The sequence below is a fragment of the Streptomyces sp. NPDC058650 genome, assembly GCF_042717315.1.
In the GTDB taxonomy this organism is placed as follows: Bacteria; Actinomycetota; Actinomycetes; order Streptomycetales; family Streptomycetaceae; genus Streptomyces.
Genome location: NZ_JBHXRL010000003.1, coordinates 111454 through 165461, shown reverse-complemented (window position 1 = coordinate 165461; position 54008 = coordinate 111454). Strand labels below are relative to the sequence as shown.

Genomic DNA, 54008 nt, shown 5'->3' with positions numbered 1-54008 from the left:
CGCGGATGTGGGCGCTGATCGCCGCGATCCAGGTCCTCCTGCCCGGCATCCTGCTCATCGTCGTGGTGGCGTACGGCGCGCGGCTCGCGCTCGACGGGCGGATCACGGTCGGTGAACTCATCACCGTCTACGGCGCCGTGGCCCTCACGCATCATCCGATGCGGAACTTCGAAGAGATCGCGATGGCCTTCTCCTTCTCCCGGCCGTCGGCGAAGCGGGCGGCCCGCGTCCTCGCGCTGACCCGCACCACGAGCACCACCGACGCCGAGGGCGAGGAGCGCAAGGCGACCGGCGATCTGTACGACCCGCTGACCGGGCTGCTCGCCCCGGCCGGCCGGTTCACCGCCGTCGTCTGCGGCGACCCGGACCTGGCCGGACGGCTCGCGGACCGGCTCGGCGGCCACCCGGCCGACGAGGACACCGAGGAGCGGGCCCACACCTCGGTCCTGCTCGGCGGGGTCCCGCTGGACGAGCTGCCGCTCGCGGACGCCCGTGCGGCCGTCCTCGTCCAGGACAAGGACCCGGTCCTGCTCTCGGGCACCCTCCGGGAACTCCTCGACGTGCCCTCGTCGGGCGCGGTCCGGGCCGAGGACGCGCTCGCCGCCGCCCAGTGCGGCGACGTCCTCGACGCGCTCGCCCAGGCCTCCGTCGACACCGACGGGGACCCGATGCGGACCCGGATCACCGAGCGGGGCCGGTCGCTCTCCGGCGGCCAGCGCCAGCGGCTCGCGCTCGCGCGCTCGCTGGTGACGGACCCGGAGGTGCTCGTCCTCGACGAGCCCACCTCGGCGGTCGACTCGCACACGGAGTCCCGGGTGGCGGACGGGATCGCCCGGCTGCGCGAAGGCGGGACCACCGTGGTCCTCGCCTCCTCGCCGCTGCTCCTGGACCGCGCCGACCGGGTCGTCCTGATCCACGAGGGCCAGGCGGTCGCCGTCGGCACCCACCGCGAACTCCTCGCCGTCGAGCCGCGCTACCGCGCGGTCGTCACCCGCGAGACGGACGAGGAGCTCGCCGGGGCGAGCGGCCGCCTGCACGACATCGACACGGACGAACTCGAAGCACTGGAAGGGGAAACGGCATGATCGGCCTGGCGCCACCGGAGTACGACCCGGCGGCCCCCACGACGGCGACGACGCTGCCCGTCGCGGCCGGCGCGACCGTACGGATCTACGTGCGGGAGCTGTTGCGCCGCCACCGCAGGGCGTTCGCGCTGCTCATCGGGGTGAACGCGGTCGCCGTGATCGCCTCGATGGTCGGCCCGTACCTCCTCGGTTCCGTGGTGGACGAGCTGAGCACCGGGGCCCGCGACCTCCATCTGGAGCGGACGGTCGCGCTGTTCGCGGTCGCCCTGCTCGTCCAGACGGTCTTCGTGCGGCTCGTCCGGCTGCGCGGGGCGATGCTCGGCGAGGAGATGCTCGCCGATCTGCGCGAGGACTTCCTCGTCCGTTCCGTGGGCCTGCCGCCCGGCGTCCTCGAACGGGCCGGGACGGGCGATCTGCTCTCCCGCATCACCACGGACATCGACCGGCTCGCCAACGCGATGCGCGAGGCCGTGCCCCAGCTGGCCATCGGTGTCGTCTGGGTGGGTCTGCTGCTCGGCGGGCTCGCGGTGACCGCGCCCCCGCTCGCGCTCGCGGCCCTGCTCGCGGCGCCGGTCCTCATCGTGGGCTGCCGGTGGTACTTCAAGCGGGCGCCCTCCGCGTACCGCTCGGAGTCCGCGGGGTACGCGGCGGTGGCCGCCGCGCTGGCCGAGACGGTCGACGCGGGCCGCACCGTGGAGTCGCACCGCCTCGGCGCACGGCGGATCGCCCTCTCCGACCGGCGCGTCACCGAGTGGGTCGCGTGGGAGAGGTACACGCTCTTCCTGCGGTCGGTGCTCTTCCCGGTCGTCACGCTCACGCACACGACGGTGCTGTGCGGCGTCCTCCTCCTCGGCGGGGTCTTCGTCTTCCAGGGCTGGATCGACGTGGGCCAGCTGACGACGGGCGCGCTGCTCGCCCAGATGCTGGTGGACCCGATCGGGATCGTCCTCCGCTGGTACGACGAGCTCCAGGTCGCGCAGGTCTCGCTGGGCCGGCTCGTCGGCGTCCGGGACATCGAACCGGCCGCGGGTGACCACGCGGTACGGCCGGACGGGCGCGACGTCCGCGCGGACGAGGTCCGGTTCGGCTACCGCGAGGGCGTCGACGTGCTGCACGAGGTGTCGCTGAAGGTGGCGCCGGGCACCCGGCTCGCCCTGGTGGGCCCGTCGGGCGCGGGCAAGTCCACGCTCGGCCGGCTGCTCGCGGGCATCTACGCCCCGCGGACGGGCTCGGTCACCCTCGGCGCCGCCGAGCTGGCGCGGATGCCCGCCGAGCGGGTCCGCGAGCACGTGGCCCTGGTCAATCAGGAGCACCACGTCTTCGTCGGCTCGCTCCGGGACAATCTGCTGCTCGCCCGGACCGGCGCCGCCGACGGCGAACTGTGGGAGGCCCTCTCCGCGGTGGACGCGGAGGGGTGGGCCCGGGGCCTCGACGAGGGCCTGGACACCGAGGTCGGCTCGGGCGGCCGTTCGCTCACGCCGGCACAGGCGCAGCAGGTCGCGCTCGCCCGGCTCGTCCTCGCGGACCCGCACACGCTGGTCCTGGACGAGGCGACCTCGCTGCTCGACCCGAGGGCGGCCCGGCACCTGGAGCGGTCCCTCGCCCGCGTGCTCGACGGGCGTACGGTCGTGGCCATCGCGCACCGGCTGCACACCGCGCACGACGCCGACCTGATCGCGGTGGTGGAGGCCGGCCGGATCAGCGAGCTCGGCAGCCACGACGAGCTGGTGGCGGCCGACGGGGCGTACGCGGCGCTGTGGCGGTCCTGGCACGGCTGATCCGCGCGGTGGGGGCGCGCCGGGCCGGCGCGCCCCCACCCCCTCGGCGGTTCAGTAGCCGATGGTGAACCGGCGCTGGACGAAGCGGGGCAGCTCCGCCTCGTCGACGAGCGCCACGGCGGCGTCCTCCGCCGAGACGCGGCTGCGCCCCTCGGCGTCCCGGACCGGCTGGTCCTCGCCGATGCGGAAGCGGCCGGTGCGCTCGCCGGGCGCGATGTCCTCGGCGGGGCTGAAGTAGGTCCACCGGCGGTTCGAGGTGCGCAGCACGTTCAGGGCGTCCCGGTGGCCGCGTACCGCCGCCGCGTAGGCGCGGGGCAACCTGACGGAGTCGAGGGTCTCGTGGAGTCGCTCCTCCGCGTCGGCGAGTACCAGTCCGGGCTCGATCTCCAGGCTGCCGGCGCCGCCGATGACGATCAGCCGGGTCCTGGGGTGGGTCTCCAGGGCCTTGAGCAGGGCGCGGGCCGCGGTGGCGTAGACGGTGGCGTCGGCGATGGAGCGCCGCACGGTGTCGGTGAGGTCGCGGGCGGCGTTGCCGGGCTGGAAGGCGCTGATCAGGACGTCGAGCCCGGGCAGGACGGCGGCGATGGCGTCGGGGTCGAGGACGTCGAGGCTCGCCCAGGTGACGTTCTCGCGGGTCTCACCGGCCGCCGCCTCGGTGGTGTCGCGGCCGAAGGCCCTGATGTGGTGCCCGCGGTCCAGGGCCTCCGCGACGACGCGGCTGCCGATGGTGCCGGTGGCTCCGATGACTCCGATGCGCATGACTCTCCCCTGTGATCACGTCCACGGCGCTCACGTGACGCCGTGCGAAAACTATACGCCGTGAAGTTCACGGCGTGCAGTTTTCCTACGCCCCTCAGTGGAGCGGTAGGCTTCGCGGATGACCGGGACTTCGGAAGCACGGACAGGGGCGCCTCGGGCCGGCCGGGGACGCCGTGAGCGGCTACGGGCCGAGACGACGGCGGAGATCAAGGACACGGCCCTGCGGCTGATGGCCTCCGGCGGGCCCGACGCGATCACCCTGCGGGCCATCGCCCGCGAGATGGGCATGACGGCCAACGCGATCTACGGCTACTTCGCCACCCGCGACGACCTGGTCACCACGCTCATCGACGACGTGTACTCCGCGCTGGCCGATGCCGTGGACGCGGCCTGGGCGACCGCCCCCGCCGGGGACCCGGCCGCCCGGATCCTGGCCTGGTCCCGGGCCTTCCGTGACTGGGCCCTGGTCAATCCCGAGGGGTTCCGGCTCGTCTACGGCGACCCCGTGCCCGGCTACCGGGCCCCGGAGGGCGGACCCGCCCCGGACGCGGCCCGCCGGGTGTGCACCGGCCTCGCCGGGCTCGCGGCGGCGGCCTGGCCGTACGCCGAACCCCAGTACCGGGACTCCGCGTTCACCTGGTCCGACTTCGACGCCGGACTCCTCGACAAGGTACGGCCGGCGTTCCCCGAGCTGCCGCCCGCCGCCATCGCGCTGGCCCTGCGTCTCTGGGGGCGTCTGCACGGCCTGGTGACCCTGGAGGTCTACGGGCATCTGCGCCGCCAGACCGCGAGCCCGGACAAGCTCTTCCAGGAGGAACTGACCCAGCTCGTACGGACACTGGGCGTCCCCCGGACCGACGCCTGACCGGCTCCGGACCGGCTCCTGGAGGAACCGGCTCCTAGAGGAAGCCGAGCGCCGACGCTCCGCCGACCCCGCCGAGCAGCATGAAGGCGGGCATGAGGACCTTGAGCTCGACCCAGCTGCCGGCCCGGAAGCGCATCGCCTTCGGCGGGCCGATCGGGTACCAGCGCTTCCGGCCCACCGGAATGGGCCACAGGACGGGGCAGCCCGAGACCGTCAGCGCGTCGCCGATGTCGTGGACGAGGGCGCCGAGGACGATCGGCAGGCCGAGCCACAGGTACTCCTGGCCGGGGCCGGTGAAGAACCAGTCCGCGCCGTTGCCGGGCTTGTCGAGCACGCCCGCGAGGATCCAGGCGCTGGTCGCGCCGAGCAGCCAGACCAGGACGTCACTGGACATCCGGGCGGCCCGCCACAGCAGGCCTTCCACGGCGAGGACCAGGTGGACGAAGAGGATGGCCAGGACCGCCCACCGGCCGCCGGTGACCGCCGCGACCGAGGCGCCCGCGCCGATCAGGACGGCCCAGAGCCAGGTGTGGGTGAGCGTCCGGTGCCCGCCCGACCTGCGCGGGTCGGCGGACGAGCGGGTGGCCTTGTAGACGGCGTACGAGAGCTTGTCGACGATCTCGCACAGGCCCTTGGAGACCGGCCCGAAGGCGCGGGAGATCGTCGCCGACTTGTGGTCGAGGTCGGGGGCGAGGGCGGCGCCCGCGCAGATGAGGGCCCCGACGAGGAGAACGGGCCACGGCATCGGGCGGTCGAAAGCGGCGGCGGCCGCTCCCACACCCAGCCAGGCGGCCGCTCCGGACAGTGAGTGCGCCGGTCCCATCATGGTGTGCTGCCGCCCCGTTTCTCGTACGCCGGCGCTCAGTTGACGACCGGTCGACGGACGAGCCTACCGTCCGTGATCAAGAAGGCCTCCGGCCGGTTCCCTCATCCGAGCGGAATCCAGGCAAGATGGGGGGCGTGACCCTTATCGATCAGCTTCCGCCGACCGCCGACCCCGACGCCCTCTTCGAGGCCTTCTCCTCATGGGCCGAGGGCCAGGGCATCACGCTCTACCCGGCCCAGGAGGAGGCGCTGATCGAGGTGGTGTCCGGGGCGAACGTGGTCCTGTCGACCCCGACCGGCTCGGGGAAGTCGCTGGTCGCGGCGGGGGCGCACTTCACGGCCCTCGCGAACGACCAGGTCACCTTCTACACGGCGCCGATCAAGGCGCTGGTGTCGGAGAAGTTCTTCGACCTGTGCAAGCTCTTCGGCACGGAGAACGTCGGCATGCTCACGGGCGACGCCTCCGTGAACGCGGACGCGCCGATCATCTGCTGCACGGCCGAGGTCCTCGCCTCGATCGCGCTGCGCGACGGCAAGTACGCCGACATCGGCCAGGTCGTCATGGACGAGTTCCACTTCTACGCCGAGGCGGATCGCGGCTGGGCCTGGCAGATCCCGATCCTCGAACTGCCGCAGGCGCAGTTCGTCCTCATGTCGGCGACGCTCGGCGACGTGTCGATGTTCGAGAAGGACCTGACCCGGCGGACCGGACGGCCGACCTCGGTGGTCCGCTCGGCGACCCGGCCGGTACCGCTCTCGTACACGTACGAGCTCACACCGATCACGGACACCCTGACGGAGCTCCTGGAGACCAAGCAGGCCCCCGTCTACATCGTCCACTTCACGCAGGCGCAGGCCGTCGAGCGGGCGCAGTCGCTCATGAGCATCAACATGTGCACGCGCGAGGAGAAGGACAGGATCGCCGAGCTGATCGGCAACTTCCGCTTCACCACCAAGTTCGGACAGAACCTCTCGCGGTACGTCCGCCACGGCATCGGCGTCCACCACGCCGGCATGCTGCCCAAGTACCGGCGGCTCGTCGAGAAGCTGGCCCAGGCCGGTCTGCTGAAGGTGATCTGCGGGACGGACACGCTGGGCGTCGGCGTCAACGTGCCGATCCGTACGGTGCTGTTCACGGCGCTGACCAAGTACGACGGGACCCGGGTGCGCACCCTGCGGGCCCGTGAGTTCCACCAGATCGCGGGCCGCGCCGGCCGCGCCGGGTTCGACACCGCCGGATACGTCGTCGCGCAGGCGCCCGAGCACGTCATCGAGAACGAGAAGGCGCTCGCGAAGGCCGGCGACGACCCGAAGAAGCGCCGCAAGGTCGTCCGCAAGAAGGCTCCGGAGGGCTTCGTCGCCTGGAGCGACACCACCTTCGAGAAGCTGATCGGCTCCGAGCCCGAGCCGCTGACCTCGCGCTTCAAGGTCACCAACATCATGCTGCTCTCGGTGATCGCCCGGCCGGGCAACGCCTTCGACGCGATGCGCAAGCTCCTGGAGGACAACCACGAGCCGCGCAAGGCGCAGCTGCGGCACATCCGCCGGGCGATCGCGATCTACCGCTCGCTGCTCGACGGCGGGGTGGTGGAGCAGCTGGACACGCCGGACGCCGAGGGCCGCACGATCCGGCTGACCGTCGACCTCCAGCAGGACTTCGCCCTCAACCAGCCGCTGTCGACGTTCGCGCTGGCCGCCTTCGACCTGCTGGACCCGGAGTCCCCGTCGTACGCCCTCGACATGGTGTCGGTGGTGGAGTCGACGCTCGACGACCCGCGCCAGATCCTCGCCGCGATGCAGAACAAGGCGCGCGGCGAGGCCGTCGGGCAGATGAAGCGCGACGGCGTCGAGTACGAGGAGCGGATGGAGCGCCTTCAGGAGATCTCGTACCCGAAGCCGCTGGAGGAGCTGCTCTGGCACGCGTACGACGTCTACCGGAAGTCCCACCCGTGGGTCGGCGACCACCCGGTGTCGCCGAAGTCGGTCATCCGTGACATGTACGAACGCGCCATGACGTTCACCGAGTTCACGTCCTGGTACGAGCTGGCGCGGACCGAGGGCATCGTGCTTCGGTACCTCGCGAGCGCGTACAAGGCGCTCGACCACACCATCCCGGACGATCTGAAGACCGAGGACCTCGAGGACCTGATCGCCTGGCTCGGCGAGATGGTGCGGCAGGTGGACTCCTCGCTGCTCGACGAGTGGGAGCAGCTGGCCAACCCGGAGGTCCAGACGGCCGAGGAGGCCCAGGAGAAGGCCGACCAGGTCAAGCCGGTCACGGCGAACGCCCGCGCCTTCCGGGTCCTCGTGCGCAACGCGATGTTCCGCCGGGTGGAGCTGGCGGCCCTCGACAACGTGGACGCGCTGGGCGAGCTCGACGCGGCGTCCGGCTGGGACGCGGACGCGTGGGGCGACGCGATGGACGCGTACTGGGACGAGTACGACGACCTCGGTACGGGTCCGGACGCGCGCGGCCCGAAGCTCCTCGCCATCGAGGAGGACGCGGCGCACGGCCTGTGGCGCGTCCGGCAGACCTTCGCCGACCCGAACGGCGACCATGACTGGGGCGTCAGCGCGGAGGTGGATCTCGCGGCCTCCGACGAGGAGGGCCGCGCGGTGGTCCGCGTGACGTCCGTCGGCCAGCTGTAGAGGAGAGACCTGTCGTGACCAACCCCGCCGAGAGGCTCGTCGATCTGCTCGATCTGGAGCGGATCGAGGTCAACATCTTCCGTGGGCGGAGCCCGCAGGAGTCGCTGCAACGGGTCTTCGGCGGGCAGGTCGCCGGGCAGGCCCTGGTGGCGGCCGGCCGGACCACCGAGGGCGACCGGCCGGTGCACTCGCTGCACGCCTACTTCCTGCGTCCGGGCCGGCCCGGGGTGCCGATCGTGTACCAGGTGGAGCGGGTGCGGGACGGCCGGTCGTTCACGACCCGCCGGGTCACGGCGGTCCAGGAAGGGCGGACGATCTTCAATCTGACGGCCTCCTTCCACAAGCCGGAGGACGGCGCCTTCGAGCATCAGCTGCCGCCACGGCACCTGACCGACCCGGAGAGCCTGCCGAACCTCGCCGACGAGATCCGGCAGCACCTGGGCGCTCTGCCGGAGGCGCTGGAGCGGATGGCCCGCCGGCAGCCCTTCGACATCCGGTACGTGGACCGGCTGCGCTGGACGAAGGACGAGGTCACGGGCGCGGACCCGCGCAGCGCGGTGTGGATGCGGGCCGTGGGGCCGCTGGGCGACGACCCGCTGGTCCACACCTGCGCGCTGACGTACGCCTCGGACATGACGCTCCTGGACGCGGTCAGGATCCCCGTGGAGCCCCTGTGGGGTCCGCGCGGCTTCGACATGGCGTCGCTGGACCACGCGATGTGGTTCCACCGGCCGTTCCGGGCGGACGAGTGGTTCCTGTACGACCAGGAGTCGCCGATCGCGACCGGCGGCCGGGGGCTCGCGCGGGGCCGGATCTACGACCGCGAGGGGCGGCTGCTGGTGTCGGTGGTCCAGGAGGGCCTGTTCAGGAAGCTCTGATCGGGTCCGGTCACTCGTACTCCGTGCCGCCCTTCCTGGTCAGGTAGGCCGGGCTGACCGCCTTGGCGATCGCCCGGCCACCGACGACCGGGCTGTACCGCTCGGTGGCGGGACGGATGACGACGCCCTCCCGCAGATGCGTCTCGCGCCCGGAGACGGTCTCCCGGCCGTCGGCGTGCGCGAGGACCGTGTCCAGGTCGTACGGGCCGGTGTAGAGGCACGGGACGAGCGGCACCTCGCCGGGTGCGAGGACCTCGGCCGGGTTCAGCCAGTGGACCTGGCCGCCGATCTCGGCCGAGACGTCGAAGAGCGCGTAGCCGACGGTCTCGGATCGGCCGTCGGCGCCGTACACGAGGTCCTGGACCCCGGCGCCGTACACCTCGCCGAAGAACCCGACGCGGCGGGCGCCGAGGCGCGCGGCGAGCCGCTCCGCGACGGCGGGCAGTCCGTGCGCGTGGACGGCGCGCCAGTACAGGTTGCGCGGGTCCTCCTGGAGGGCGAGGCCCTTCGCCCCGTACCCCTTGGAGGAGACCTGGACGCGCCCGTCCTGGGCGTGCCAGGTCAGCAGGCAGGCCGTGCCGTGGAGCTTCTCCGTCAGGACGACGGGCTCGCCGGGCTCGAAGACGTCCGGGTAGCGCTGGAGGTTCTCGATGTCGACCCAGGGCAGCAGGTCGGGGGCGGACTCGACGTCCCCGTTCATGGTGGTCGGGACCGGTGGGACCCATTTGGTGATGCCGAGCGTCTCCGCGAAGTCGGTGCGTTCGGCGGCGGCCCGGTCCAGGTCGGTGTCCGCGAGCGCGCCGGGGCGGCAGACGATGCCCTGCGACAGCTCGCCGCGCAGGCGTACGGCCTTGACCCGGTCGGACCGTTTGCCGGCCAGGCGGCCCGTCAGTCCGAGCTCGTCGACGAGGGCGGTGGGCAGGATCGCCTGCTCCGGTATGTAGAGGGCCGTGTCGCCGGTCCGGTAGGCGCCCTTGGCGACGACGGCCCGGTAGAGGCCGACCTGGGCGAGTTCCAGGGCGTCGGCGTTGGGGTGGGGATGGACGGTCAGGACTTCGGCGGTGACGCGCAAGGTCGACATGTCGGTACTCCGGTCGGCTCGGGATGCGTTCTCATCGACGATCACTGTGCCGACCCGAATTTCCCTGGGCGATCGATTTGCCGCCTGGTAGCGTCCCCGGGTTCCTTTGGCTACGGTCCGTCGTCGATGCCCGGGAGGGTGTCCTGGACGACCTCGTGGCGACGGGAGCGGATGTCGGGGCCCGGCGGGTGGAGTTTGGCGTCGCAGGTCGGGCCGAGGCCCGTGCGGCGGGAGTCGGCGCCGGTCAGGGGGCGGCCGCAGAGCCGGCAGCACACCCGCCGGGGCGCCTCCTCCGGTGCGGAATCGATCGCGATTGCCAGTCGTTCGTCACCCATGGTGAGATCAAACCCCATTTCGACCAGGAGCGGTTCATGAGCCTGTACGACATCCCCCTGAAGACCCTGACCGGGGAGCCCGTCTCCCTCGCCGACTACCGGGACCGCGCGGTCCTCGTCGTGAACGTGGCGTCGAAGTGCGGTCTGACCCCGCAGTACGCGGGTCTTGAGCGGCTGCAGAAGGCGTACGGGGAGCGTGGCTTCACCGTGCTCGGCGTGCCCTGCAACCAGTTCGCGGGCCAGGAGCCGGGCAGCGCGGACGAGATCCAGACCTTCTGTTCGGCGACGTACGGGGTGTCCTTTCCGCTCCTGGAGAAGGCGGACGTCAACGGCGACGGGCGCCACCCGCTCTACACGGAGCTGACCAAGGTCGCGGACGCCGAGGGCGAGGCCGGTGACGTCCAGTGGAACTTCGAGAAGTTCCTCGTCGGCAAGGACGGCGGGGTCACGCGCTTCCGTCCGCGCACCGAGCCGGAGGCCGCGGAGGTCGTCTCCGCGATCGAGGCGCAGCTCGTCTGACGCGGCTCGTCTGACGCGGCTCGTCTGACGCGGCTCGTCTGACGCGGGCGTGGCCCCCGGTGCCGTCGGGTGACGGTGTCCGGGGGCCGTGGCGTGTTCAGGGAGTACGGGGACGGAGCCGGCAGCGGGCCGGACCCGCCGCCTGGAGCGTGATCGCGGCGGCGACCGGGACCTCGGCGTCGACGGCCTCGAACGCGTACTTCTGGAGGAGCATCGCCAGGGCGACCACCGACTCCAGCATCGAGAAGTGCTGGCCGATGCAGGCGCGGGGTCCGCCGCCGAAGGGGAACCAGGCGTACCGGGGGCGGGCGGCCTCCGCCTCGGGCGTGAAGCGGTCGGGGTCGAAGCGCTCCGGGTCCTCCCAGTAGGCCGGGTGGCGGTGGGTGACCCAGGGGGCGACGATGACGTCCGCGCCGGCCGGGATGGTGATGCCGTCGATCTCGGTGGCGGCGACGGCGCGGCGGCCGATGACGGCCGCGGCCGGGAAGAGCCGCATGGCCTCCTTGAGGACCTGCGTGACGTACGGCAGGGAGTCCAGGTCGGCGGCGCCGGGGGTGCGGCCGGCGAGCACCCGGTCGACCTCCTCGTGTGCCCGCTTCTGGGCCTCCGGGTGACGGGCGAGGAGGTGGAGGGCGAAGCCGAGGGACGTCGCGGTCGTCTCGTGGCCCGCGACGAGGAAGACGAGGACCTGCTCACGCAGTTCGGCGGCACTGAAACTTCCGTGCTCGGTGCTCTCCGTCTCGGCGAGGAGCGTGAGGAGGTCCTGTCCGTCACCGGGGGCGCGGCCGGACTCCCGGCGCTCGGCGATGATCCGGTCGCAGACCTCGTACAGCGCCTCGTGGACGGCGGCGGCCCGGCGGTTACCGGGGGTGGGCCAGGTGCGGGGCGTGTTGAGCGGGGAGAAGCCGCGACGGAGCACATAGGCGCCGACCTCGGGGAAGCAGCGCTCGACGACCTCGACGGCCGCGTCGACGTCGGTGCCGAAGAGGATGCGGGCGACGGCACGGAGCGCGAGCCGAGTCATCTCCTTGAGGACGTCGACGGTGAAGGGCGCGTCCCCGTGCCACTCGTCCATGAGGGCGGTGACCTCGGCGGCGATGGCCTCGGCGTAGCCGTCGACGCGGCGCTTGGTGAAGAGGGGCTGGACGAGCCGGCGCTGGCGGAGGTAGTCCTCGTCCTGGCTGGTGAGCAGACCGTTGCCGAAGGACTCGCGTACCTCCTGGTAGAAGGCGTTGTCCTTGCGGAAGTTGGCCGATTCGCCGGCGAGGACCTGCTGCGCGCCCTCGGCGGAGAAGACGCCGTAGACCGTGGCTCGGATCCCGGGCGGGCCGGCGGATATCCGGACGACGTCGCCGAGCTCGCGCTGGGCGCGCAGGAACGTGCCCAGCGAGTCGTTCTTCAGGTCGAACATGGAGCCGAGCAGCGGCAGTCCCGCGAGTTCGGGCGCTTCGGCCCGGGTGGTGGTGGCCATGATCGGTTCCCCCTTGATCGTCACCGGCGGGGTGATTCTCCCCCAGGAAGTAACCCACAAGTAGGGGCGGACTGAACACCCGCCCGAATCCGGCCGGTTGGTCCGCCCCGCGCGGCTGTCGGGCGGCTTCCGAGCGGCCTTCGGGCCACTGTCAGTGGTGTCTGCGAGGCTCGTTCCATGGACCGACCCGAGCTCACACTGCAACTGACGATCGACTGCGCCGACCCCCAGCGACTCGTGCCGTTCTGGCTGGAGGCCCTGCGGTACATCCCCGACCCGCCGCCCGCAGGGCACGCCACCTGGCGGGAGTACTGGCGGGCGATCGGCGTGCCCGAGGACGAGCTGGGCGGGGACGCCGGGGAGCTGCCCGAGTCCATCGTCGACCCGAGGGGCATGGGCCCCCGCGTCTGGTTCCAGCAGGTCCCGGAGCCCAAGACCGTCAAGAACCGCGTCCACCTCGACCTCAAGGTCGGCGGCGGCCGCGACGTCCCGCTGGCGCTGCGCCGGGAGCGCGTGGACGGCGAGGTGGCCCGCCTGACGGCCCTGGGCGCCACGATCCTGTACACGATGGACGAGCCGAACGGCATGGACTACTACGCGGTGGTCCTCCAGGACCCGGAGGGCAACGAGTTCTGTCTCGTGTGAGCCCTCGCACCGGCCGGGGCGGGACGGTTCGGCACCGTCCCGCCGCCACCGTGTCCGCTACTTGGCGAGCGCGCGGCTGATGACCATGCGCTGGATCTCGCTCGTGCCCTCGAAGATCGTGTAGATGGCCGCGTCGCGGTGCATCCGCTCCACCGGGTACTCGCGGGTGTAGCCGTTGCCGCCGAGGATCTGGATGGCCTGGCCGGTGACCTGCTTGGCGACCTCGCTCGCGTACAGCTTGGACATGGAGCCCTCGGCCGAGGTGAAGGGCTTGCCGGCGGTCGCCATCCAGGAGGCGCGCCAGACGAGGAGCCGGGCCGCGTCGATCTGGGTGGCCATGTCGGCGAGCTGGAAGGCGACGCCCTGGTTCTCGATGATCGGGCGGCCGAACTGCACACGGGTCTTCGCGTAGTCGAGGGCGACCTCGTACGCGGCGCGGGCGGTGCCGACGGCCATGGCGCCGACCGCCGGGCGGGAGGCCTCGAAGGTGGCCATGGCGGCGTTCTTCACCCTCTCGCCACCGCCCGCCTTCGCCTTCTCGCGGGCCCGGGCGAGGCGCTCGTCGAGCTTGCCCTTGCCGCCGAGGAGGCAGTGGCCGGGGACGCGGACGTCCTCCAGGACGACCTCGGCGGTGTGGGAGGCGCGGATGCCGTGCTTCTGGAACTTCTGCCCCTGCGAGAGGCCGGGGGTGTTCGGCGGCACGATGAAGGAGGCGTGGCCCCGGGAGCCGAGCTCGGCGTCGACGACGGCGACGACGACGTGGACATTGGCGATGCCGCCATTGGTCGCCCAGGTCTTGGTGCCGTTGAGGACCCACTCGTCCTTGGCCTCGTCGTAGACGGCCCGGGTCCGCATGGCGGCGACGTCGGAGCCGGCGTCGGGCTCGGAGGAGCAGAAGGCGGCGAGCTTGACGTCGTTCGCGTCGCCGTACATCTGCGGGACCCAGGTGCCGATCTGCTCCTCGGTGCCGTTGGCGAGGACGCCGACGGCGGCGAGGCCCGTGCCGACGATGGAGAGGGCGATGCCCGCGTCGCCCCAGAAGAGCTCCTCCATGGCCATCGGGACGCCGAGGCCGGTCGGGTCGAAGAACTGCTGGGCGTAGAAGTCGAGGGAGTAGATTCCGAGCTTGGCGGCCTCCTGGATGATCGGCCAGGGGGTCTCCTCACGCTCGTCCCATTCGGCCGCGGCCGGACGCATCACATCGGCGGCGAAACCGTGCAGCCAGTCGCGGACCTGCTTCTGGTCGTCGTTGAGTTCGAGCGTGAACTCGGCCATAGTTCCCTCCCAGCAGTATGTTACTTGCGGTAACAGCAGTCTGTTACCGGTGGGTACGGGCTGTCAACCTGCGGCGGAGCGCTTCGGGCCGCCCGGCACAGGGTGCCGCACGGGTGTTACGTTGCGACAGCCTCACGGAATCGCACGGGCGGGGAGCCACGCTTATGGACATCACACACCGGACCACCGACCAGCAGAAGCCCGCGGAACAGCGCCGGCGCGAATTGCTGGAGGCGGCGGACCGGGTGGTGCTCCGGGACGGGCCCAAGGCGTCCATGAACGCCATCGCGGCGGAGGCCGGCATCACCAAGCCGATCCTCTACCGGCACTTCGGCGACAAGGGCGGCCTCTACCGCGCCCTCGCCACCCGCCACACGGACGCGCTCCTCTCGGCGCTCCGCGCCGCGCTCGACGCCCCCTCGGACCGGCGCCGACGCGTCGAGGGCACCCTCGACACGTACCTCGCCTCGATCGAGGCGATGCCCCAGGTCTACCGCTTCCTCATGCACCCGGCGGAGGAGTCGCACCAGTCCGAGCAGGGCTTCGACGTCGGCCGCCACTCCGCCCCGCTGCTGCGCCGCATGGGCGAGGAGCTCGGCCAGGTCATCGCCGAACGTGTCGACCTGGGCCCCGCCGCCGACGTCCAGGCCCGGATCTGGGGCCACGGCATCGTCGGCATGATGCACGCGGCCGGCGACTGGTGGCTCGGCGAGCGCCCCTGCTCCCGCGCCGAGCTGGTCAGCAGCCTCGCCGACCTCCTCTGGGGGCGCCTGGCCGAGGCCGACGACCTTCCCGGTGGGCCTGGTTTCTAGCGGCTCGGTTCGTCTCCGGGGCCCGCCGGGCTCACTCGGCAGGCCCCGGGGGAACAGGTCCCGGTGGGGTTCAGCGGGAAGCCTCCAGCACGGACGCGTCGCCGCCCCACGGCTGCTTGCGGATCGTCCGCAGCAGACGTGACTTGCGCCACCCCGTCACATGGTCCGCGTAGACCCCGCCCTTCAGGTGGTCGGTCTCGTGCTGGAGGCAGCGGGCGAAGAAACCCGTGCCCTCGATCCGTACCGGAGTGCCGTCCAGCCGGACGCCCTCCACCACGGCGCGGTCGAAACGCGGCGTCGGAGCCTCCAGGCCCGGCAGGGAGAGACAGCCCTCCGGGCCCCGGATCACGTCGCCGTCCGCCTCCACCAACGTCGGATTCACCACATGGCCCAGGTGGCGCGTCTCCTCGCCGTCAGGGCAGTCGTACACGAAGACCCGCAGGCCCACGCCGACCTGGTTCGCCGCCAGGCCCACGCCGTTCGCCGCGTACATCGTCGCGAACATGTCCTCGACGAGCCGGGCCAGTTCGGGGCCGAAGTCGGTGACGGGCGCGCAGGGCGCGTGCAGTACGGGGTCGCCGAGCAGAGTCATCGCTCGGACGAGGCCGGAACTGCCGGGGATGGGGCGGTTTCGCATGGCCGTAAGGGTACGGTCCGCTGTGACCAGCCCGTTTCGCGCGGCCTCTCGACGGTGCCGCTGTTCGGGCTGCTGGCCGGATCTCGATAGGCTGAGCCCGGACCGACGCAAGGAGGAACAAGAACGATGTCAGGACACCCCGGTAATCCAGAGCCGCTGTCGCCGCGCGCCAAGCTGGCCGTGACGGCGGGCAGGGCCGCGGCCGCGGTGTCGCGGGCGGCGGGGCGCGGCAGCGGATCGGTGATCGGCGGCAAGGTCGCGCTGAAGCTCGACCCGGACCTCCTCGGTCGGCTCGCGCAGCATCTGGACGTCGTCCTGGTGTCGGCGACCAACGGCAAGACGACGACGACCCGGCTGATCGCGGAGGCCCTGCGCGCCGCCGGCCCCGTGGTCTCGAACGCCCTCGGCGCCAACATGCCCGCGGGCATCACCTCGGCGCTGGCCGGCGGCTCGGACTCCAAGTTCGGCGTCATCGAGGTCGACGAGAAGTACCTCGCCGGCGTCGCCCGTGACACCACGCCCAAGGCGATCGCGCTGCTCAACCTCTCCCGCGACCAGCTCGACCGCGCCGCCGAGACGCGGATACTGGCGGAGAAGTGGCGCGAGGGCCTCAACGGCACCAAGGCCGTCGTCATCGCCAACGCCGACGACCCGCTCATCGTGTGGGCCGCCTCCTCCTCCCCCAACGTGGTGTGGGTGGCCGCCGGCCAGGAGTGGAAGGACGACGCCTGGTCGTGCCCCGCCTGCGGCGGTGTGATGCAGCGTCCGGGCGACGACTGGTTCTGCGGCGAGTGCGGCTTCCGCCGTCCCGCGCCGAGCTGGGCGCTCAGCGGCGACCACGTGCTCGACCCGCACGGTTCGGCCTGGCCGATCCGCCTCCAGCTGCCCGGCCGCGCCAACAAGGCGAACGCCGCCACCTCGGCCGCGGTCGCCGCGGTCTTCGGGGTGCCGCCGCAGGTGGCCCTGGAGCGCATGTACCAGGTGCAGGCCGTCGCCGGACGCTACGACGTCGTCTCGTTCCAGGGCCGTGACCTGCGGCTGCTGCTCGCGAAGAACCCGGCCGGCTGGCTGGAGACGTTCTCCCTGATCGACGGGCCGCCGGCCCCGGTGATCCTCGCCGTCAACGCGCGCGGCGCCGACGGCACGGACACCTCCTGGCTGTGGGACGTGGACTACGGGCGGCTCGCGGGCCACCCGATCATGGTGATCGGCGACCGCCGTCTCGACCTGGCGGTCCGCCTGGAGGTCGCGGGTGTGGACTTCCGCGTCTGCGAGACGCTCGACGAGGCCGTCACGATGGCCCCGCCCGGGCAGATCGAGCTGATCGCCAACTACACCGCCTTCCAGGACGTCCGCCGCCGCGTCGGCAACTGACCCGTAGAGGACATGCAGCATGACTGACAGCAGCCTGCGCCTGGTCTGGGTCTACCCGGACCTGCTCAGCACCTACGGCGACCAGGGCAACGTCCTCGTCGTCGAGCGCCGCGCCCGCCAGCGCGGCCTCAACGTCGAGCGCGTCGACGTCCGCAGCGACCAGCCGGTGCCGACCTCCGGCGACATCTATCTGGTCGGCGGCGGTGAGGACCGCCCGCAGCGGCTCGCGGCCGAGCGGCTGCGGCGGGACGGCGGTCTCAGCCGGGCCGCGTCCAACGGCGCGATCATCTTCTCGGTCTGTGCCGGCTACCAGATCCTGGGCCACGAGTTCATCAACGACCTCGGCGAGCGCGAGGCCGGCCTCGGCCTGATCGACGTGATCTCGACCCGCGGCGAGGGCGCGCGGTGCGTCGGCGACGTCCTCGCGGACATCGACCCGCGCCTCGGCCTGCCCCAGCTGACCGGTTTCGAGAACCACCAGGGCATCACCCACCTCGGCCCGACGGCCCGGCCGTTCGCCCGGACCGTCTTCGGCAACGGCAACGGCACCGGCGACGGCACCGAGGGCGCGTACAACGAGACCGTGTTCGGTACGTACATGCACGGTCCCGTCATGGCCCGGAACCCGCAGATCGCGGACCTGCTCCTGAAGCTGGCCCTCGACGTGAACGCGCTGCCGCCGACCGACGACCGGTGGTACGAAGCGCTGCGCGCCGAGCGCATCGCGTCGGCCACGCAGCTCGGCTGACGCACCCTCGGGCGCACACACGGGCGCGCCCAGGGACGCCCTCGCACGGGCTCGTACGAAAGTACGGTGTCCACTGTGCGGACATCCGTTTCGGCCCCGCCACCCTGCACCGATAGGGTGGCGGGAATCCAGCCGGACGACGTGGTCCGGGAGTCGGCCCACGTTGCAAAGGTTTTTGGGCTATGCGCATTGGTGTGCTCACCTCCGGCGGAGACTGCCCCGGTCTGAATGCCGTCATCCGTTCCGTCGTGCACCGCGCCGTCGTCGACCACGGTGACGAGGTCATCGGCTTCCACGACGGGTGGAAGGGCCTGCTGGAGTGTGACTACCGCAAGCTCGACCTCGACGCGGTGGGCGGCATACTCGCCCGCGGCGGCACCATCCTCGGCTCCTCCCGGGTCCAGCCCGCGCACCTGGTCGGCGGCGTCGAGACCGCCCGCGGCCACGTCGCGGACCTGGGCCTCGACGCCATCATCCCGATCGGCGGCGAGGGCACCCTGAAGGCGGCGAACCTGCTCTCCGAGGCGGGCCTGCCGATCGTCGGGGTCCCGAAGACCATCGACAACGACATCGCCTCCACCGACGTCACCTTCGGCTTCGACACGGCCGTCACCGTCGCCACCGAGGCCCTCGACCGGCTGAAGACGACCGCCGAGTCCCACCAGCGCGTCCTCGTCGTCGAGGTCATGGGCCGCCACACCGGCTGGATCGCGCTGCACTCCGGCATGGCCGCCGGCGCGCACGCCGTCGTCGTCCCCGAGCGCCCCTTCGACATCGACGAGCTGACCGCCCGGGTCGGCGCGCGCTTCGAGGCCGGCAAGCGGTTCGCGATCGTGGTCGTCGCCGAGGGCGCGAAGCCGCGCGAGGGCTCGATGGAGTTCAAGACCGCCGGCACCGACATCTACGGTCACGAGCGGTTCACCGGCATCGCCAACCAGCTCTCCGTCGAGCTGGAGCGGCGCCTCGGCAAGGAGGCCCGCCCGGTCATCCTCGGCCACGTCCAGCGCGGCGGTACCCCGACCGCGTACGACCGCGTCCTCGCGACCCGCTTCGGCTGGCACGCGGTGGAGGCGGCGCACCGCGGCGAGTTCGGCATGCTGACCGCGCTGCGCGGCACGGACATCGTCATGGTCCCGCTGGCGCAGGCCGTCGAGTCCCTCAAGACGGTCCCGGAGGACCGCTACGCCGAAGCCGAGTGCGTCCTCTGACGAGAGACGCCACGAGGCCGGTCCGATCGGCAAGACACCCCGTAGAACCGCCCCCGGTCGCAGTCGCGGCCGGGGGCGGTTCTAGTCTGGTGCGGACAACAAGCGCGAATCGGGCTCCAGGAGTACGCAGATGGATCACAGCGGGCACGGCATGACCACGGATCTGCCGCCGTTCACGCTGGGGCGGGGCCTGGAGTTCTCTCCCGACCTCTTCTTCCTGATCGGCTGCCTCGCGGCGCTCGGTCTCTACGGCTGGGGCGTGGCGCGGCTGCGGCGGCGCGGTGACGCGTGGCCGGTGAGCCGGACGGTGTTCTTCGCCGTCGGTGTCCTGACCATCGCCCTGGTGATGTGCACCAAGCTCAACGACTACGGCATGGTCATGTTCAGCGTGCACATGGTGCAGCACATGGTGATCTCCATGCTGTCGCCGATCCTGCTGCTGCTCGGCGCGCCGGTGACGCTGGCGCTGCGGGCGCTTCCGGTGGCGGGCCGGGGCTCGACGGGGCCGCGCGAGGTGCTCCTGAAGCTGCTGCACAGCCGGTACATGAAGGTGATCACGCACCCCGGCTTCACGATCCCGATGTTCATCGCGAGCCTGTACGCGCTGTACTTCACGCCGCTCTTCGACTTCCTGATGGGCTCCAAGCCCGGGCACATCGGGATGATGGTGCACTTCCTGATGGTCGGCGTGGTCTTCTTCTGGCCGATCATGGGCGTGGACCCGGGCCCCCACCGGCCGGGTTACGTGATGCGGATGCTGGAGCTGTTCGCGGGCATGCCGTTCCACGCGTTCTTCGGCATCGCACTGATGATGGCCAGTGAGCCGATGGTGAAGGCGTACCAGAACCCGCCCGCCTCGCTGGGGATCGACGCCCTCACCGACCAGAACGCGGCGGGCGGCATCGCCTGGGCGTTCAGCGAGATCCCGTCCGTCCTCGTGCTGATCGCGCTGGTCTACCAGTGGTACCACTCCGAGCAGCGGCAGGCGGTCCGCATGGACCGGGCCGCCGACCGGAACGGGGACAAGGAGCTGGAGGCGTACAACGCGTATCTCGCCTCGCTCCAGACCCGGAGCAGGTGAGCGGTCCCTTTCCGGCTACAGCGCACGCCGGAGCATCCTGGGAGTAGCGCGCGCCCCCCTTCCGGGGTCACCATGGGGTCGACGGCTGCCCTGGTCGGGAGGAGGCGGACCATGTCCGGTCCCACGAAGACGATGGCGGCGCTCACCTGCGCGGCGCTGGTCCTGACGACGACGTACACGGTGGCGCTCGGCAGTAGCGGCTGGCTGTGGTTCGGTGTGGTCGTGCTCGTGATCGCCACGATCGGGATGGCGGCGGCGGACAGCTCGGTGCCGGCCGCCCCGCGGCGCCGGCGCCCACCACCGGGCCGGTCCGGCCGCCCGGGCGCGACACAGCCCTGACGCCGCGTGCCCACTCCGGCTCCCGCTCCCGCTCCCCGTTGTCCGCTACCCGCGCGGGGCGAGGACGACCCAGGTCTGGCCCGGGGCGAAGGCGAGGGGTTCCCCGCCCGGGGTGGTGAAGGTGGTGCCCGCCGACGACGAGGGCCGGGACCAGCGGGCTTCGTACGAGCGGCCGTCGCGCAGGACCAGCGCGGTGCCGCTGCCGGTCGTCTCGGTGTACGGGGAGACCGCGCCGAACCGGTCCTGGAACGCGGACGGGCGGATGGTGACCCGCTGGACGACGACCGTCTCGGGGGTCAACGGTCCGGTGTCCGTGGCGCGGGCCGCGCGGCCGTCCATCGCCACCCGCCAGGCGCGGTCGGCCGCGGACCAGGTGAAGGTGTAGCGGGCGGCCGGGAAGCGGACGGTCGAGGTGTCGACCGGGGTTCCGCCGGGCGGACGGGCCCCGAAGCGGAAGCCGATGTCCCGGGCGTTCGCGGCTCCCGGATCGGTGGCGAGGGCGCGCTCCGGGCGGAGGTAGAGGTTGTGCGGGGCGGCCCGGTCCGGGGAGCGCAGGAAGGCCCCGGGCGCCGTGGACTCGGTGACGAGGTGCAGCGGTGCGGCGTTCAGCAGGGGGTTCAGGGCGGACTGCGCGCCGGAATAGCCAAGCGTCGGTCGGCCGAAGGGCGCGAGGAGCGCGATGTCGGACTCCCGGGCGCTGCGGACGGGGCCGGCGAGCTCGGGGAGACGGGACGAGTACACGGCCAGGAGCCGGGTCACGCCGCCCTCGACCTGTTCGACGTAGACGAGGTCGGCGGCGCCGAGACCCGTGTGGGGGCGGGCCGCCGTCACGTTGTCGATCTTCACGGCGAGGACGGGGGCGGGCCGCGCGGGGAGTCCGGTGAGCGGGGACAGGCCGCCGGTCGCCGGGGTCGTGGTGGCGGGCGCGGGGGCCGTGGTGGCGGGAGCCGTCGTGGTGGGCGCGGGCGTCGGTGTGGGGTTCGGCTCGCGCGGCCCCGGGTCGGAGCAGCCGTAAAGACCGGCCGCCGTCAGCGCGCAGATCAGCGCGGTGAGGGCACGGCCGGGACGTCTGGTTCCGCGTTCGCCCGTCATGGTGACGCTCCCCCACCAGTGGACCACGGGCCCCCGCGCCGATACAACGGGCATGACGGACGACGAACGGGGGTCGCGGGTGTTCTACCACCTGATGAAGCACGTACTGCTGGGGCCGCTCCTCAGGCTGCTCTTCCGGCCGCGGATCGAGGGGCTCGAACACGTCCCGGACGAGGGCGCGGCGATCGTCGCGGGCAATCACCTCTCCTTCTCCGACCACTTCCTGATGCCGGTCGTGCTCGACCGGCGGATCACCTTCCTCGCGAAACAGGAGTACTTCACCGGGCCCGGCATCAAGGGGCGGCTCACGGCCGCCTTCTTCCGGGCCGCCGGGCAGATCCCGGTGGACCGGTCCGGGAAGGAGGCCGGGCAGGCGGCGATCCGCGAGGGCCTCGGCGTCCTGGGCAAGGGTGAGCTGCTCGGCATCTATCCCGAGGGGACGCGCTCGCACGACGGGCGGCTCTACAAGGGCAAGGTGGGGGTGGCGGTGATGGCACTGTCCGCCGGGGTGCCGGTGGTGCCGTGTGCCATGGTCGGCACGTTCGAGATCCAGCCGCCGGGAAAGGTCGTGCCGCGGATCCGCCGGGTCACGATCCGCTTCGGCGCGCCGATGGACTTCTCGCGCTTCGCGGGGTCGGCGGACCAGCGGGCGGTGGTCCGCGCGGTGACCGACGAGATCATGTACGAGATCCTGCGGCTGTCCGGGCAGGAGTACGTGGACGAGTACGCGGCGGTGGTGAAGGCCGCGGAGGCGGGGAACGAGGTGCCCGCGCGAAAGTTCCGCCGACGGGAACGCTGAGGGCGGATCCGCGCACGGCGCAAACCCCTGGGCCGGTGCTCCGGGCGCCCGTAGCGTCGCGATCATGACCAAGGGAAACGCGTTCGTGCTGGGTGGATCGGGACAGGTGGGGCGGGCGGCCGTGCGGGCCCTCGTCGCGGACGGCTGGGAGGTGACGGCCGCCTCGCGGGGCGGCGCCAGGGACGAGAGGTGGCCGGACGAGGTCCGGTCGGTACGGCTCGACCGGACCGAGGAGGGGGCGCTCGCGGCGGGGCTCGGGGGCGGCTGTGACGTGCTCGTCGACATCGTCGCGTACGACGGCGGGCACGGCAGGCAGCTGACCGGCCTCGCCGACCGGATCGGATCGGCGGTGGTGGTGTCGAGCGGCGCCGTCTACGAGGACGCGCAGGGCCGCAGCTTCGACACGCAGGACCGGCCGGACGGCTCCCCCGCCTTCCCGGTGCCGACCCCGGAGACGTGGCGGACGGTCGCGGCCGGCGACACGACGTACAGCACGCGGAAGATCGCGCTGGAGCAGGAGTTGCTGGCGGCGGGCGACGCGCTGCCGACGACGCTGCTGCGCGCGGGCGCGATCCACGGGCCGTTCTGCCCCGGCCCGCGCGAGCTGTGGTTCGTCAAGCGGGCGCTCGACGGGCGACCGGTGCGCGTCCTCGCGTACGGCGGCGCCTCGCGGTTCCACCCGGTCCATGTGGACAACCTCGCGGAGCTCGTCCGGCTCGCGGCGGCGAACCCGGGCAGCCGGGTGCTCAACGGCGCCGATCCCGAGGCGCCGACGGTCGCGGAGATCGGGGCGGAGATCGACGCGGTCCTGGGGGTGACGAGCGAGATGGTGCTGATGGAAGGGGAGCCGGAGGGCGTCGTGGGGCTCACCCCGTGGACCGCGCCGCACCCCATCGTCTACGACATGACGGCGGCCGAGCGGGAGCTGGGGTACCGGCCGGTGGTGTCGTACGCCGAGTCGCTGCCGGGGACGGTCGCGTGGCTGGCCGGGCACCTGGCCGACCGGGAGTGGCGGGAGGCCTTCCCGGGACTCGCGAAGTACGGGGTGGACTTCTTCGACTACGAGGCGGAGGACGCCTGGCTGAGCTCCCGGGGCTGACCCGGACACGGTGAGAGGGGCGGCCGCCGGACGACCGCCCTTCTCGCTTCAGAGCGGGGCGAGTTCGGTGAGGGCCGTGTCGAGGAGGCGGCGGAGCGCGAGGGCGTCGGGGGCGACGGCGGTGACGAGGGCCGCGGGGCCGGCGAGCGGGGCGAGCACGGCCCCCTCCCCGAGAAGCCTGGTCTCCACCGGTTTGTCGGCGAAGTCGGGATCGACCACGAGGAGTTGGCCGGTGGCCCGGTGGCCGCCGAGCACCGCGCCGCCGTCCCAGCCGCCGGGGGCCCCGGGGCCGTACGCCAGCTCCTGGTCGAGCAGGGGACGTCCGGCGCGGCGGACGGTGAGCCGGGTGACGAGGGTGCCGGGCGGTTCGCCGTGCCGGCCGAGGATCTGTTCCTCGCGGAGGACGAGCCGGGCCGTGGCGGCCAGCTCGACGGTGGTACGGGTCCGCAGGTCCGAGCCGTGGGCGGAGACGAGCTGTTCGGGCAGCCAGCGGAGCGCTCCCTCCTCCCCCACGGCGATCCGGACGTCGTACGTGGCGGGCTCGGCGTTCCGGCCCGGCAGGGCGAGGGTGGCGGCGGCGGAGTCGACCAGGAGCCGGGCCCCGTCCCGTACCTCGGTCTCGATCGCGAGCCGGTCACCGCCGAGCGGGGCGCTCATCGCGCCGACGACGGTGACCCGGGTCCAGCCGGCGGTGGCCCTGGTGCGGCGCAGGGCGAGGGGGCCGTCGCTCTCCAGGAGCGGCAGCCCGCCGTCGGCGGCGGCCGCGATCCGCGCGGTGGCGCGCAGGCTCACGCGGTCCGCGCCCCGGCCTCGGTCCAGGCGGCGAGCTGCGCGCGGACCCAGTCGGCGACGGGCCCGACGCCGTTCTCGGCGCGCAGGGAGGTGAAGGCGACGGGCAGCTCGCCGCGCTGCTCCTTCGCGTCGCGGGCCATCCGTGCCAGGTCGGAGCCGACGTGGGGGGCGAGGTCGGTCTTGTTGACGACGAGGAGGTCGGCGGTGGTGACGCCGGGTCCGCCCTTGCGGGGGATGTCGTCGCCGCCCGCCACGTCGATGACGAAGATCTGGGCGTCGACGAGCCCCTTGGAGAAGGTGGCGGTGAGGTTGTCGCCGCCGGACTCGACCAGGATGAGGTCGAGCGGGCCGACGGACTCCTCCAGCTCCTCGACGGCTTCGAGGTTGGCGGAGATGTCGTCGCGGATGGCGGTGTGCGGGCAGGCGCCGGTCTCCACCGCCTGGATGCGCTCGGGCGGCAGGACGGCGTTGCGGAGGAGGAACTCGGCGTCCTCGCGGGTGTAGATGTCGTTGGTGACGACGGCGAGCGAGAGGGTGTCCCGCAGGACCCGGCAGAGGGCGGCGACGGTGGCGGTCTTGCCGGAGCCGACCGGTCCGCCGAGTCCGATGCGCAGGGCGCGGCGGGTGCCGTCGGGGCGGTGGGCGTCGGCGGAGACGGCTCCGTGGTGGGCGTGACCGTGGTCGAGGTGCATGGCTCTCCTGTCGGAGCGGTTACGAGGCGAAGAGGCGGACGGGCCACCTCGCGTGCTGTTCGGCGGTGAGGTCGAGCAGCGGCGCGGAGGCGGCCGGCAGGGCTTCGACGCCCTGGCGGGCGGCGGCCGCCGCGCGGTCGGCGACGTGGTCCATCTCGGGCGCGAGGCGGGCGAGGACGGCGGTCGCCCGGTAGGGGTCGAGGCTGAGGAGGCGGACGGCGGCGGTGGCGGGGCCGCCGACCGTCTCGTACGCCACGCAGTGCGCGGCGTCCTCGGGGCCGAGTCCCGCGGCCCGGGCGGTGACGCCGAGGACGACGGGCTGATGGGCGCCGCGCGGGAAGGCCGCCGCAAGGGCGGAGAGTTCGGGGCTCGGCCAGGTCGCGCGGGCGGCCCGCATCAGCTGGCGGCCGAGCCTGCGGGCGGCGGCGCGCAGGGCGGGTGAGGGCGTGCGGGCGTCGGCGGCCGCGTCGAGTTCGTACGGGTCGAGCCCGTGCGCCGCGGCCGCGGCCAGGCCCGCCGAGGTGAGGCCGGTGGTGTGGAGCCGGCCGCGGCAGAAGGCCTCCAGGTCGTCGGCGTCCTTGATGCGGCCGGCCTTGACCGCGGCCTCGGCGCCGCCGGAGTGGGCGTGCCCGCCGGCGGGGAACCGTCCGTCGGCGAGCACGAGGAGTGCGGAGCGTGTCATCGGTTCGGCGCCGTCAGAAGAGGAAGTAGCGCTGGGCCATGGGCAGTTCGGCGGCGGGTGCCGGTTCGACCGGCTCGCCGTCGATGGTCACCGAGAAGGTGTCGGCGTCGACCTCGACCCGGGGCAGCGCGTCGTTCTCCCGCATGTCGGCCTTGGTGACCCGTCGGGTGTCGCCGATCGCGGTGAACTCCTTGTGCAGGCCCAGCCTTCGGGGCAGGTCGTCCTCGATCGCCGCCCGGGCCACGAAGTTGACGGAGCCGGCCGCGGCCGCCCTGCCGAGCGCGCCGAACATCGGGCGGGGCATGACGGGTTGCGGGGTGGGGATGGAGGCGTTGGCGTCGCCCATCTGCGCGTACGCGATCTGGCCCCCCTTGACGACGGTGAGCGGCTTCACGCCGAAGAAGGCGGGGTCCCAGAGCACGAGGTCGGCCAGCTTGCCGGTCTCGACCGAGCCGATGAGGTGGTCCATGCCCTGCGCGACGGCCGGGTTGATCGTGTACTTGGCGACGTAGCGGCGGGCCCGGTGGTTGTCGGCGCGGCCGTCGCCGGGGAGGGCGCCGCGCCGCTTCTTCATGACGTGGGCGGTCTGCCAGGTCCGCATGATGACCTCGCCGACGCGGCCCATGGCCTGGGCGTCGGAGGAGATGATCGAGATGGCGCCCAGGTCGTGGAGGACGTCCTCGGCGGCGATCGTGGAGGGCCGGATGCGCGATTCGGCGAAGGCGAGGTCCTCGGGGACCGCCGGGTTGAGGTGGTGGCAGACCATCAGCATGTCGAGGTGTTCCTCGATGGTGTTGACGGTGTGCGGGCGGGTCGGGTTGGTCGAGCTGGGCAGGATGTACGGCTCGGAGACGACGGTGATGATGTCGGGAGCGTGCCCGCCGCCCGCGCCTTCCGTGTGGTACGCGTGGACGGTCCGGCCCGCGATGGCGGCGAGGGTGTCGCCGACGAAGCCCGCTTCGTTCAAGGTGTCGGTGTGGATGGCGAGTTGGGCGCCGGTCTCCTCGCAGACGCCGAGACAGGCGTCGATGACGGCCGGGGTGGCGCCCCAGTCCTCGTGGATCTTGAATCCGAGGGCTCCGCCCCGGAGCTGGGAGTACATGGCCTCCCGGGACATGGTGTTGCCCTTGCCGAGCAGGCCGATGTTGACGGGGAAGGTGTCCAGGGCCTCGAACATCCGGGCCAGGTGCCACGGGCCGGGCGTGATCGTGGTCGCCTTGGTGCCCTCGGCCGGTCCGGTGCCGCCGCCGACGAGCGTGGTGACGCCGGTGGCGAGCGCCTGCTCGACGATGGTCGGGGAGATGAAGTGGACATGGGCGTCGACGGCGCCGGCAGTGATGATCTTGCCGTTGCCGACGATGACCTCGGTCTCGGGGCCAATCACGAGGTCGGGGTGGACACCGTCCATGGTGTCGGGGTTGCCGGCCTTGCCGATGCCGGTGATCCGGCCGTCGCGGATGCCGATGTCGGCCTTGACGATGCCCCAGTGGTCGATGATCACGGCTCCGGTGATCACGGTGTCGGGGGCGCCCTCGGCGCGGGTGGTGCGGGCCTGCCCCATGGACTCGCGGACGACCTTGCCGCCGCCGAAGACGGCCTCCTCGCCGGCGCGGCCGGGACCGCCGCAGCGGTCCTCCTCGATCTCGACGAGGAGGTCGGTGTCGGCGAGCCGGATGCGGTCGCCGACCGTGGGACCGAACAGATCGGCGTAGACGGCGCGATGCAGGTCAGGCACGGGGGCCTCCGTTCGGGCCGGTGACCTCGGCGGTGGCGGTGGCCTCGGTGGTGACGGGGGCAGTGGCGTCGGCGTCGAGGGGGCCCGCGGTCTCGCCGCGCAGGCCCGGGACGATCCGGCGGCCCGCGATCGGGACGAGCTCGACCTCGACGGGGATGCCGGGTTCGAAGCGGACGGCGGTCCCCGCGGCGATGTGGAGGCGCCGCCCGCGCGCGGCGGCGCGGTCGAACTGCAGGCCGGGGTTGACCTCGGCGAAGTGGTAGTGGGAGCCGACCTGGACGGGCCGGTCGGCGGCGTTCAGCACGGTCACGCGGGTGACGGGGCGCCCCTCGTTGAGGGTGACGGGCTCCTCCGCGTACAGGATCTCTCCGGGGATCATCGGCGCGCCCCGCTCAGACGATGGGGTCGTGGACGGTGACGAGCTTGGTGCCGTCCGGGAAGGTGGCCTCGACCTGGACGTCGTGGATCATCTCGGGGATGCCGTCCATGACGTCCGCGCGGGAGAGCACCTTGCGGCCGGAGGCCATGAGTTCCGCGACGGTGCGGCCGTCCCGGGCACCTTCCAGGATGTGGGAGGTGAGCAGGGCGACGGCCTCGGGGTGGTTGAGCCTCACACCCCGCGCCCGGCGCTTCTCGGCCACGTCGGCAGCGACATGAATGAGCAGGCGTTCCTGTTCGTGCGGGCTCAGTTGCACTCTTCCACCTCACAGTCGTCGACCGGGACGGGACCCGGACAGCTGCGGACCCTACCCAGCGTCAACACCTTGTTGAGCTGCGGAGAAGCGGCACGCGGCCAGACATTGCACGTTAGGGCGGAAGTTTTTCCGGCTCGTTAACTCCGGCTTTGCGTTTTCATGATCATTCGATCGGGTCGACGGTCATGGACATCAGCCCCCGGAGCCCGTCCTCCAGGATGTCGACGGCGACGTCCCCGAAAAGCGCCTGCTGGGCGATGAAGCCCTGGGCGACGGCGATGAGGGTCCGAGCCACGTGGTCGGCGGGGACGTCGGCGTGCAGCAGTCCGCTCTCGCGGTAGGCCGTGACCAGCTCCGTCCACGCGGCGCGCATCCCCTGGTAGCCCTCCGCGAGGGTCTTCGCCAGCTCCTCGTTCCGCAGGGTCTCGGTCCACACCTGGATGATCAGGCGCGCGAAGGCCTGCCGGTCGGCGCCCTCGATCCGCTCCTCCAGGAAGAGTCGGAGCACCGCTCCGAGCAGGACGTCGGGAGTGGGGGGCGGGGTGGCCCTGGACGCCTCCTCGAACGCGCTCCGGATGCCGGCGAAGGCCTCGGTGGCGATGGCCCCGATGAGTTCGTCCTTGCCGCGGAAGTACCGGTAGACCGCGCCGGCCGAGAGGCCCACCTCGGTCAGCACGTCCTGCATGGAGGTCGCGTGGAAGCCGTTGCGGGCGAAGCAGCGCGCCGCGCCGTCGAGGATCTGCCGCCGTCGGGCGTCGAGGTGTTCCTGGGAGACACGAGCCATGGGGCGAACCTAAAACGAATATTCATTCTTGACAACTTCCCGGCCCCGCAGGACAGTGGCAGCACGGTAAAACGAACGATCCTTCTCTTTGAATCGAGGACACCATGTCCGCCACCGCCACCGCCTCCGCCGTCGGCGCGGGGCGCAGAACCCTCGCGGTAATGGTGCTGATCCCGACCGTCGTGGCCCTGGCCCTCTGGGCCTTCGCGTGGTCCGCGGCCCGGATGGCCCCCCGCGACCTGCCGATCGGCGTCGCCGGTCCCGCGACGGCGGCCACCGCCGTGGAGCGTGGACTCGCCCGCCACGAGGGGGCCTTCGAGGTCCACCACTACGAGAACGGTGCCGCGGCGCGCGCCGCCATCGAGAACCGGGACGTATACGGAGCGGTCGTCGTGACCCCGGGCGGTACGGAGCTCCTGACGGCCTCGGCGGCGAGCCCCGTGGTGGCGGGGCTGCTGCGCGAGGCCGTGACAGCCCAGGCCCCCGAGGGCACGACGATCCCGGTCACGGACGTGGTCGCGGCCCCGTCGGGCGACCCGCGCGGTGCCGTACTCGCCGCGAGCCTGCTGCCACTCGCCCTGGCGGGGGCGGCGGCGGGCGCCGTCACCAGCCTCCTGGGGCTGCGCGGGATGCGCGCCGCGGCCGCCCTCATCGGTGCCGCGGCGCTCGCGGGAGTCGTCGGCGCGGCCCTCGCCGACACCTGGCTCGGCGCGCTCGGCGGAGACTGGTGGGCGGAGGCGGGGCTGCTCGGGCTCACGGTCCTGGCGATCGGCTCGACGCTCGCCGGACTGGCCGCACTCATCGGCAAGCCGGGCCTCGGACTCGGGGCGTTCCTGATGATCCTGCTCGGCAACCCCTTCTCGGGGGTCGCGAGCGCGCCGGAGCTGCTGCCCACCACCGTGGGCGGGCTCGGCCAGTTGCTGCCGCCAGGCGCCGCGGGCTCGGCCCTCCGGTCGGTCTCCTCCTTCGACGGGGCGGCGGCGGGCGGGCCGCTCCTGACCCTCGCCCTCTGGGCCGTCGCGGGCCTGACCGCGATCCTGCTGGGTGCCCGCGTGCGGCGCGTGGAGCCGGCGACCCCTCGGGTTCCGGCGCCGGCGCCGACTCCGACGCCGGTGGGCTGAGCCCCACGATCGAGCCCGTACCGGAACCACGCCGGGCGGGACGGAAGACAGCCGGGTACCCCTCCCAGCGGACGGGGCACCCGGCTGTCTTCCGTCCCGACAGCCGCTACGAGGCGCCGGGATCGCGATGGTGGGCGGCGATGCCGAAGCGGCGCTGTTCGCCCGTGGCGGAGTCGACCGGCCTCAGCGTGGAGACCGAGCTGATCACCTGCTCCTCCGCCGGCTCCGGCGCCGCCTCCAAAACCTCCAGGTCAGCGGCCGAGACCAGGGCGACGAGCGGCTTCCCGTGGCGGGTGACGACCACACGCTCACCGCCGTATACGACGCGGTTGATGAGGTCGGCGAGCTCAGCCCGCGCTTGCGTCACCGGGATCTCGTAGGTCATGCTCCCCATCTTACGGCCTGTACGTCCTGTACATTTTTGACAGAGACAGATCGATGGAGGTGCTCAGCCATGGACGCGCGCTACGTTCTGCCCGAGTTCACGGAGCGGGCCAGCTTCGGGACCCGGACCCTCGACCCGTACTCGAAGCTCCTCGAGTCCCGGATCGTGTTCCTCGGCACGCCGGTCGACGAGACCTCGGCCAACGACGCCATCGCCCAGTTCCTGTACCTCGACCACGCGGCGCCGGGCCAGGACATCTCCCTCTACATCAACTCCCCCGGCGGCTCCGTCACCGCCATGACCTCGATCTACGACACGATGCGGACGCTCTCCTGCGACGTGGAGACCACCTGCCTGGGCCAGGCCGTCTCCACCGCGGCCGTCCTGTTCGCGGCCGGCACGCCGGGCAAGCGTCTGATCCTGCCCGGCGCCCGGGTCACGCTCCGGCAGCCAACCCTGGACGAGCCCCTCCAGGGACAGCTCAGCGACCTCGACCTCCAGGCGAGCGAACTGCTGCGGCTGCGCGCGCTGGTCGCCGGGCTGCTCGCCGAGCACACCGGGCAGGAGCGGGAGCGGATCGACGCCGACATCGACCGCCTGACCGTCCTGGACGCACCGGCGGCCGTCGCGTACGGCCTGGCGGACCACGTCGTCGTGAACCGGCGCTCCGCCGCCGGCGGTACGGCACGGTGAAGCGGCCGTGGTCCCCGAGCTGCCGCCGCTGCCGGCCCTGACCCGGGCCGAGGGCGACCTCATCGACGCGTACCTCGAAGTCGTCGACCTCCTCGGCAAGATCAATCCATCCAGAAGTACGCATACCTATGGGGCGTTGCGTGCGGCGCAGGCCCTGGTGGGACGCGCGGAGGCGCTGCGCGAGGCCCTGACGCTCATGCATAAACGGGGCGAGACCGACGTCCACGCGGACACATTGGCGCGCGCCCTAAGGGTGTTGAACGGAGAGCGCCGGGCCGACCGGGTCACCGTCCCCCGGACTCGCGCGAGTTGACATTTCCGCGTGTCGTGTCCAGGGCCGGTCGGGCGACACGCAACGCAGAATCCCTCCCCCGTTCGGCGTAGTCGACGAGTCGACATATGAAGCGGGCGAGTTGCGCAACAGGTGTACGCATTTGGCGGAATCGAACGTTCCATCGCTGGTACGCGGCTCGTAGGCCAAACCTCCGAAGATCACAAAGGCGGTCTGTCCACCCGAACGGATCAGTCGTGAGGAGCCTCACATATCGCCGTTTCAGCTCGGTTTTCGCCCATGTCGTGGGTCAAGATCCCTGTCGACGACAAGCCCCCGCCACCGCGGCGGGGCGGTCCGGGCGGACGCCGAGTCCTGCCGCTGTCCCGGACGTCTGGTCGACAGGAGTGGATCGGCAGGAGTGGAGGACCCAATCAGTACGGAACGTTCGCGCTGTCACCGCAGCGGGCCCGTTCCTTGGGGTGAAGCCGCAGCCGCGGCCGGGCATCTTCGCCAGCCCGAACCCGACAGGTCATCCTTCGCAGGCGGCTGACGAAGGGTTGCGCATGACCGCGCAGATGCATGTCCCGTCCCTGCTGTCCCGGGCCGGAGCCGTCTCGGCTCTCACCCTCGCCGCCGTCGGCGGCACGCTGTTCGCACCAGGCGCGGCATCGGAGGCCCAGGCAGCGACGACACACGCGAACAAGGCACTGAGCGTCGCCGCGTCGAAGAAAGGATCGCCCTACCGGTACGGATCGACCGGACCCACCCGGTTCGACTGCTCCGGTCTGACGCTCTACGCGTACAAGAAGGCGGGCAAGTCGCTGCCTCGCACCGCGCAGCAGCAGTACAACAAGTCCCGGCACATCTCCTCGTCCAGCCGGCAGAAGGGCGACCTGGTCTTCTTCCACTCCGGCGGGAGGGTCTACCACGTCGGCATCTACGCCGGCAGCGGCAAGATCTGGCACTCGCCCAAGACGGGCTCCTGGGTGAAGCTCGACAAGATCTGGTCGTCGAAGGTCTACTACGGCCGCGTCCGATGACGGACCCCGGGAACTGACCCGACCGAGCCGGAGGGTGCGGTGGCGCCGCCGCACTCCTTGCTCACCAGCACGCCTCGCTCACCAGCACCCCTCGCTCAGTCGGACGCCTCACTCAGCCGCACGCCTCACTCAGCCGCATGCCTCTCCTCGACGGTACGAGCCCTACACCGGGGCCATCGTCCACGGGAGGGTGATCCAGACGGTCTTGCCACCCTCCTCGGTCGGCGTGACCGAGAGGCGGCCGCCGGCCTCCGCCGCGAGGACGCGGATGATGACCATGCCGCGACCGTTGTCCTGCTGGACCGCCGCCGGAAGGCGGCGGGGCCAACGGGGATGACTGTCGGTCACACCGATGTGCAGGCGCTCCTCCCGCTCCAGGCGGAGGTCGACCGTGAAGGTGGGCGACTGCCCGAAGGTGTGCTGGACGGCGTTGGTGGCCAGTTCCGAGACGATCAGCCGGATCGAGTCCGCGATCTCCGCGTCGTCGTCGAGCCCCCAGTCCCCCAGGACGTCCGCGACGTATCTCCGTGCCGTGCGGACCGACGCGGGATCGCTCGGCAGAGTGACGGATACTTCCTGATGGTCTGCCATGGCGGCGCTGTCCCTTTCCCGCCGGGGACACCACCCCGGATTGCGCTTCGCGTCAGAGTGCAACCGATCGTGCCGCCCCGTACGGCCTTCCACCACGAAATGCGGGGATCTATCGCCCGAAGCGGTGAACTCTGCTGCCCGAGAACGCTCTTGGGGTCGCCTCAGGCGGCGGGCGCGGTACGCAGGATCGTCTCCACCGCCCGTCCGAGCTCGGCGTCCGTGAGGTCGGCGCGGGCCGTGAGCCGGAGCCGCGAGATGCCGTCCGGCACGGACGGGGGCCGGAAGCAACCGACCGCCAGACCCTGTTCGCGGCAGTCGGCCGCCCAGCGCAGCGCCGCCTCGGGCGAGGGGGCGCGCACCGAGACCACGGCCGCGTCCGGCCGCGCGGCGGTCAGTCCGGCCGCCGTGAGGCGCTCGTACAAGGTGGTGGCGACGGCCCGCGCCCGCCCGGCGAGCGCCGGCTCGGCGGCGATCAGCCGCAGGCTCGCCAGCGCGCCGCCCGCCGCGGCCGGGGCGAGCCCGGTGTCGAAGATGAAGGTGCGCGCCGCGTTCACCAGGTGCTCGACGACCCGGGCGGGGCCGAGGACCGCGCCGCCCTGACTGCCCAGGGACTTGGAGAGGGTGAGGGTCGCGACGACGTCCTCGTCGCCCGCGAGGCCGGTTTCGTGCAGGGCGCCCCGTCCGCCGTCGCCGAGGACGCCGAAGCCGTGGGCGTCGTCGACGACGAGCCCGGCGCCGTGCGCGCGGCAGGCGGTGGCGAGCTCCGGCAGCGGCGCCTTGTCGCCGTCGACGGAGAAGACGGAGTCGCTGACCACGAGCGCCCGGAGTTCCGGTCGCGCCTCCAGCGTCTTGCGTACGGACTCGGGATCGGCGTGCGGCACGACGGCCGTCTCGGCGCGCGCGAGCCGGCAGCCGTCCACGATCGAGGCGTGGTTGGAGGCGTCCGAGACGATCAGCGAGTCCCGGCCGCCGAGGGCCGTGAGCGCGGCGAGGTTGGCGGCGTAGCCGGAGGAGAAGACGAGGGCCGCCTCGAAGCCGCAGAACTCGGCGAGTTCGCGTTCGAGCCGGGTGTGCAGCCGGGTCGTCCCGGTGACGAGCCGTGAGCCGGTGGCACCCGCGCCCCAGCGGCGCGCCGCCTCGGCCGCCGCCTCGGTGACCTCCGGTCGGCGGGTGAGGCCGAGGTAGTCGTTGCTCGCCAGGTCGAGGAGCTCCGACTCGGCGGACCGGGGTCGCAGCGTACGGACGAGACCGGCTTCCGCACGGCGGCGCGCCTCGGCGTCGGTCCAGTCGAACGCGGTCCGGCGCGGGCCCTCGGCCCGGGCGTCGTCGGCCTGTGGCATGCGGCGATCCTTTTGTAGGCAGCGCACAGACCCTAACCGGAGTGTGCCGAGGTCGGGATGTGGTCATCCACACACCTCGTTCGGCGGCGTTTGTTCGGATCCTCCTTGGCCCGGGGGTGGGCGGTAGGCAAGGATCAGCGCTTATGGACCTGCTGAACACGCTGGTGGAGAAGGGGCTGCGGCGCGAGCTGCCGACCCGTGAAGAAGCGCTCGCCGTCTTGGCGACCTCCGACGACGAGCTGCTCGATGTGGTGGCGGCGGCCGGCAAGGTGCGCCGTCAGTGGTTCGGGCGGCGGGTGAAGCTCAACTACCTCGTCAACCTGAAGTCGGGGCTGTGCCCCGAGGACTGCTCGTACTGTTCGCAGCGGCTCGGCTCGAAGGCCGAGATCCTCAAGTACACGTGGCTGAAGCCGGACGAGGCGTCCCAGGCCGCCGCGGCGGGGGTCGCGGGCGGGGCCAAGCGGGTCTGCCTGGTGGCGAGCGGGCGCGGTCCGACGGACCGGGACGTCGAGCGGGTCGGCAGGACCATCGAGGCGATCAAGGAGCAGAACGAGGGCGTCGAGGTGTGCGCCTGCCTCGGTCTGCTCTCGGACGGCCAGGCGGAGCGGCTGCGGGACGCCGGCGCCGACGCGTACAACCACAACCTGAACACGTCCGAGGCGACGTACGAGGGGATCACCAAGACCCACACGTACGCGGACCGGGTGGACACCGTGCAGAAGGCGCATGCCGCCGGTCTGTCGGCCTGCTCCGGTCTGATCGCGGGCATGGGCGAGACCGACGAGGACCTCGTCGACGTCGTGTACGCGCTGCGCGACCTGGACTCGGACTCGGTGCCGGTCAACTTCCTCATCCCCTTCGAGGGCACGCCGCTCGCGAAGGAGTGGAACCTCACCCCGCAGCGCTGTCTGCGGATCCTCGCGATGGTGCGGTTCGTCTGCCCCGACGTCGAGGTGCGGATCGCGGGCGGCCGTGAGGTGCACCTGCGCTCGATGCAGCCGCTGGCGCTGAACATCGCGAACTCGATCTTCCTCGGCGACTACCTGACGAGCGAGGGCCAGGCCGGCCAGGCCGACCTCGACATGATCGCGGACGCGGGCTTCGAGGTGGAGGGCGCGGGCACGACGACGCTGCCCGCGCACCGGGCGGACGCGCTCGCGGCGGCGGGTGCCGCCGCGGCCGGCGGCTGCGGCTCGCACGCCTCGGCGGAGGGCGCGGGCTGCGGCTCCCAGGCCCCGGCCGAGGGCACGGGGTGCGGCTCGCACGCGGGCGGCGGCTGCGGTCCCTGCGGCGGTCACGCGGCGCCGGCCGCCGAGCCCGTCGCGGCCGAGGCCGCCGCGGCCTCGAACACCGCGCGGACCGACCTGGTGGCGGTACGCCGCCGGGGCGCCGGTACGGACCTCGCGCCGAATGCGTAACGACGAACTCCTCGCCCTGGACCGGGCGCACGTCTGGCATCCGTACGGTCCCATGCCGGGCCGCACGGACCCCCTGGTCGTCGCGTCCACGTCCGGCGTGCGTCTCCGCCTCGCCGAACCCGCCGAGGGGCAGGCCGAGTTGATCGACGGCATGTCCTCGTGGTGGTCGGCGATCCACGGCTACAACCACCCCGTGCTCAACGAGGCGGCGCGCGGCCAGCTCGACCGGATGAGCCACGTCATGTTCGGCGGCCTCACCCACGAGCCGGCCGTACGGCTCGCCGCCCGTCTCGTCGAGATCACCCCCGAGCCGCTGCGGCACGTCTTCCTCAGCGACTCGGGTTCGGTCGCCGTCGAGGTCGCGGTCAAGATGTGCCTGCAGTACTGGCGCTCGCTGGGCCGCCCCGAGAAGCAGCGGATGTTCACCTGGCGCGGCGGGTACCACGGGGACACCTGGCAGCCGATGTCCGTGTGCGACCCGGACGGCGGGATGCACGAGCTGTGGACGGGCGTGCTCCAGCCGCAGGTGTTCGTGGACGCCCCGCCGGCCGACTACGAGGAGTCGTACGCGGAGCTCCTGCGGACCGAGATCGGGCGGCACGCGCACGAGCTGGCCGCGGTGATCGTGGAGCCGGTCGTGCAGGGCGCGGGCGGGATGCGCTTCCACGACCCGGCGTATCTGACAGTGCTGCGCGAGGCCTGCGACGCGCACGACGTGCTGCTCGTCTTCGACGAGATCGCGACCGGCTTCGGACGGACGGGCACGTTGTTCGCCGCGGACCAGGTGGGGGTCTCCCCCGATGTGATGTGCGTGGGCAAGGCACTGACCGGCGGCTACCTGTCGATGGCGGCGACGCTCTGCACGAGCCGGGTCGCCGACGGGATCTCCCGGGGCGAGGTCCCGGTCCTGGCCCACGGACCGACCTTCATGGGGAACCCGCTGGCGTCGGCGGTGGCCTGCGCCTCGATCGACCTGCTCCTCTCGCAGGACTGGCAGGTCGAGGTGAAGCGGATCGAGGCGGGACTGCGCGAGGGGCTCGCCCCCGCCGCCGAGCTGCCCGGCGTCCGCGACGTGCGGGTGCTCGGCGCGATCGGTGTCGTCCAGCTCGACCACCCGGTCGACATGGCGGCGGCGACGCGGGCCGCGGTCCGGGAGGGCGTGTGGGTACGCCCGTTCCGCGACCTCGTCTACACGATGCCGCCGTACGTGACCGGCGACGAGGACCTGGCCCGGATCTGCGCCGCGGTACGCGCGGCGGCGGCCGCGGGCTGATCGGAAGAGCGAGGACAGCAGTGGGAATCATCGTCGTCAGCGGTACGGGGACGGAGATCGGCAAGACGGTCGTGACCGCGGCGGTGGCCGCCGTGGCCACGGCCGCGGGGCGGTCGGTAGCGATCTTGAAGCCCGCGCAGACCGGGGTCGGTCCCGGGGAGACGGGGGACGCGGACGAGGTGGTCCGGCTGTCCGGCGCCGCGGCCTCGGCCGAGCTGGGCCGGTTCCCGGAACCGCTGGCTCCGGGTACGGCCGCCCGGCGGGCCGGACTCGCCCCGGTCGGACCCCGGCAGGTGGCCGAGGCCGCCCGCGCCCTGGCCGTCTCGCACGACCTGGTGCTCGTGGAGGGGGCGGGCGGACTGCTCGTCCGCTTCGACGAGGAGGGCGGCACGCTCGCGGACGCGGCGGCGCTGCTCGGCGCCCCCGTCCTGTGCGTGGTACCGGCCGGTCTCGGGACGCTCAACTCGACGGCCCTGACGGCCGAGGCGCTGGCGGCGCGCGGCATCGAACAGCTCGGCGTGGTGGTCGGCAGCTGGCCGGCCACGCCGGACCTGGCGGCCCGCTGCAACCTGGCGGACCTCCCGGAGGCGGCGGGCGCGCCCCTGCTCGGGGCCGTACCGGAGGGTTCGGGGGCGCTCGACCCGGCGGGGTTCCGCGCGGCGGCGGGCGGCTGGCTGGCGCCGGCGCTCGGCGGGACGTGGGACGCGAAGGCCTTCGGGGCGGAGTTCGGACCGGAGCCGGCGGCCGCCTTCGGGGGCTGATCCGTGGCGGACTCCGTACGCTGGGCGCATGCGCGCTCACGTTCAGGAGATCGTCTTCGACTGTGCCGATCCGGCCGCCCTCGTCCGTTTCTGGGCGGGCCTCCTCGGCGGTGATCCGGTCGACCGCTCCGGCGACTGGTCGTACGTCGACCCGCCGGAGTTCGTCCGGCTCGCCTTCCAGCGCGTGCCGGAGGGCAAGTCGGTGAAGAACCGGGTCCATCTCGACCTGGAGGTGGCGGACCCGGACCGGGCCGCCACCGAGGCCGGGCCCGCCGGCGCGGTCCGCGTCGGCGGTCTCGTGACGGACGAGCAGGGCTCCTTCCAGGTCATGCGGGACCCGGAAGGCAACGAGTTCTGCTTCGTGACCGGGTGAGGGGCGCCCCATGACCTCCTCGCACCCCGGCTCCCCCGCACCCCGTGTCCACCACCCTCTCTTCGCGCGCTTCTACGCCCGCGTCAGCGTGTCGGCCGACGCGCGCGGCGGGCTCGCCGCCCTGCGCGAGGAGCTCCTCTCCGGTCTCACCGGCCGGGTCGTCGAGATCGGCGCGGGGAACGGGCTGAACTTCGCGCACTACCCGCCCGGTGTCTCCGAGGTCGTCGCCGTCGAACCGGAACCCCGTCTGCGGCGCCTCGCCGAGGAGGCCGCGCGGCGGGCGACCGTCCCGGTGACCGTGCGGCCGGGCACCGCGGAGGCGCTGCCGGCGGAGGACGGTGTCTTCGACGCGGCCGTGGCCTCGCTCGTGCTGTGCACGGTACGGAGCGTGCCGCAGGCCCTCGCGGAGGTACGGCGTGTCCTGCGTCCCGGCGGGGAGCTCCGTTTCTTCGAGCACGTGGCGGCGGGGACACCCGGGCTCGCGCGGGTGCAGCGGGGCCTGGACCGTACGGTCTGGCCGCTGTTCTTCGGTGGCTGCCACACCGCACGGGACCCGCTCGCGGCGATCGGGGCGGCGGGCTTCTCCCTCGGCCCGTACCGCTCCTTCGACGTCCCGGAGAACGGGCCGCGCCTGCCGACCTCCCCGTGCGTCCTGGGCGTGGCCCGGCGGTGAGCGGCATGGCCCGACGGTGAACCCTCGTCCCACCCGGCGGAACTCCCTGGCACCGGTCAGGCCCGCGTGATGGGATCCGGCCATGATCGATCTGCAGATACGTACAGCCCTCCCCGACGAGGCCGAGGCCGTCCTGGCCTTCTGGAAGGAGTCCGCCGAGGGGACGTCCATCTCGGACGACGTGCACGGGGTGAGCCGGCTCGTCGAACGGGATCCGGACGCGCTCATCCTCGCGCTGGCCGACGGTCTCGTCGTGGGGTCCGTGATCGCCGGCTGGGACGGCTGGCGCGCCTCCCTCTACCGGCTCGCCGTGCTGCCCTCCCACCGTCGGCGCGGCATCTCCACCGCGCTGCTGCGCGCGGCCGAGGAGCGGTTCGCCGCGCTCGGCGGCCGGCGCGTGGACGCGATGGTCCTGGAGGCGAACGAGACGGGCCGCCGGCTGTGGACGGCCGCCGGGTACGAGCGCCAGGACCACTGGCGCCGCTGGGTGAAGCCGCTCGACGGCTGATCGTCACTCCGCTTTGCCCGTCCTTTACTATGGTTCTTCCTCCCGACTATCGAAAGGTGTGAGCGTCCGCCCATGGGCGAGCCTCCCAGTAGCACTGGTTCCACGTTCCGACATCGAGCGATCCTCTCCCCCCTGGCTGATCATGGGACGGAGGTGAACCGATGACCGAAGTGCTTCTGCTCGTCCTGGCGCTCCTGCTCTCGCTGGCGTGCGGCGCCTTCGTCGCGGCCGAGTTCTCGCTGACGACGGTCGAGCGCGGCGAGCTCGAAGCCGCCGCGGAGCGCGGCGAGCGCGGCGCGGCGGGCGCGCTCAAGGCCGTCCGTTCGCTGACCTTCCAGCTCTCCGGCGCCCAGCTCGGCATCACCGTCACCAATCTGGTCGTCGGCATGCTCGCCGAGCCGTCGATCGCCAAGCTGATCAAGGGCCCGGCCGAGGCCCTCGGCCTCTCCCCCTCCGTGGCCTCCTCGGTCGCCCTCGTCCTCGGCACGGCCTTCTCGACCGTCGTCCTGATGGTCGTCGGCGAGCTGGTCCCGAAGAACTGGGCGATCTCCTCGCCCCTCGCGGTCGCGAAGGTGGTGGCGACCCCGCAGCGGGTGTTCACGGCCGCCTTCAAGCCGCTGATCGGCCACCTCAACAACACCGCGAACCGGATCCTGCGCCGTCTCGGCATGGAGCCGACCGAGGAGCTGGCCTCCGCGCGTTCCCCGAAGGAGCTCGTGGCGCTCGCCCGGCACTCCGCGAAGGAGGGCGCCCTGGAGGCGGACACGGCCGAGCTGTTCGTCCGTACGCTCAACCTGGCCGAGCTGACCGCCGAGAACGTGATGACGCCCCGCGTCCAGGTCACCGCCCTCGAGGCGCAGGCCACCGCCGAGGACGTGGCGAACGCGACCCGCGCGACCGGCCTGTCCCGCTTCCCCGTCTACCGGGGCAACCTCGACTCGGTCGTCGGCATCGCGCACATCAAGGACGTGCTGGCCATACCGGCCGGCGAGCGGGCGCGCCGCCGGATCGGCGAGATGCTGCGCGAGCCGCTGCTCGTCCCGGAGACCCTGACCGTGGACCGTCTCCTCGACCGGCTCTCCGGCAAGCAGACGATGGCGGTCGTCATCGACGAGTACGGCGGCACGGCCGGGGTCGTGACCCTGGAGGACATCGTCGAGGAGGTCGTCGGCGAGGTCCGCGACGAACACGACCCGCACGAGACGCCGGACCTGGCGCGGGCGGGCGAGGACGCCGACGGCCGCGAGCTGTGGTCCGCGGACGGCGCCGCCCGTACGGACCAGGTGGAGGCGATCGGCCTCCGCCTGCCGGACGGCCCGTACGAGACGCTCGCGGGTGTCGTCGCGACCGAGCTGGGCCGTATCCCGGCCGTCGGCGACAGCGTGGAGCTGACCGGCTGGCGGCTCGACGTGGTGGACGCCTCGGGGCGGCGCGCGGCGCGCGTGCTGATGCACGCCCCCGCGCACACCACCTCGCATGACTCCGACGAGACCGGGGAGGCCCGCCGATGATCGTGATCCAGTTGTTGATCGGCCTGCTGACCCTGGTCGTCAACGCCTTCTTCGTCGGCGCCGAGTTCGCCCTGATCTCGGTCCGCCGCAGTCAGGTCGAGCCGCTGGCCGAGGCCGGGGACCGGCGGGCGCGCAGCGTCATCTGGGGCCTGGAGCACGTCTCCGCGCTGCTCGCGGCGGCGCAGCTCGGCATCACGCTCTGCACCCTGGTCCTCGGCATCGTCGCCGAGCCGGCCATCGCACACCTCCTGGAGCCGGTCTTCGACGCGGTGGGCGTGCCGCACGGTCTGGTGCACCCGATCTCGTTCGTGATCGCGCTGTCGGTGGCGACGTACCTGCACATGCTGCTGGGCGAGATGGTGCCGAAGAACATCGCGCTCGCGGAGCCGACGCGCACCGCGCTGCTCCTCGGCCCGCCGCTGGTGGCGCTCGCCCGGGCGCTGCGCCCGGTGATCTTCACCATCAACGCCTTCGCCAACGCGCTGCTCAAGCTGTTGCGCGTGGAGGTCAAGGACGAGGTCGCGGCGACGTTCTCGGACGACGAGCTGGCCCGTATGGTCACCGACGCGGGGCACGCCGGGCTTCTGGACGACCGGGCCGCCGAGCGGCTGCACGACGCCCTGGAGCTGGGCCGCCGTCCGGTCCGCGACGTCGTGATGCCGGCGGAGAAGGTGGTGTACGCGCAGGTCGGCACCACTCCGGAGGAGCTGGAGGCGCTGTCGGCGTCGACGGGCTTCTCGCGCTTCCCCGTGGTCGACTCGGAGCGCAGGATCCTGGGCTATCTGCATGTCAAGGACGCCCTGGACGTCTCCCCGCGCGATCTGCCGTTCCCGGTCTCGGCGCTGCGGCCGATCGCCCGTGTCCGGGCGGCCACGCCGCTGGACGACGTCCTGACCGCGATGCGCCGGAGCCGTACGCATCTGGCGGCGGTCCTCGACGAGGACGACAAGCCGGCCGGTCTCGTGACGATGGAGGACGTGCTGCGCGAACTGGTGGGGCGCCCGGCGGCGCCGTGACCCGTACCGCGTGACGAAGGGCCCCGGGAGTCTTCCCGGGGCCCTTCGGGCGTCTCGAAGCGCGGTGGCTCGGAGCGGTGTCTCGAAGCGCGGTGGCTCGGAGCGGTGCCTCGGAGCACGGTGGCTCGGAACGGCGTCTCGAAGCGCGGTGGCTCGGAACGGTGCCTCAGAGCGCGGTGGCTCGAAGCGGTGTCTCAGAGCGCGGTGGCGGTCAGCCAGGCGTCGAGGAGGCCGCGGTCCCCGGAGTGGGCGAAGCGCGGGTCGTCGGCGGCGTACCGGCGGTGCAGCAGGAGCAGCAGCTCGTCGCTGTCGCCGGTGACGCCCGCGGTCGGTTCCGTACGCGCGGCGGACGCCGCGCTCCCGCGCCGCCAGCTGAAGCCGCCCCCGCCGAGCGTGAGCGTCCAGACGGTCCCGGTGTCCCGGGCCGTGAGGCGGAGGAGGTCGCCGTCGCGGTCGAGCTGGGCGATCCGTTCGGCGGTCCACGGGACGTACAGAAGGGTGGCGAGGTGGTGCTCGATGCCCTCGGCCGCCGCGCCCGGATCGATCGGCCCGGCCGTCCCGGCGAGGGCGATCTCGGCGTCGGCGAGGTGCACGACGGCCTCGAAGAGGACATGGCGCGGGTAGTACCCGACGCGCGGTTCGGGTCCCGGGGACCAGAGCGGGGTGTCCGGGTCGGCGGCGCGGAGGGTCGCGACGAGGGTCTCGACGCCGGCGGCGAACCAGCCGGGGTACGCGGTGGGGTCGTCCGGCAGGTCGAGCGGGACGTCGCGGGCGGGAACGCGGGCGGTGGCCCGGGTGCGGACGAGGTGCTCCGCCCAGCGGTGGACGGTGCCGAGGTGCCGGGTCAGCTCGGCGAGGGTCCAGCCGGGGCAGGTGGGCACGGGGGTGGCGGGGTCGGCGTCCCGGACGGTGGCGACGAAGCGGCGGGCCCGCTCGGCGACGGCCTCGCAGGCGGCGGCGTGGGTGTCCTCGGTGAGGCCGAAGCCCTCCGAGACCTTGAGCAGCTCGTCTCGCCGGGGTCCCTCCGGCCGGCGCAGGGCCGCCGCGCGGAAGTGCCCGTCGAGGGCGCGCCGGTCGGCCGCCGGCAGCCCGGCCAGTGTGTGCGCCGTGCCCTCCAGCCACTTCACCGCCGCGTCGGGGTCCAGGACCTCGTCGCCACCGGTCTCGACGGCCGTCACCAGCTCGGCCAGGGCCTCCGCCAGTGTGCTCAGCAGCGCGTCGCTCATCGGGTCTTCCCCTCCCGGGTTCTCCACGGCATCCCGCGCATACCGCGCGGTATGATCTCTCCGCCATGGAGATCAATGCCACCTACACCAGTCTCGTCGCCCTCGGCGACAGCTTCACCGAGGGTATGTCGGACCTGAAGCCCGACGGCTCGTACCGGGGCTGGGCCGACGTCCTCGCGGGCCGGCTCGCCGCCCGTACGCCCGACTTCCGCTACGCGAACCTCGCCGTGCGCGGAAAGCTCATCGGGCAGATCGTCGACGAGCAAGTCGACCTGGCCGCAGGCATGAAGGCCGATGTGGTGACCCTCGTCGGCGGCCTCAACGACACGCTCCGACCCAAGGTCGACATGGTCCGGGTGCGGGACCTGGTCACCGAGGCAGTGGAACGCCTCACACCCTCCTGCCGGCAGCTGGTCCTGATGCGCAGCCCGGGCCGCGAAGGGCCGGTCATGGAGCGCTTCCGGCCCCGCATGGAGGAGCTCTTCGTCCACCTCGACGAGCTCGCCGCCCGGCACGGCGCCCTCGTCGTCGACCTGTACGGGGCTCCGACGCTCGGCGATCCCCGGCTGTGGGACGTGGACCGGCTCCATCTGACCGCCGACGGGCACCGGCGGGTCGCCGAGGCCGTGTGGCAGACGCTGGGCCTCCCTCCCGAGGACGACTGGCGGGCTCCGCTGCCCCCGGCCGGGCGCACCGGCTGGGGGAGCCGGCGGATCGCGGACGCGCGTTTCGCCAAGGAGCACCTGGGTCCGTGGATCGGACGGCGGCTCACGGGCCGCTCCTCCGGGGACGGACGCGCGCCCAAGCGCCCCGAACTCCTGCCGTACGAGACGCCGTACGAGACGCGATACGAGACGCCGTACGAGGCACCGCAGGCACCGGTCGGGTCGTGAGCCGGGACACGGGGCACGCGACGTGACGCACGGCCCTTTCCGTGACCTGCGTCTCGTAGCAAGCTCCATATCCCTCCGTGGCGCTGGCCTGCACAAACCGCCAGTAGAATCTGTCCACGTGACTGCTGTGACTGCGAAGCCCCGCATCCCCAACGTTCTGGCCGGCCGCTACGCCTCCGCGGAGCTCGCCGTCCTCTGGTCCCCCGAGCAGAAGGTGAAGCTGGAGCGTCAGCTGTGGCTCGCCGTGCTGCGTGCGCAGAAGGACCTCGGGATCGAGGTTCCGGACGCCGCCCTCGCCGACTACGAGCGCGTTCTCGACCAGGTCGACCTCGGTTCCATCGCCGAGCGCGAGAAGGTCACCCGGCACGACGTGAAGGCCCGCATCGAGGAGTTCAACGCCCTCGCCGGCCACGAGCACGTCCACAAGGGCATGACCTCGCGCGACCTCACCGAGAACGTCGAGCAGCTCCAGATCCGCCTCTCCCTGGAGCTGACGCGGGACCGTACCGTCGCCGTCCTCGGCCGCCTCGGGAAGCTCTCCGCCGAGTACGCGGAGCTGGTCATGGCGGGCCGCTCGCACAACGTCGCCGCCCAGGCGACCACCCTCGGCAAGCGTTTCGCGACCGCCGCGGACGAGCTGCTCGTGGCGTACGCGCGCCTTGAGGAGCTCCTCGGCCGCTACCCGCTGCGCGGCATCAAGGGCCCGGTCGGCACCGCGCAGGACATGCTGGACCTGCTCGGCGGCGACGCGGGCAAGCTGGCGGACCTGGAGCAGCGGATCGCCGGTCACCTCGGCTTCGCGCACGCCTTCACCTCGGTCGGCCAGGTCTACCCGCGCTCGCTCGACTACGACGTCGTCACCTCGCTCGTGCAGCTGGCCGCCGCGCCGTCGTCGATCGCCAAGACGATCCGTCTGATGGCGGGCCACGAGCTGGTCACGGAGGGCTTCAAGCCCGGCCAGGTCGGCTCCTCGGCGATGCCGCACAAGATGAACACCCGCTCCTGCGAGCGCGTCAACGGCCTGATGGTCATCCTGCGCGGCTACGCGTCGATGACCGGCGAGCTCGCCGGCGACCAGTGGAACGAGGGCGACGTGTCCTGCTCCGTGGTCCGCCGCGTCGCCCTGCCGGACGCCTTCTTCGCGCTGGACGGCCTCCTGGAGACCTTCCTGACGGTGCTCGACGAGTTCGGCGCCTTCCCGGCCGTCGTCGCCCGCGAGCTCGACCGGTACCTGCCGTTCCTGGCGACGACCAAGGTCCTCATGGGCGCCGTGCGCGCCGGGGTCGGCCGCGAGGTCGCCCACGAGGCCATCAAGGAGAACGCCGTCGCCTCCGCCCTCGCCATGCGCGAGCAGGGCGCCGAGCGCAACGAGCTCCTCGACAAGCTGGCCGCCGACGACCGGATCCCGCTGGACCGGGCGCAGCTCGACGAGCTGATGGCGGACAAGCTGTCCTTCACGGGCGCCGCCGCCGACCAGGTCGCCTCCGTGGTCTCCCGTATCGAGGAGATCCTCAAGCAGCACCCCGAGGCCGCCGCCTACGCCCCCGGCGCGATCCTCTGACCGGGACCCCCCGGTTCACCCAGGCAGAGCTGGAGGCCGCTCGCGACCGCGTCGTTCCCGACGTGGTGGCGGGCGGCCTTTCCGTGCTCTTCTGCGGGATCAACCCGGGTCTCATGACGGCGGCGACGGGCCACCACTTCGCCCGGCCGGGCAATCGGTTCTGGCCGGTGCTCCACCTGTCCGGGTTCACCCCGTGGCAGCTGCGGCCGGACGAGCAGGACGAGCTCCTGTCGTACGGGCTCGGCATCACGAACGTGGTGGCGCGGGCCACCGCGCGGGCCGACGAGCTGAGCCGGGAGGAGTACCGCGAGGGCGGGCGGATCCTGGTCGAGAAGGTGGAGCGGCTCGCGCCGCGGTGGCTCGCGGTCGTCGGGGTGACCGCGTACCGGACGGCGTTCGGCGAGCCGAAGGCGGCGATCGGGCCGCAGGAGCGCGTGATCGGTTCCACCCGGGTCTGGGCGCTGCCCAACCCGAGCGGCCTCAACGCCCACTGGACTGCGGTGACGATGGCCGAGGAGTACGCGAGGCTTCGGGAGGCCGCGCGGAGACCCGGTTCCTGAAGGGGGCCGGCTGTGGAACCGGCACGGCGGCGTCCTACGCCTGAGGCGGATCCGCTGTGGTCACCAGGGCGATGAGCTGGAGCGGGAGTTCCTTGTCCCACTGGGAGATCCCGAGGCCGATCCACCGGCGGCCGTCCCGCCACAGACGCAGCTCCGGGGTGTGGGCGCAGACGGTGGACCAGGGCTCCGGTAAGGACTCGCCGGCCAGGCTCCGCTCCAGGACCGGCCAGAGGTCCAGCTCCGTCGGCGGGCCCCAGCGGACGGTGAGCAGCGCGGCGAGCCCGTCCCGTTCCGCTTCGTACTGCTCCTCGGCCGGCTCCCGGCGGGTGCCGTCGTCGTCCCGGAAGTCCTCGCTCGTCGCGAGCTCCACCAGGTGGAAGTCCGGACCGCCGCCGGAACCACCGGTGAGGCGCGCGCGGAACTCGTCGATCGTCGCCAGATGGCGTGCCATGGTCATAGGGCCAGTAAAGCGGCCGGCACTGACAGTTGGCGTCGCGTCAGGCGGGCCCGCGGGGGCCCGGGTCCGCACGGGCCCGGGGGCGGCACTCGCCGCGCCCGGGCCCATTGAGTACCATCCGCCGAAGAGGTGCACGAGCTGGGAGGACACACTGTGGGGCGGCTGACCGGCGGGGATCCGTCTCTGCTGCGGCGGATCAACTCCGCGGTGGTACTCCATGCGCTGCGGGGCGCCGACGCGCCCACGCTCACGGACCTGACCCGGATCACGGGTCTGTCCCGGCCGACGGTCGAAGGCGTCGTCGAGGGACTCATGGAGGGCGGGCTCGTCGTCGAGTCGGCGCCCGAGGAGGGCGAGGCCCGGCGCCAGGGGCGTCCGGCGCGGAGGTTCCGCTTCCGCGCGGAGGCCGGTCATCTCCTCGGCATCGAGATCGGCCCGCACCGCGTGGCCGCCCTGCTCTCCGGTCTGGACGGCCGGATCATCGGCGCCGGGTCCCGCGAGGTGGCGGAGACGGCCCCCGAGGACGAGCGTCTGGACAAGGTGCGGGCGGTCGTCGCGGACGTGCTGCGCAGGGCCGGGGTCGCCCGGTCCAATCTGCGGGCCGTCGGCGTCGGGACGCCCGGGATCGTGGAGGCCGACGGCACCGTGCGCCTCGGTACGGCGCTGCCCGGCTGGACGGGCCTCGCGCTCGGCGAGCGGCTGCGGCGCTCCTTCAAGTGCCCGGTGATCGTCGAGAACGACGCGAACGCGGCGGCGGTCGCCGAGCACTGGAAGGGTGCCGCGACCGACTCCGACGACATCGTCTTCGTCCTGGCCGGGCTGAGCCCGGGCGCCGGTTCGCTGATCGGCGGCCGGCTCCACCGCGGCTACGGCGGGGCGGCCGGGGAGATCGGCGCCCTGCACCTCCTGGGCCGCGGGGTCACTCCCGAGCACCTGCTGTCGACCACCGACGAGCCGCTGCACCCGCTGGACGAGCAGGCGGTCGCCGAGGTCTTCGCGCTGGCCCGGAAGGGCGACGCGCGGGCGGAGGCGGCGGTGGACCGGTTCATCCAGCGGCTCGTGCACGACGTGGCGGCGCTGGTGCTCGCGATCGACCCCGAGCTGGTGGTCGTCGGCGGCTGGGCCGCCGGGCTCGACGGTGTGCTCCCGCCGCTCCGCGAGGAGCTGGCGCGCTTCTGCCTGCGGCCGCCGCGCGTGGTGCTCTCGCTCCTGGGCGAGGCCGCCGTGGGCACGGGTGCCCTGCGGCTCGCCCTGGACCACGTCGAGGAGCAGCTCTTCGCGGTCGACGGAACGGTGACGGCCCGCCGCTGAACCGCCGGAGTGGCGGTCCTCGACGGGCCGTCGCGCGCGGAGCGAGATGTCAGGAAGCCATCACCAGGTCGACCGTGTCGCCGAAGGTGAGGCGGCAGGTGTCGGCGCGGTACGTGGCCACCGAGACGGCGGCGGTGCGCCCCTCGGAGAGGTAGCGGGTCGTCACGACGAGGACGGGCGCGCCGGGCAGCCGGTCGAGCTCCTTGGCGTCGTCGGCGCGGGCCGAACCGAGCTCCACGGAGCGGTCCTGGCCGTCGAGGGCGAGGTGCTGGAGCTCGCGCAGCACCGTGCGGGCGCTGGCGGGTCCGGCGGGGGTGTCGAGGGCGCTGAGGCCCGGCACGGACGCGGCGGGCACGTACAGCAGCTCGGCGGCGACCGACTGGCCCTGGGTGACGCGGATGCGGCGGACGATGTGCACCCGCTCGTCCGGGGCGATCTCCAGGACGCGCGCGACGACGGCCGGGGCCACGTCGCTCACGGAATCCTGGGGCTGCCAGGTCTCGTCGCCGACGCCGGGCCAGGCGTGCTGGGCGGTGGAGACGTCCACGCCGACGCGCGGCGGGGCGACCGTGGTGCCGACGCCGCGGCGGCGCTGGAGGCGGCCTTCCAGCTCCAGCTGCTCCAGGGCCTGGCGGAGCGTGGCACGGGCGACGCCGAAGCGCGCCGCGAGCTCCCGCTCGTTGGGCAGGATCTCTCCGACGGCGAAGTCCGAGTCGAGCGCTTCGCCGATGACTGTCTTGAGGTGCTGGTACTTCGGCTCCGGTACCGATTCCAGCTGCGTGGTCCCCACCCTGATCCTCCGCAAATTCGCCGTGTCCCGCGGCGTTTTTCCGCGCCCTTGTTTATTAAAGGTTCCTGCACTAACTCTGCGACCATAAGGCGAGCCACCCCCTTGGTCAAGACCAATCCTCCGTCAGACGACCCCGAATGTGACCCTCTGACCTAGATCGTTCACAGGACGTTCGCGCCCCCGTGCGCCCGGAGCAGCAAACGGCCCCGTCTCCCGGGACGGGGAGACGGGGCCGGAGACGGGCCGTCGGCGGTGCGGGACCCGGTGCGGGACCGGGTGCGGGACCCGGTGATCGTCAGAGGTCGGCGAGGCCCTGGAGCTTGTCGGGGTTGCGGATGATGTAGACGCACTGGACGCGTCCGTCGCGCACCTCGACCTGGAAGACCGAGTCCGGCCTGCCCTCCACGAAGGCGATCACGGCGGGGGCGCCGTTGAGCTCGGCGAAGCGGTACTCGTACATGCCCTCCGTCCCCGTCGCCACACCGCGGAAGAAGCGGCCGATCTTGTCGGCGCCGTCGATGATCCGCAGCGGGGCCTTGGACTTGCCTCCACTGTCGCCGACGAGGCGCGCGTCCGGGGCGAGCAGGGTGAGGAGCTCGCCGAGGTCGCCGCCGGCCGCGGCGGAGAGGAAGCGCTCGGTGAGGTCGCGGCGCTCGGCCGGGTCGACGTCGTAGCGCGGCTTGCCCTCGTCGACGTGGCGCCGGGCCCGGCCGGCGAGCTGGCGCACGGCCGCCTCGGAGCGGTCGAGAGCGGTGGCGATCTCCCCGAAGGGGAAGCCGAAGGCCTCACGCAGCACGAAGACGGCCCGCTCCAGCGGGGAGAGGGATTCCAGGACGACGAGGACCGCCAGGGACACGGAGTCGGCGAGCAGGGAGCGCTCGGCGGTGTCCGGGGCGGTCGGCCCGAAGTCGGTGACGACGGGTTCGGGCAGCCAGGGGCCGACGTAGGACTCGCGGCGCGCCTGCGCCTGTCGCAGGCGGTCGATGGCGAGCCTGGTGGTGATCCGTACGAGGAAGGCGCGCGGCTCGCGGACGGCGGCGCGGTCCTCGGCGGTCCAGCGGAGCCAGGCCTCCTGGACGACGTCCTCGGCGTCGGCGGCACGCCCGAGCATCCGGTAGGCGACACCGAGGAGCATCCGGCGGTGTTCCTCGAAGAGGTCGGTCAGGGTGTCGGTCGGCGTGGTCGGGGTATCGGTGGGCACCCCTCCATCCCAGCCGACCGCTGCCGCCCTGTCCAGTTCCACTCCTGCGTCTTGAACTCCTGGCTACCGGACGGTAATTCTTGCTGACGAGCCGTCTAAGGAATTGCAGGGGAGCCGGAATGCCCGCACGGATCACGTTCTCGATCGGGACCCCGTCGGGTCCCCGCACGACGTCCCTGACCTACGAACGGAGGGGCTCGGGAGAACCTTTGCTGCTGCTCCACGGCATCGGGCACCACTGGCAGGCCTGGGAGCCGGTGCTCGACATCCTCGCCGCCGAGCGCGAGGTGATCGCCGTCGACCTGCCCGGCTTCGGCGCCTCGGACGCCCTTCCGGAGGGCTTCCCCTACGGCCTCCCCACCGTCGTCCCGGTGCTCGGCGCGTTCTGCGAGGCCGTCGGCTTCGTCCGGCCGCACGTCGCGGGCAACTCCCTGGGCGGGCTGCTCGCGCTGGAGCTCGGCCGGGAGGAACTGGCGCGCTCGGTGACCGCCCTCTCCCCCGCCGGCTTCTGGTCGGAGGGCGAGCGGCGGTACGCCTTCGGGACGCTGCGGGCCATGCGGGGCGCCGCCCTGTCGCTGCCCGTGCCGGTGATCGAGCGCCTCTCCCGTACCCCCGTCGGCCGGACCGTGCTCACCAGCACCATCTACGCGCGCCCCGGCCGGCGTTCACCCGAGGCGGTCCTCGCCGAGACCCTCGCCCTGCGCGTGGCCTCCGGCTTCCACCAGACCCTGGCCGCCGGCCGGAACGCGCCCACTCCCGGGGACGTGCCCGGCGTCCCGGTCACCCTCGCCTGGGGCACCAAGGACCGGCTGCTCCTGCGCCGCCAGGGCGTCCGCGCCAAGCACGCCCTGCCCGGCGCCCGGCTCGTGCGGCTGCCCGGCTGCGGTCACGTGCCCATGAACGACGACCCGGCTCTCGTCGCCCGCGTGATCCTGGACGGCAGCCGCTGACCTCGTACGGCTGAACAGGCCGGTGCCCAGCGCGGCGCCGGCCCCCACGAGGAGGCCGCCGACCGCCTGCGGGAGGCCGAAGGCGGCGCCCGCGACGAGGGCGGCGCTCAGCGCGGCAGCGACCGGGATCGCCCCGGTGTAGAGGGTGGCCCGCTCCATGCCGATCCGCTGGACGCCCATGTAGAAGAGGACGAATCCGACGACCGTGGCCAGGGCCGCCTGCCAGACGAGGGCGCCCGTCTCCACGGCCGTCGGGATCCGGACGAAGTCGGCCCCGTCGACGGCGAGGCCGAGGAGCGTCGCCTCGACCGCGCCGATCCCGCACACGGCGGCGGTCAGCAGCTTCGGCCCGAGCAGACGCAGCACCGGTACGGCGAGCACGGTGAATCCCACCTCGCCCACGAGCGCCGCCACCGACCAGCCGATCCCCGCCAGGTCCGTCCGCCCCCAGCCCTGCACGGTGAAGGCGCCGGCGGCGACGAGCAGAGCCCCGTACAGGACGGCGGGGGCGGGCCTGCGGCCCTCGGTCAGCGGGACGAGGACGGCGACGACGACCGGTGCGCAGCCGACCAGGACACCGGGAACGGCCGGTTCCGCGGTCCGTTCGGCGGCGAGCACCGCGAGGTTGAAGCCGACCATGCCGACGGCCGCGACCGCGGCGAGCCGCAGCCAGTGGCGGAGCGTCAGGGTCCGGAGCGGGGCGAGTCCGCCGCGGCCGAGCAGCGGGAGCAGGAGCAGAAGGGCCGCCGCGTACCGCAGGGCCTGCCCACCCGCGTACGGATAGGCACCGAGGAGGCTGTTGGCGGTGAAGGAGGCGCCCACGAGGGCGTAGGCGAGGGTCACGAGGAGGACGCCGCGCAGGGAGTTCGCGTTCATGGTCTCGACGCTAGGAAACGGCGCGGCCCTGGTTAAGGTCCACTTCTCCCGCGTCATCGGGGACCACTTCCGTCCTCGGCCGTTCCTCGGCCGTTCCTCGGTCGTTCCTCGGCCGTTCCTCGGCCGTTCCTCGGCCGTTCCTCGCCTGGGCGAACGGCGTGTCACCCTTGGTCTCCGCGCGTCAGGAACTCGTCAAGGCGCGGAGGTTGGGGGCGGGAGGGTCCGTGACGGAGAGGGAACCGATCGAGGGGTACCTGGAGGGGTACGCCGAGATCCTGACCGGAGTGTGCGCGGGGGCCCGCAGGCTCACCCGTGACGAGCGCGAGGCCCTGCGCTCCCGGGGAGAGCGGGCCGCGGAGGTCGGTATCGGCCTGCGGGCTCTCGTCCGCGCCCATCTCTCGGCCGCGCAGCGGGTCCTCCCCGACGTGCCGCACTCCGCCGTCGGTCACCTCCTGAGCGCCGTGGAGCAGGCCGTCGACGCCTTCGCCGAGGGACACGAGCGGGCGCAGCGCCTCGCGATTCGCCAGGAGGAGGCCGCGCGACGGGAGTTCGTCGACGACCTGCTCTACGGGCGCAGCGACCTCGGGAGGCTCGCCGAGCGGGCGGTGCGCTTCGGTCTGCTCCTGTCCCACGCCCATGCCGTGGCCGTGGCGCGGGGCCCGGAGCCGTACGACGACGGCTGCTCGGTCACCCGGGCCGTCGAGTCCTCGCTCTTCGCCCGCTTCGGCGACCGCCGGATCCTGCTCACGACCAAGGACGGGCGGCTGATCTGCCTGGCCCCGGCGGACGAGCCCGAGGTGCTCGCCCACTTCGCCAAGCAGGCGTACGCGGCGACCGGCGGCGGCCAGGTCGCGGTCGGCCGCGCGCACCCGGGCGCCGGCGGCGTCGTCCACTCCTACGAAGAAGCTCTCAACGCCCTCGACCTCGCCACCCGCATGGACCTGGACGACCCGGTCCTCCACGCCGCGGACCTCCTCGTCTATCCGGTCCTCGCCCGCGACCGGCAGGCGATGGCCGATCTCGTCCACACCGTGCTCGGCCCGCTCCAGCAGGCACGCGGGGGCCCGAAGTCCCTGCTCGACACCCTCACCGCGTACTTCGACACCGGCTGCGTCACCGCGCAGGCGGCCCGCCGCCTCAGCCTCAGCGTGCGGGCGATGACGTACCGCCTCGACCGCATCCACCGGCTGACGGGCTCGGATCCCGGCGATCCGGTCCAGCGTTACACCCTCCAGACGGCCGTCGTCGGGGCCCGGCTCCTCGGCTGGCCCGACCAGCCGCTGTGACTCCGGAGCGCCCGCCGCGCCCTGACGGCATCAAGAACGCATAAAGATTGCCGGGATCCGGCAATGAACATCCGTGCTGTTCCGTGAAAGCCTCCTCCTAGGGGCGGAATCGGGGTCGCCCGGAACGGGGTGGCGCGCATGGGGTGGTTTCTGGGTCTCGGCAGCGCGGGTCTCGTCCTGCTGGCGCTCTCGCTGGTCTTCGACGGCATCCTCGAAGGGTTCTTCGACGCGATCGACGGCGGATTGGGCGGCGGACTCGACGGGGCCCTCTCGCTGCCGGTGATCGCCGGTTTCGTGTCGGCCCTCGGGTTCACCGGGGCCATCGCCACGGGCGCCGCGGGTGCCGGGGTCGTGGTCGCGACCCTCGCGGGCATCGCCGTGGGCGCCCTCGTGGCCTGTCTCACCTGGCGGTTCAGCCGGGCACTGCTCCGGGACGGCGCGGCGCCCGCGCCGCGGGGCGAGGACCTCACGGGTACGTCGGGCTCGGTGGTCACGGCCATTCCCGCCGACGGCTACGGCGAGGTCCTGCTGTATCTGGGCGGGCAGCCGGTGAAGTACGCGGCGAAGGCCGCGGAGCCGGTGGCGCGGGGCGTCGAGGTGTGGGTGGAGTCCGTGCCGTCGCCGACGTCGGTGACCGTCCGCCCCGTCGAACGCTGACCCCGCCCCTTCCCATTCACTTCCATCCAAGGGGAATTCACCATGAGTTCTGTCCTGGCCGCCGTCGTGGGCATCGTCGTCCTCGTCGTGCTCCTCGGCCTGACCGTCATCACCCGCTACAAGGTCGCCGGGCCCAGTGAGGCGTTCATCATCACGGGCCGCCGCGGCAAGCAGGCGACCGATCCCGCCACCGGGCGCGTGTTCACCGACAACAGCGGCCAGAAGGTCGTGGTCGGCGGCGGAGTGTTCGTCGTGCCGTTCGTGCAGCAGAAGTTCACCCTCGACCTGTCGAGCCGGCACATCCCGGTCGCCGTACGCGGCGCGGTCACCCTGCGCGGGGTGAAGGCCAACCTGGAGGGCGTCGCGATCGTCAAGGTCGGCGGCACCGAGGACTCGATCCGCGCCGCTGCCCAGCGGTTCCTCATGCAGCAGGACGGCATCGTCGGCTTCACCCAGGAAGTGCTGTCGGGCGCGCTGCGGTCCATCGTCGGCCGCATGTCGGTCGAGGACATCATCCGGGACCGTGCCG

At 72.7% G+C, this 54008-nt stretch carries 57 protein-coding genes, 1 pseudogene and 1 riboswitch (2 of these 59 only partly in view); of the genes and pseudogenes, 35 read left to right on the top strand and 23 right to left on the bottom strand.

The window, feature by feature from the left end:
* Nucleotides 1–1085, top strand: the 3' portion of a protein-coding gene (locus ACFWWU_RS06890) for an ABC transporter transmembrane domain-containing protein (protein WP_384140020.1). It extends 748 nt beyond the left edge of the window; only the last 1085 of its 1833 coding nucleotides appear in the window; its start codon lies off the left edge, out of view; it ends in the stop codon at nt 1083–1085.
* Entirely contained in the window at nt 1082–2863 is a 1782-nt protein-coding gene (locus tag ACFWWU_RS06885) for an ABC transporter ATP-binding protein (RefSeq protein ID WP_384140017.1), read from the top strand. The genes ACFWWU_RS06890 and ACFWWU_RS06885 overlap by 4 nt, the downstream gene beginning before the upstream one ends.
* 51 nt (nt 2864–2914) lie before the next feature.
* Here ACFWWU_RS06885 and ACFWWU_RS06880 read toward each other — a convergent pair whose 3' ends face one another.
* Nucleotides 2915–3622: an NAD(P)-dependent oxidoreductase gene (locus ACFWWU_RS06880; RefSeq protein ID WP_384140014.1), complete on the bottom strand. Its 708-nt coding sequence runs from the start codon at nt 3620–3622 to the stop codon at nt 2915–2917.
* 118 nt (nt 3623–3740) lie between these two features.
* On the opposite strand from ACFWWU_RS06880, the gene ACFWWU_RS06875 reads away from it, so the two are divergent.
* The gene (locus tag ACFWWU_RS06875) at nt 3741–4487 is read left to right on the top strand and encodes a TetR/AcrR family transcriptional regulator (protein WP_384140011.1); all 747 of its coding nucleotides are present in this window, start codon (nt 3741–3743) and stop codon (nt 4485–4487) included.
* 34 nt (nt 4488–4521) lie between these two features.
* On the opposite strand, the gene ACFWWU_RS06870 is transcribed toward ACFWWU_RS06875, so the two are convergent.
* Nucleotides 4522–5313 (bottom strand): metal-dependent hydrolase, encoded by a 792-nt coding sequence (locus ACFWWU_RS06870; protein WP_384140008.1) that lies wholly within the window; start codon nt 5311–5313, stop codon nt 4522–4524.
* A 134-nt stretch (nt 5314–5447) separates the two neighbouring features.
* Here ACFWWU_RS06870 and ACFWWU_RS06865 point away from each other — a divergent pair, with 134 nt between their 5' ends.
* Together ACFWWU_RS06865 and ACFWWU_RS06860 are read left to right on the top strand one after the other, a co-directional pair.
* Nucleotides 5448–7961, top strand: coding sequence for a DEAD/DEAH box helicase (locus ACFWWU_RS06865; RefSeq protein ID WP_384140005.1), 2514 nt, complete (start codon nt 5448–5450; stop codon nt 7959–7961).
* Nucleotides 7962–7975: 14 nt separating this feature from the next.
* Nucleotides 7976–8839: an acyl-CoA thioesterase II gene (locus ACFWWU_RS06860; protein ID WP_317593577.1), complete on the top strand. Its 864-nt coding sequence runs from the start codon at nt 7976–7978 to the stop codon at nt 8837–8839.
* 10 nt (nt 8840–8849) lie between these two features.
* On the opposite strand, the gene ACFWWU_RS06855 is transcribed toward ACFWWU_RS06860, so the two are convergent.
* Nucleotides 8850–9920, bottom strand: coding sequence for an RNA ligase (ATP) (locus ACFWWU_RS06855; protein ID WP_384140002.1), 1071 nt, complete (start codon nt 9918–9920; stop codon nt 8850–8852).
* A 110-nt stretch (nt 9921–10030) separates the two neighbouring features.
* Nucleotides 10031–10255 (bottom strand): DUF6011 domain-containing protein, encoded by a 225-nt coding sequence (locus ACFWWU_RS06850; protein ID WP_384139999.1) that lies wholly within the window; start codon nt 10253–10255, stop codon nt 10031–10033.
* 36 nt (nt 10256–10291) lie between these two features.
* Between ACFWWU_RS06850 and ACFWWU_RS06845 the strand changes: the two genes are divergently transcribed.
* Nucleotides 10292–10774 carry a glutathione peroxidase gene (locus ACFWWU_RS06845; RefSeq protein WP_384139996.1) on the top strand — a complete coding sequence of 161 codons (483 nt, stop codon included), beginning with the start codon at nt 10292–10294 and terminating at the stop codon, nt 10772–10774.
* Between the two features lie 97 nt (nt 10775–10871).
* Here the strand turns inward: ACFWWU_RS06845 and ACFWWU_RS06840 are convergent, their stop codons facing one another.
* Nucleotides 10872–12245, bottom strand: coding sequence for a cytochrome P450 (locus ACFWWU_RS06840; protein WP_384139993.1), 1374 nt, complete (start codon nt 12243–12245; stop codon nt 10872–10874).
* A gap of 177 nt (nt 12246–12422) precedes the next feature.
* Here ACFWWU_RS06840 and ACFWWU_RS06835 point away from each other — a divergent pair, with 177 nt between their 5' ends.
* Nucleotides 12423–12890, top strand: coding sequence for a VOC family protein (locus ACFWWU_RS06835; protein WP_384139990.1), 468 nt, complete (start codon nt 12423–12425; stop codon nt 12888–12890).
* 57 nt (nt 12891–12947) lie between these two features.
* On the opposite strand, the gene ACFWWU_RS06830 is transcribed toward ACFWWU_RS06835, so the two are convergent.
* On the bottom strand, nt 12948–14165 hold the full coding sequence (locus ACFWWU_RS06830) for an acyl-CoA dehydrogenase family protein (protein WP_384139987.1): 1218 nt from the start codon (nt 14163–14165) through the stop codon (nt 12948–12950).
* 164 nt (nt 14166–14329) lie between these two features.
* Here ACFWWU_RS06830 and ACFWWU_RS06825 point away from each other — a divergent pair, with 164 nt between their 5' ends.
* Nucleotides 14330–14977, top strand: a complete 648-nt coding sequence (locus ACFWWU_RS06825) for a TetR family transcriptional regulator (protein WP_329624723.1) — start codon at nt 14330–14332, stop codon at nt 14975–14977.
* A 70-nt stretch (nt 14978–15047) separates the two neighbouring features.
* Here ACFWWU_RS06825 and def read toward each other — a convergent pair whose 3' ends face one another.
* Entirely contained in the window at nt 15048–15614 is a 567-nt protein-coding gene (gene def / locus ACFWWU_RS06820) for a peptide deformylase (RefSeq protein WP_384139984.1), read from the bottom strand.
* Nucleotides 15615–15740: 126 nt separating this feature from the next.
* Here def and ACFWWU_RS06815 point away from each other — a divergent pair, with 126 nt between their 5' ends.
* From ACFWWU_RS06815 to ACFWWU_RS06795, 5 genes are all read left to right on the top strand, one after another.
* Nucleotides 15741–16988 (top strand): MurT ligase domain-containing protein, encoded by a 1248-nt coding sequence (locus ACFWWU_RS06815; protein ID WP_384139981.1) that lies wholly within the window; start codon nt 15741–15743, stop codon nt 16986–16988.
* A 19-nt stretch (nt 16989–17007) separates the two neighbouring features.
* Entirely contained in the window at nt 17008–17736 is a 729-nt protein-coding gene (locus tag ACFWWU_RS06810) for a type 1 glutamine amidotransferase (RefSeq protein ID WP_384139978.1), read from the top strand.
* 182 nt (nt 17737–17918) lie between these two features.
* The gene (locus tag ACFWWU_RS06805) at nt 17919–18944 is read left to right on the top strand and encodes a 6-phosphofructokinase (RefSeq protein ID WP_384139975.1); all 1026 of its coding nucleotides are present in this window, start codon (nt 17919–17921) and stop codon (nt 18942–18944) included.
* Between the two features lie 130 nt (nt 18945–19074).
* On the top strand, nt 19075–20025 hold the full coding sequence (locus ACFWWU_RS06800) for a cytochrome c oxidase assembly protein (protein ID WP_384139972.1): 951 nt from the start codon (nt 19075–19077) through the stop codon (nt 20023–20025).
* 111 nt (nt 20026–20136) lie between these two features.
* Nucleotides 20137–20364: a hypothetical protein gene (locus tag ACFWWU_RS06795; protein WP_384140690.1), complete on the top strand. Its 228-nt coding sequence runs from the start codon at nt 20137–20139 to the stop codon at nt 20362–20364.
* A gap of 45 nt (nt 20365–20409) precedes the next feature.
* Here ACFWWU_RS06795 and ACFWWU_RS06790 read toward each other — a convergent pair whose 3' ends face one another.
* Nucleotides 20410–21456 carry a DUF3048 domain-containing protein gene (locus ACFWWU_RS06790; RefSeq protein ID WP_384139969.1) on the bottom strand — a complete coding sequence of 349 codons (1047 nt, stop codon included), beginning with the start codon at nt 21454–21456 and terminating at the stop codon, nt 20410–20412.
* 52 nt (nt 21457–21508) lie between these two features.
* Between ACFWWU_RS06790 and ACFWWU_RS06785 the strand changes: the two genes are divergently transcribed.
* Together ACFWWU_RS06785 and ACFWWU_RS06780 are read left to right on the top strand one after the other, a co-directional pair.
* Nucleotides 21509–22255, top strand: a complete 747-nt coding sequence (locus ACFWWU_RS06785) for a lysophospholipid acyltransferase family protein (RefSeq protein ID WP_384139966.1) — start codon at nt 21509–21511, stop codon at nt 22253–22255.
* A 64-nt stretch (nt 22256–22319) separates the two neighbouring features.
* On the top strand, nt 22320–23354 hold the full coding sequence (locus ACFWWU_RS06780; RefSeq protein ID WP_384139963.1) for an NAD-dependent epimerase/dehydratase family protein: 1035 nt from the start codon (nt 22320–22322) through the stop codon (nt 23352–23354).
* Between the two features lie 48 nt (nt 23355–23402).
* Here the strand turns inward: ACFWWU_RS06780 and ACFWWU_RS06775 are convergent, their stop codons facing one another.
* From ACFWWU_RS06775 to ACFWWU_RS06745, 7 genes are all read right to left on the bottom strand, one after another.
* Nucleotides 23403–24146, bottom strand: coding sequence for an urease accessory protein UreD (locus tag ACFWWU_RS06775; protein ID WP_384139960.1), 744 nt, complete (start codon nt 24144–24146; stop codon nt 23403–23405).
* Nucleotides 24143–24838, bottom strand: coding sequence for an urease accessory protein UreG (gene ureG, locus ACFWWU_RS06770; RefSeq protein WP_384139957.1), 696 nt, complete (start codon nt 24836–24838; stop codon nt 24143–24145). The genes ACFWWU_RS06775 and ureG overlap by 4 nt, the downstream gene beginning before the upstream one ends.
* Before the next feature lie 19 nt (nt 24839–24857).
* Nucleotides 24858–25520 carry an urease accessory protein UreF gene (locus ACFWWU_RS06765; RefSeq protein WP_384139954.1) on the bottom strand — a complete coding sequence of 221 codons (663 nt, stop codon included), beginning with the start codon at nt 25518–25520 and terminating at the stop codon, nt 24858–24860.
* Nucleotides 25521–25533: 13 nt separating this feature from the next.
* Nucleotides 25534–27255 (bottom strand): urease subunit alpha, encoded by a 1722-nt coding sequence (locus ACFWWU_RS06760; protein ID WP_384139951.1) that lies wholly within the window; start codon nt 27253–27255, stop codon nt 25534–25536.
* Nucleotides 27248–27634 (bottom strand): urease subunit beta, encoded by a 387-nt coding sequence (locus ACFWWU_RS06755; protein WP_384139948.1) that lies wholly within the window; start codon nt 27632–27634, stop codon nt 27248–27250. Before ACFWWU_RS06755 ends, ACFWWU_RS06760 begins: the two co-directional genes overlap by 8 nt.
* Nucleotides 27635–27647: 13 nt before the next feature.
* Nucleotides 27648–27950 carry an urease subunit gamma gene (locus ACFWWU_RS06750; RefSeq protein WP_317593596.1) on the bottom strand — a complete coding sequence of 101 codons (303 nt, stop codon included), beginning with the start codon at nt 27948–27950 and terminating at the stop codon, nt 27648–27650.
* A gap of 163 nt (nt 27951–28113) precedes the next feature.
* Nucleotides 28114–28734: a TetR/AcrR family transcriptional regulator gene (locus ACFWWU_RS06745; protein WP_384139943.1), complete on the bottom strand. Its 621-nt coding sequence runs from the start codon at nt 28732–28734 to the stop codon at nt 28114–28116.
* Between the two features lie 104 nt (nt 28735–28838).
* On the opposite strand from ACFWWU_RS06745, the gene ACFWWU_RS06740 reads away from it, so the two are divergent.
* Nucleotides 28839–29855 carry an ABC transporter permease gene (locus ACFWWU_RS06740; RefSeq protein WP_384139939.1) on the top strand — a complete coding sequence of 339 codons (1017 nt, stop codon included), beginning with the start codon at nt 28839–28841 and terminating at the stop codon, nt 29853–29855.
* Between the two features lie 106 nt (nt 29856–29961).
* Here ACFWWU_RS06740 and ACFWWU_RS06735 read toward each other — a convergent pair whose 3' ends face one another.
* Nucleotides 29962–30240 carry a type II toxin-antitoxin system Phd/YefM family antitoxin gene (locus ACFWWU_RS06735; RefSeq protein WP_384139937.1) on the bottom strand — a complete coding sequence of 93 codons (279 nt, stop codon included), beginning with the start codon at nt 30238–30240 and terminating at the stop codon, nt 29962–29964.
* Nucleotides 30241–30309: 69 nt separating this feature from the next.
* On the opposite strand from ACFWWU_RS06735, the gene ACFWWU_RS06730 reads away from it, so the two are divergent.
* From ACFWWU_RS06730 to ACFWWU_RS06720, 3 genes are all read left to right on the top strand, one after another.
* Nucleotides 30310–30933: an ATP-dependent Clp protease proteolytic subunit gene (locus ACFWWU_RS06730; RefSeq protein ID WP_384139934.1), complete on the top strand. Its 624-nt coding sequence runs from the start codon at nt 30310–30312 to the stop codon at nt 30931–30933.
* Nucleotides 30934–30940: 7 nt separating this feature from the next.
* Nucleotides 30941–31246, top strand: coding sequence for a hypothetical protein (locus tag ACFWWU_RS06725; protein ID WP_384139931.1), 306 nt, complete (start codon nt 30941–30943; stop codon nt 31244–31246).
* A 314-nt stretch (nt 31247–31560) separates the two neighbouring features.
* Nucleotides 31561–31767: riboswitch (cyclic di-AMP (ydaO/yuaA leader) on the top strand.
* 3 nt (nt 31768–31770) lie between these two features.
* Complete coding sequence (locus ACFWWU_RS06720) at nt 31771–32247, top strand: C40 family peptidase (RefSeq protein WP_384139928.1); 477 nt, start codon at nt 31771–31773, stop codon at nt 32245–32247.
* Nucleotides 32248–32409: 162 nt separating this feature from the next.
* On the opposite strand, the gene ACFWWU_RS06715 is transcribed toward ACFWWU_RS06720, so the two are convergent.
* Nucleotides 32410–32838, bottom strand: a complete 429-nt coding sequence (locus tag ACFWWU_RS06715) for an ATP-binding protein (protein ID WP_384139925.1) — start codon at nt 32836–32838, stop codon at nt 32410–32412.
* Nucleotides 32839–32999: 161 nt separating this feature from the next.
* Nucleotides 33000–34178 (bottom strand): 8-amino-7-oxononanoate synthase, encoded by a 1179-nt coding sequence (locus ACFWWU_RS06710; protein ID WP_384139922.1) that lies wholly within the window; start codon nt 34176–34178, stop codon nt 33000–33002.
* 143 nt (nt 34179–34321) lie between these two features.
* Between ACFWWU_RS06710 and bioB the strand changes: the two genes are divergently transcribed.
* The 8 genes from bioB (at nt 34322) to ACFWWU_RS06670 (ending at nt 41711) form a co-directional block, all read left to right on the top strand.
* Nucleotides 34322–35596 (top strand): biotin synthase BioB, encoded by a 1275-nt coding sequence (bioB, locus tag ACFWWU_RS06705; RefSeq protein ID WP_384139920.1) that lies wholly within the window; start codon nt 34322–34324, stop codon nt 35594–35596.
* Nucleotides 35589–36869, top strand: a complete 1281-nt coding sequence (locus ACFWWU_RS06700) for an adenosylmethionine--8-amino-7-oxononanoate transaminase (protein WP_384139917.1) — start codon at nt 35589–35591, stop codon at nt 36867–36869. The genes bioB and ACFWWU_RS06700 overlap by 8 nt, the downstream gene beginning before the upstream one ends.
* Before the next feature lie 20 nt (nt 36870–36889).
* A complete protein-coding gene (gene bioD / locus ACFWWU_RS06695) occupies nt 36890–37630 on the top strand; it encodes a dethiobiotin synthase (protein ID WP_384139914.1) in 741 nt (246 codons plus the stop codon).
* 28 nt (nt 37631–37658) lie between these two features.
* Nucleotides 37659–38003 (top strand): VOC family protein, encoded by a 345-nt coding sequence (locus ACFWWU_RS06690; protein ID WP_376396865.1) that lies wholly within the window; start codon nt 37659–37661, stop codon nt 38001–38003.
* A gap of 10 nt (nt 38004–38013) precedes the next feature.
* Complete coding sequence (locus tag ACFWWU_RS06685; RefSeq protein ID WP_384139911.1) at nt 38014–38676, top strand: class I SAM-dependent methyltransferase; 663 nt, start codon at nt 38014–38016, stop codon at nt 38674–38676.
* A gap of 82 nt (nt 38677–38758) precedes the next feature.
* Nucleotides 38759–39184 (top strand): GNAT family N-acetyltransferase, encoded by a 426-nt coding sequence (locus ACFWWU_RS06680; RefSeq protein ID WP_384139908.1) that lies wholly within the window; start codon nt 38759–38761, stop codon nt 39182–39184.
* A 161-nt stretch (nt 39185–39345) separates the two neighbouring features.
* Complete coding sequence (locus tag ACFWWU_RS06675) at nt 39346–40695, top strand: hemolysin family protein (RefSeq protein WP_384139906.1); 1350 nt, start codon at nt 39346–39348, stop codon at nt 40693–40695.
* Nucleotides 40692–41711, top strand: a complete 1020-nt coding sequence (locus tag ACFWWU_RS06670) for a hemolysin family protein (RefSeq protein ID WP_384139903.1) — start codon at nt 40692–40694, stop codon at nt 41709–41711. The genes ACFWWU_RS06675 and ACFWWU_RS06670 overlap by 4 nt, the downstream gene beginning before the upstream one ends.
* Before the next feature lie 194 nt (nt 41712–41905).
* Here ACFWWU_RS06670 and ACFWWU_RS06665 read toward each other — a convergent pair whose 3' ends face one another.
* The gene (locus ACFWWU_RS06665; RefSeq protein ID WP_384139900.1) at nt 41906–42937 is read right to left on the bottom strand and encodes a maleylpyruvate isomerase N-terminal domain-containing protein; all 1032 of its coding nucleotides are present in this window, start codon (nt 42935–42937) and stop codon (nt 41906–41908) included.
* Between the two features lie 65 nt (nt 42938–43002).
* Here ACFWWU_RS06665 and ACFWWU_RS06660 point away from each other — a divergent pair, with 65 nt between their 5' ends.
* From ACFWWU_RS06660 to mug, 3 genes are all read left to right on the top strand, one after another.
* On the top strand, nt 43003–43830 hold the full coding sequence (locus ACFWWU_RS06660; RefSeq protein ID WP_384139897.1) for an SGNH/GDSL hydrolase family protein: 828 nt from the start codon (nt 43003–43005) through the stop codon (nt 43828–43830).
* Nucleotides 43831–43948: 118 nt separating this feature from the next.
* Nucleotides 43949–45391 carry an adenylosuccinate lyase gene (gene purB / locus ACFWWU_RS06655; protein ID WP_384139893.1) on the top strand — a complete coding sequence of 481 codons (1443 nt, stop codon included), beginning with the start codon at nt 43949–43951 and terminating at the stop codon, nt 45389–45391.
* A 62-nt stretch (nt 45392–45453) separates the two neighbouring features.
* On the top strand, nt 45454–45951 hold the full coding sequence (gene mug / locus ACFWWU_RS06650) for a G/U mismatch-specific DNA glycosylase (RefSeq protein ID WP_384139890.1): 498 nt from the start codon (nt 45454–45456) through the stop codon (nt 45949–45951).
* A gap of 34 nt (nt 45952–45985) precedes the next feature.
* On the opposite strand, the gene ACFWWU_RS06645 is transcribed toward mug, so the two are convergent.
* Nucleotides 45986–46408, bottom strand: coding sequence for a hypothetical protein (locus tag ACFWWU_RS06645; RefSeq protein WP_384139887.1), 423 nt, complete (start codon nt 46406–46408; stop codon nt 45986–45988).
* 153 nt (nt 46409–46561) lie between these two features.
* On the opposite strand from ACFWWU_RS06645, the gene ACFWWU_RS06640 reads away from it, so the two are divergent.
* Complete coding sequence (locus tag ACFWWU_RS06640; RefSeq protein WP_055644759.1) at nt 46562–47719, top strand: ROK family transcriptional regulator; 1158 nt, start codon at nt 46562–46564, stop codon at nt 47717–47719.
* A gap of 49 nt (nt 47720–47768) precedes the next feature.
* Here the strand turns inward: ACFWWU_RS06640 and ACFWWU_RS06635 are convergent, their stop codons facing one another.
* Together ACFWWU_RS06635 and sigJ are read right to left on the bottom strand one after the other, a co-directional pair.
* Complete coding sequence (locus ACFWWU_RS06635; RefSeq protein WP_384139883.1) at nt 47769–48509, bottom strand: GntR family transcriptional regulator; 741 nt, start codon at nt 48507–48509, stop codon at nt 47769–47771.
* A 295-nt stretch (nt 48510–48804) separates the two neighbouring features.
* Nucleotides 48805–49710, bottom strand: coding sequence for an RNA polymerase sigma factor SigJ (gene sigJ / locus ACFWWU_RS06630; protein WP_384139880.1), 906 nt, complete (start codon nt 49708–49710; stop codon nt 48805–48807).
* A gap of 119 nt (nt 49711–49829) precedes the next feature.
* On the opposite strand from sigJ, the gene ACFWWU_RS06625 reads away from it, so the two are divergent.
* Nucleotides 49830–50660 (top strand): alpha/beta fold hydrolase, encoded by an 831-nt coding sequence (locus ACFWWU_RS06625; protein ID WP_384139877.1) that lies wholly within the window; start codon nt 49830–49832, stop codon nt 50658–50660.
* 39 nt (nt 50661–50699) lie between these two features.
* Here the strand turns inward: ACFWWU_RS06625 and ACFWWU_RS06620 are convergent.
* Nucleotides 50700–51536: pseudogene (locus ACFWWU_RS06620) on the bottom strand (EamA family transporter); the annotation flags it as partial.
* A 224-nt stretch (nt 51537–51760) separates the two neighbouring features.
* On the opposite strand from ACFWWU_RS06620, the gene ACFWWU_RS06615 reads away from it, so the two are divergent.
* The 3 genes from ACFWWU_RS06615 to ACFWWU_RS06605 all read left to right on the top strand — a co-directional run.
* Nucleotides 51761–52822, top strand: coding sequence for a PucR family transcriptional regulator (locus ACFWWU_RS06615; RefSeq protein WP_384139874.1), 1062 nt, complete (start codon nt 51761–51763; stop codon nt 52820–52822).
* 138 nt (nt 52823–52960) lie between these two features.
* Nucleotides 52961–53479 carry a hypothetical protein gene (locus ACFWWU_RS06610; RefSeq protein ID WP_384139871.1) on the top strand — a complete coding sequence of 173 codons (519 nt, stop codon included), beginning with the start codon at nt 52961–52963 and terminating at the stop codon, nt 53477–53479.
* Between the two features lie 42 nt (nt 53480–53521).
* Nucleotides 53522–54008: the 5' portion of a flotillin family protein gene (locus tag ACFWWU_RS06605; RefSeq protein ID WP_384139868.1), read on the top strand. The gene runs 953 nt beyond the window's last position; 487 of the gene's 1440 nt are visible here — the first part of the coding sequence; its start codon is at nt 53522–53524; its stop codon lies beyond the right edge, outside the window.

What these genes read in the sequence shown, in the direction of transcription:
- ACFWWU_RS06885 (WP_384140017.1), top strand. Translation starts at nt 1,082, where the DNA reads ATGATCGGCCTGGCGCCACCGGAGTACGACCCGGCGGCCCCCACGACG.
- ACFWWU_RS06880 (WP_384140014.1), bottom strand. Translation starts at nt 3,622, where the DNA reads ATGCGCATCGGAGTCATCGGAGCCACCGGCACCATCGGCAGCCGCGTC.
- ACFWWU_RS06875 (WP_384140011.1), top strand. Translation starts at nt 3,741, where the DNA reads ATGACCGGGACTTCGGAAGCACGGACAGGGGCGCCTCGGGCCGGCCGG.
- ACFWWU_RS06870 (WP_384140008.1), bottom strand. Translation starts at nt 5,313, where the DNA reads ATGATGGGACCGGCGCACTCACTGTCCGGAGCGGCCGCCTGGCTGGGT.
- ACFWWU_RS06855 (WP_384140002.1), bottom strand. Translation starts at nt 9,920, where the DNA reads ATGTCGACCTTGCGCGTCACCGCCGAAGTCCTGACCGTCCATCCCCAC.
- ACFWWU_RS06850 (WP_384139999.1), bottom strand. Translation starts at nt 10,255, where the DNA reads ATGGGTGACGAACGACTGGCAATCGCGATCGATTCCGCACCGGAGGAG.
- ACFWWU_RS06845 (WP_384139996.1), top strand. Translation starts at nt 10,292, where the DNA reads ATGAGCCTGTACGACATCCCCCTGAAGACCCTGACCGGGGAGCCCGTC.
- ACFWWU_RS06840 (WP_384139993.1), bottom strand. Translation starts at nt 12,245, where the DNA reads ATGGCCACCACCACCCGGGCCGAAGCGCCCGAACTCGCGGGACTGCCG.
- ACFWWU_RS06835 (WP_384139990.1), top strand. Translation starts at nt 12,423, where the DNA reads ATGGACCGACCCGAGCTCACACTGCAACTGACGATCGACTGCGCCGAC.
- ACFWWU_RS06830 (WP_384139987.1), bottom strand. Translation starts at nt 14,165, where the DNA reads ATGGCCGAGTTCACGCTCGAACTCAACGACGACCAGAAGCAGGTCCGC.
- ACFWWU_RS06825 (WP_329624723.1), top strand. Translation starts at nt 14,330, where the DNA reads ATGGACATCACACACCGGACCACCGACCAGCAGAAGCCCGCGGAACAG.
- def (WP_384139984.1), bottom strand. Translation starts at nt 15,614, where the DNA reads ATGCGAAACCGCCCCATCCCCGGCAGTTCCGGCCTCGTCCGAGCGATG.
- ACFWWU_RS06815 (WP_384139981.1), top strand. Translation starts at nt 15,741, where the DNA reads ATGTCAGGACACCCCGGTAATCCAGAGCCGCTGTCGCCGCGCGCCAAG.
- ACFWWU_RS06810 (WP_384139978.1), top strand. Translation starts at nt 17,008, where the DNA reads ATGACTGACAGCAGCCTGCGCCTGGTCTGGGTCTACCCGGACCTGCTC.
- ACFWWU_RS06805 (WP_384139975.1), top strand. Translation starts at nt 17,919, where the DNA reads ATGCGCATTGGTGTGCTCACCTCCGGCGGAGACTGCCCCGGTCTGAAT.
- ACFWWU_RS06800 (WP_384139972.1), top strand. Translation starts at nt 19,075, where the DNA reads ATGGATCACAGCGGGCACGGCATGACCACGGATCTGCCGCCGTTCACG.
- ACFWWU_RS06795 (WP_384140690.1), top strand. Translation starts at nt 20,137, where the DNA reads ATGTCCGGTCCCACGAAGACGATGGCGGCGCTCACCTGCGCGGCGCTG.
- ACFWWU_RS06790 (WP_384139969.1), bottom strand. Translation starts at nt 21,456, where the DNA reads ATGACGGGCGAACGCGGAACCAGACGTCCCGGCCGTGCCCTCACCGCG.
- ACFWWU_RS06785 (WP_384139966.1), top strand. Translation starts at nt 21,509, where the DNA reads ATGACGGACGACGAACGGGGGTCGCGGGTGTTCTACCACCTGATGAAG.
- ACFWWU_RS06780 (WP_384139963.1), top strand. Translation starts at nt 22,320, where the DNA reads ATGACCAAGGGAAACGCGTTCGTGCTGGGTGGATCGGGACAGGTGGGG.
- ureG (WP_384139957.1), bottom strand. Translation starts at nt 24,838, where the DNA reads ATGCACCTCGACCACGGTCACGCCCACCACGGAGCCGTCTCCGCCGAC.
- ACFWWU_RS06765 (WP_384139954.1), bottom strand. Translation starts at nt 25,520, where the DNA reads ATGACACGCTCCGCACTCCTCGTGCTCGCCGACGGACGGTTCCCCGCC.
- ACFWWU_RS06755 (WP_384139948.1), bottom strand. Translation starts at nt 27,634, where the DNA reads ATGATCCCCGGAGAGATCCTGTACGCGGAGGAGCCCGTCACCCTCAAC.
- ACFWWU_RS06745 (WP_384139943.1), bottom strand. Translation starts at nt 28,734, where the DNA reads ATGGCTCGTGTCTCCCAGGAACACCTCGACGCCCGACGGCGGCAGATC.
- ACFWWU_RS06740 (WP_384139939.1), top strand. Translation starts at nt 28,839, where the DNA reads ATGTCCGCCACCGCCACCGCCTCCGCCGTCGGCGCGGGGCGCAGAACC.
- ACFWWU_RS06735 (WP_384139937.1), bottom strand. Translation starts at nt 30,240, where the DNA reads ATGACCTACGAGATCCCGGTGACGCAAGCGCGGGCTGAGCTCGCCGAC.
- ACFWWU_RS06730 (WP_384139934.1), top strand. Translation starts at nt 30,310, where the DNA reads ATGGACGCGCGCTACGTTCTGCCCGAGTTCACGGAGCGGGCCAGCTTC.
- ACFWWU_RS06720 (WP_384139928.1), top strand. Translation starts at nt 31,771, where the DNA reads ATGACCGCGCAGATGCATGTCCCGTCCCTGCTGTCCCGGGCCGGAGCC.
- ACFWWU_RS06715 (WP_384139925.1), bottom strand. Translation starts at nt 32,838, where the DNA reads ATGGCAGACCATCAGGAAGTATCCGTCACTCTGCCGAGCGATCCCGCG.
- ACFWWU_RS06710 (WP_384139922.1), bottom strand. Translation starts at nt 34,178, where the DNA reads ATGCCACAGGCCGACGACGCCCGGGCCGAGGGCCCGCGCCGGACCGCG.
- bioB (WP_384139920.1), top strand. Translation starts at nt 34,322, where the DNA reads ATGGACCTGCTGAACACGCTGGTGGAGAAGGGGCTGCGGCGCGAGCTG.
- ACFWWU_RS06700 (WP_384139917.1), top strand. Translation starts at nt 35,589, where the DNA reads ATGCGTAACGACGAACTCCTCGCCCTGGACCGGGCGCACGTCTGGCAT.
- ACFWWU_RS06690 (WP_376396865.1), top strand. Translation starts at nt 37,659, where the DNA reads ATGCGCGCTCACGTTCAGGAGATCGTCTTCGACTGTGCCGATCCGGCC.
- ACFWWU_RS06685 (WP_384139911.1), top strand. Translation starts at nt 38,014, where the DNA reads ATGACCTCCTCGCACCCCGGCTCCCCCGCACCCCGTGTCCACCACCCT.
- ACFWWU_RS06680 (WP_384139908.1), top strand. Translation starts at nt 38,759, where the DNA reads ATGATCGATCTGCAGATACGTACAGCCCTCCCCGACGAGGCCGAGGCC.
- ACFWWU_RS06675 (WP_384139906.1), top strand. Translation starts at nt 39,346, where the DNA reads ATGACCGAAGTGCTTCTGCTCGTCCTGGCGCTCCTGCTCTCGCTGGCG.
- ACFWWU_RS06670 (WP_384139903.1), top strand. Translation starts at nt 40,692, where the DNA reads ATGATCGTGATCCAGTTGTTGATCGGCCTGCTGACCCTGGTCGTCAAC.
- ACFWWU_RS06665 (WP_384139900.1), bottom strand. Translation starts at nt 42,937, where the DNA reads ATGAGCGACGCGCTGCTGAGCACACTGGCGGAGGCCCTGGCCGAGCTG.
- ACFWWU_RS06660 (WP_384139897.1), top strand. Translation starts at nt 43,003, where the DNA reads ATGGAGATCAATGCCACCTACACCAGTCTCGTCGCCCTCGGCGACAGC.
- ACFWWU_RS06645 (WP_384139887.1), bottom strand. Translation starts at nt 46,408, where the DNA reads ATGACCATGGCACGCCATCTGGCGACGATCGACGAGTTCCGCGCGCGC.
- ACFWWU_RS06625 (WP_384139877.1), top strand. Translation starts at nt 49,830, where the DNA reads ATGCCCGCACGGATCACGTTCTCGATCGGGACCCCGTCGGGTCCCCGC.
- ACFWWU_RS06610 (WP_384139871.1), top strand. Translation starts at nt 52,961, where the DNA reads ATGGGGTGGTTTCTGGGTCTCGGCAGCGCGGGTCTCGTCCTGCTGGCG.